Source organism: Longispora fulva, assembly GCF_015751905.1.
Taxonomy (GTDB): domain Bacteria; phylum Actinomycetota; class Actinomycetes; order Mycobacteriales; family Micromonosporaceae; genus Longispora; species Longispora fulva.
The window spans coordinates 6889345-6944909 of record NZ_JADOUF010000001.1; the positions used below are offsets into that span (position 1 = coordinate 6889345).

General features: G+C 66.2%; 65 protein-coding genes, 1 tRNA gene and 2 pseudogenes (1 of these 68 running past the window's edge). 39 read left to right on the forward strand and 29 right to left on the reverse strand.

Annotated features, from left to right (window positions below; all coding sequences use genetic code 11):
• The 3 genes in view from IW245_RS31650 to IW245_RS31660 are tightly spaced (at most 17 nt apart) and all read right to left on the reverse strand, a layout consistent with a single transcriptional unit that may run on beyond the window.
• Positions 1–95, reverse strand: partial view of a DeoR/GlpR family DNA-binding transcription regulator gene (locus IW245_RS31650; protein ID WP_197006781.1) — the start only. It extends 679 nt beyond the left edge of the window; 95 of the gene's 774 nt are visible here — the first part of the coding sequence; its start codon is at positions 93–95; its stop codon lies beyond the left edge, outside the window.
• Positions 96–112: 17 nt separating this feature from the next.
• Complete coding sequence (locus IW245_RS31655) at positions 113–1084, reverse strand: hypothetical protein (RefSeq protein ID WP_197006782.1); 972 nt, start codon at positions 1082–1084, stop codon at positions 113–115.
• 10 nt (positions 1085–1094) lie between these two features.
• Positions 1095–1802: an SDR family NAD(P)-dependent oxidoreductase gene (locus tag IW245_RS31660; protein WP_197006783.1), complete on the reverse strand. Its 708-nt coding sequence runs from the start codon at positions 1800–1802 to the stop codon at positions 1095–1097.
• An 18-nt stretch (positions 1803–1820) separates the two neighbouring features.
• Here IW245_RS31660 and IW245_RS31665 point away from each other — a divergent pair, with 18 nt between their 5' ends.
• Genes IW245_RS31665 through IW245_RS31675 form a run of 4 tightly spaced genes read left to right on the forward strand, consistent with a single transcriptional unit; the run spans position 1821 to position 4220 of the window.
• Positions 1821–1985: a hypothetical protein gene (locus IW245_RS31665; RefSeq protein WP_197008956.1), complete on the forward strand. Its 165-nt coding sequence runs from the start codon at positions 1821–1823 to the stop codon at positions 1983–1985.
• 26 nt (positions 1986–2011) lie between these two features.
• Complete coding sequence (mscL, locus tag IW245_RS31670) at positions 2012–2401, forward strand: large conductance mechanosensitive channel protein MscL (RefSeq protein WP_197006784.1); 390 nt, start codon at positions 2012–2014, stop codon at positions 2399–2401.
• Between the two features lie 28 nt (positions 2402–2429).
• Positions 2430–2558: a hypothetical protein gene (locus IW245_RS41850; protein ID WP_267919960.1), complete on the forward strand. Its 129-nt coding sequence runs from the start codon at positions 2430–2432 to the stop codon at positions 2556–2558.
• A 54-nt stretch (positions 2559–2612) separates the two neighbouring features.
• On the forward strand, positions 2613–4220 hold the full coding sequence (locus IW245_RS31675) for a recombinase family protein (RefSeq protein ID WP_197006785.1): 1608 nt from the start codon (positions 2613–2615) through the stop codon (positions 4218–4220).
• Between the two features lie 57 nt (positions 4221–4277).
• On the opposite strand, the gene IW245_RS31680 is transcribed toward IW245_RS31675, so the two are convergent.
• From IW245_RS31680 to IW245_RS41855, 17 genes are all read right to left on the reverse strand, one after another.
• The gene (locus tag IW245_RS31680) at positions 4278–4727 is read right to left on the reverse strand and encodes a hypothetical protein (RefSeq protein ID WP_197006786.1); all 450 of its coding nucleotides are present in this window, start codon (positions 4725–4727) and stop codon (positions 4278–4280) included.
• Complete coding sequence (locus tag IW245_RS31685; RefSeq protein ID WP_197006787.1) at positions 4724–5692, reverse strand: glycoside hydrolase family 25 protein; 969 nt, start codon at positions 5690–5692, stop codon at positions 4724–4726. The genes IW245_RS31680 and IW245_RS31685 overlap by 4 nt, the downstream gene beginning before the upstream one ends.
• A 68-nt stretch (positions 5693–5760) precedes the next feature.
• Positions 5761–6282 carry a hypothetical protein gene (locus IW245_RS31690; protein ID WP_197006788.1) on the reverse strand — a complete coding sequence of 174 codons (522 nt, stop codon included), beginning with the start codon at positions 6280–6282 and terminating at the stop codon, positions 5761–5763.
• Positions 6283–6309: 27 nt separating this feature from the next.
• Complete coding sequence (locus IW245_RS31695; protein WP_197006789.1) at positions 6310–8319, reverse strand: hypothetical protein; 2010 nt, start codon at positions 8317–8319, stop codon at positions 6310–6312.
• Positions 8320–8358: 39 nt separating this feature from the next.
• Positions 8359–10965, reverse strand: coding sequence for a phage tail tape measure protein (locus tag IW245_RS31700; RefSeq protein WP_197006790.1), 2607 nt, complete (start codon positions 10963–10965; stop codon positions 8359–8361).
• Between the two features lie 704 nt (positions 10966–11669).
• Positions 11670–12098 (reverse strand): hypothetical protein, encoded by a 429-nt coding sequence (locus IW245_RS31705; protein WP_197006791.1) that lies wholly within the window; start codon positions 12096–12098, stop codon positions 11670–11672.
• Positions 12099–12109: 11 nt separating this feature from the next.
• Entirely contained in the window at positions 12110–13303 is a 1194-nt protein-coding gene (locus IW245_RS31710) for a phage tail tube protein (protein WP_197006792.1), read from the reverse strand.
• Between the two features lie 2 nt (positions 13304–13305).
• Positions 13306–13503: a hypothetical protein gene (locus IW245_RS31715; protein WP_197006793.1), complete on the reverse strand. Its 198-nt coding sequence runs from the start codon at positions 13501–13503 to the stop codon at positions 13306–13308.
• Between the two features lie 58 nt (positions 13504–13561).
• Positions 13562–14017, reverse strand: coding sequence for a hypothetical protein (locus tag IW245_RS31720; RefSeq protein ID WP_197006794.1), 456 nt, complete (start codon positions 14015–14017; stop codon positions 13562–13564).
• A complete protein-coding gene (locus tag IW245_RS31725; protein ID WP_197006795.1) occupies positions 14017–14904 on the reverse strand; it encodes a hypothetical protein in 888 nt (295 codons plus the stop codon). Before IW245_RS31725 ends, IW245_RS31720 begins: the two co-directional genes overlap by 1 nt.
• A gap of 14 nt (positions 14905–14918) precedes the next feature.
• Positions 14919–15200 carry a hypothetical protein gene (locus tag IW245_RS31730; RefSeq protein ID WP_197006796.1) on the reverse strand — a complete coding sequence of 94 codons (282 nt, stop codon included), beginning with the start codon at positions 15198–15200 and terminating at the stop codon, positions 14919–14921.
• Positions 15201–15275: 75 nt separating this feature from the next.
• Complete coding sequence (locus tag IW245_RS31735; RefSeq protein WP_197006797.1) at positions 15276–16622, reverse strand: phage major capsid protein; 1347 nt, start codon at positions 16620–16622, stop codon at positions 15276–15278.
• Positions 16623–16751: 129 nt separating this feature from the next.
• Positions 16752–17486, reverse strand: coding sequence for an HK97 family phage prohead protease (locus IW245_RS31740; protein ID WP_197006798.1), 735 nt, complete (start codon positions 17484–17486; stop codon positions 16752–16754).
• Entirely contained in the window at positions 17483–18760 is a 1278-nt protein-coding gene (locus tag IW245_RS31745) for a phage portal protein (RefSeq protein WP_197006799.1), read from the reverse strand. Before IW245_RS31745 ends, IW245_RS31740 begins: the two co-directional genes overlap by 4 nt.
• Before the next feature lie 238 nt (positions 18761–18998).
• A complete protein-coding gene (locus IW245_RS31750) occupies positions 18999–20522 on the reverse strand; it encodes a terminase large subunit domain-containing protein (protein WP_197006800.1) in 1524 nt (507 codons plus the stop codon).
• A gap of 20 nt (positions 20523–20542) precedes the next feature.
• Positions 20543–20944, reverse strand: a complete 402-nt coding sequence (locus tag IW245_RS31755) for a phage terminase small subunit P27 family (protein ID WP_197006801.1) — start codon at positions 20942–20944, stop codon at positions 20543–20545.
• A 303-nt stretch (positions 20945–21247) separates the two neighbouring features.
• On the reverse strand, positions 21248–21583 hold the full coding sequence (locus tag IW245_RS41855) for an HNH endonuclease (protein ID WP_307788928.1): 336 nt from the start codon (positions 21581–21583) through the stop codon (positions 21248–21250).
• A 1234-nt stretch (positions 21584–22817) separates the two neighbouring features.
• Between IW245_RS41855 and IW245_RS31765 the strand changes: the two genes are divergently transcribed.
• From IW245_RS31765 to IW245_RS31855, 19 genes and pseudogenes are all read left to right on the forward strand, one after another.
• Entirely contained in the window at positions 22818–23060 is a 243-nt protein-coding gene (locus IW245_RS31765) for a hypothetical protein (RefSeq protein ID WP_197006803.1), read from the forward strand.
• A complete protein-coding gene (locus IW245_RS31770) occupies positions 23057–23395 on the forward strand; it encodes an FDXHR family putative zinc-binding protein (RefSeq protein ID WP_197008957.1) in 339 nt (112 codons plus the stop codon). The genes IW245_RS31765 and IW245_RS31770 overlap by 4 nt, the downstream gene beginning before the upstream one ends.
• Complete coding sequence (locus IW245_RS42755; RefSeq protein ID WP_197006804.1) at positions 23349–23576, forward strand: PD-(D/E)XK nuclease family protein; 228 nt, start codon at positions 23349–23351, stop codon at positions 23574–23576. Before IW245_RS31770 ends, IW245_RS42755 begins: the two co-directional genes overlap by 47 nt.
• Positions 23569–24114 (forward strand): PD-(D/E)XK nuclease family protein, encoded by a 546-nt coding sequence (locus tag IW245_RS31780; protein ID WP_197006805.1) that lies wholly within the window; start codon positions 23569–23571, stop codon positions 24112–24114. The genes IW245_RS42755 and IW245_RS31780 overlap by 8 nt, the downstream gene beginning before the upstream one ends.
• Positions 24114–24905, forward strand: coding sequence for a DnaB-like helicase C-terminal domain-containing protein (locus tag IW245_RS31785; protein ID WP_197006806.1), 792 nt, complete (start codon positions 24114–24116; stop codon positions 24903–24905). The genes IW245_RS31780 and IW245_RS31785 overlap by 1 nt, the downstream gene beginning before the upstream one ends.
• Positions 24906–25280, forward strand: coding sequence for a hypothetical protein (locus IW245_RS31790; RefSeq protein WP_197006807.1), 375 nt, complete (start codon positions 24906–24908; stop codon positions 25278–25280). It abuts the gene before it with no gap.
• Positions 25258–25461: pseudogene (locus IW245_RS42760) on the forward strand (CHC2 zinc finger domain-containing protein); the annotation flags it as partial. The gene IW245_RS31790 and the pseudogene IW245_RS42760, both read left to right, overlap by 23 nt.
• A gap of 58 nt (positions 25462–25519) precedes the next feature.
• Positions 25520–26119: a toprim domain-containing protein gene (locus tag IW245_RS31800; RefSeq protein WP_231399001.1), complete on the forward strand. Its 600-nt coding sequence runs from the start codon at positions 25520–25522 to the stop codon at positions 26117–26119.
• Between the two features lie 23 nt (positions 26120–26142).
• Positions 26143–26664 carry a nucleotide modification associated domain-containing protein gene (locus IW245_RS31805; RefSeq protein ID WP_197006810.1) on the forward strand — a complete coding sequence of 174 codons (522 nt, stop codon included), beginning with the start codon at positions 26143–26145 and terminating at the stop codon, positions 26662–26664.
• Positions 26661–27428, forward strand: coding sequence for a metallophosphoesterase (locus IW245_RS31810; protein ID WP_197006811.1), 768 nt, complete (start codon positions 26661–26663; stop codon positions 27426–27428). The genes IW245_RS31805 and IW245_RS31810 overlap by 4 nt, the downstream gene beginning before the upstream one ends.
• Positions 27425–28066: a hypothetical protein gene (locus IW245_RS31815; RefSeq protein WP_197006812.1), complete on the forward strand. Its 642-nt coding sequence runs from the start codon at positions 27425–27427 to the stop codon at positions 28064–28066. Before IW245_RS31810 ends, IW245_RS31815 begins: the two co-directional genes overlap by 4 nt.
• Positions 28067–28078: 12 nt before the next feature.
• Positions 28079–28597 carry a D29-gp49 family protein gene (locus tag IW245_RS31820; RefSeq protein ID WP_443673920.1) on the forward strand — a complete coding sequence of 173 codons (519 nt, stop codon included), beginning with the start codon at positions 28079–28081 and terminating at the stop codon, positions 28595–28597.
• A 127-nt stretch (positions 28598–28724) separates the two neighbouring features.
• Positions 28725–30476, forward strand: coding sequence for a DNA polymerase (locus tag IW245_RS31825; protein ID WP_197006814.1), 1752 nt, complete (start codon positions 28725–28727; stop codon positions 30474–30476).
• A gap of 220 nt (positions 30477–30696) precedes the next feature.
• Positions 30697–31182, forward strand: coding sequence for a hypothetical protein (locus tag IW245_RS31830; RefSeq protein ID WP_197006815.1), 486 nt, complete (start codon positions 30697–30699; stop codon positions 31180–31182).
• Between the two features lie 168 nt (positions 31183–31350).
• Positions 31351–32043, forward strand: a complete 693-nt coding sequence (locus tag IW245_RS31835) for a hypothetical protein (RefSeq protein ID WP_197006816.1) — start codon at positions 31351–31353, stop codon at positions 32041–32043.
• A gap of 180 nt (positions 32044–32223) precedes the next feature.
• Complete coding sequence (locus IW245_RS31840) at positions 32224–32640, forward strand: hypothetical protein (RefSeq protein ID WP_197006817.1); 417 nt, start codon at positions 32224–32226, stop codon at positions 32638–32640.
• A 76-nt stretch (positions 32641–32716) separates the two neighbouring features.
• Positions 32717–33079 (forward strand): hypothetical protein, encoded by a 363-nt coding sequence (locus IW245_RS31845; RefSeq protein WP_197006818.1) that lies wholly within the window; start codon positions 32717–32719, stop codon positions 33077–33079.
• A 232-nt stretch (positions 33080–33311) separates the two neighbouring features.
• Positions 33312–33758 (forward strand): Lsr2 dimerization domain-containing protein, encoded by a 447-nt coding sequence (locus IW245_RS31850; protein ID WP_197006819.1) that lies wholly within the window; start codon positions 33312–33314, stop codon positions 33756–33758.
• A 110-nt stretch (positions 33759–33868) separates the two neighbouring features.
• On the forward strand, positions 33869–34210 hold the full coding sequence (locus IW245_RS31855) for a hypothetical protein (protein ID WP_197006820.1): 342 nt from the start codon (positions 33869–33871) through the stop codon (positions 34208–34210).
• 275 nt (positions 34211–34485) lie between these two features.
• On the opposite strand, the gene IW245_RS31860 is transcribed toward IW245_RS31855, so the two are convergent.
• The 3 genes from IW245_RS31860 to IW245_RS31870 all read right to left on the reverse strand — a co-directional run bounded on the left by IW245_RS31860 (position 34486) and on the right by IW245_RS31870 (position 37293).
• Positions 34486–35817, reverse strand: a complete 1332-nt coding sequence (locus IW245_RS31860; protein WP_197006821.1) for a tetratricopeptide repeat protein — start codon at positions 35815–35817, stop codon at positions 34486–34488.
• Between the two features lie 331 nt (positions 35818–36148).
• Positions 36149–36637 (reverse strand): hypothetical protein, encoded by a 489-nt coding sequence (locus tag IW245_RS31865; protein ID WP_197006822.1) that lies wholly within the window; start codon positions 36635–36637, stop codon positions 36149–36151.
• Positions 36638–36936: 299 nt separating this feature from the next.
• On the reverse strand, positions 36937–37293 hold the full coding sequence (locus IW245_RS31870; RefSeq protein ID WP_197006823.1) for a hypothetical protein: 357 nt from the start codon (positions 37291–37293) through the stop codon (positions 36937–36939).
• A 186-nt stretch (positions 37294–37479) separates the two neighbouring features.
• On the opposite strand from IW245_RS31870, the gene IW245_RS31875 reads away from it, so the two are divergent.
• Together IW245_RS31875 and IW245_RS31880 are read left to right on the forward strand one after the other, a co-directional pair.
• Positions 37480–38625, forward strand: a complete 1146-nt coding sequence (locus tag IW245_RS31875; protein WP_197006824.1) for a helix-turn-helix domain-containing protein — start codon at positions 37480–37482, stop codon at positions 38623–38625.
• 26 nt (positions 38626–38651) lie between these two features.
• Positions 38652–39011 carry a hypothetical protein gene (locus IW245_RS31880; protein WP_197006825.1) on the forward strand — a complete coding sequence of 120 codons (360 nt, stop codon included), beginning with the start codon at positions 38652–38654 and terminating at the stop codon, positions 39009–39011.
• Positions 39012–39071: 60 nt separating this feature from the next.
• Here IW245_RS31880 and IW245_RS31885 read toward each other — a convergent pair whose 3' ends face one another.
• From IW245_RS31885 to IW245_RS31895, 3 genes are all read right to left on the reverse strand, one after another.
• Entirely contained in the window at positions 39072–39425 is a 354-nt protein-coding gene (locus tag IW245_RS31885) for a histone-like nucleoid-structuring protein Lsr2 (protein ID WP_197006826.1), read from the reverse strand.
• 277 nt (positions 39426–39702) lie between these two features.
• Positions 39703–39972 carry an FmdB family zinc ribbon protein gene (locus tag IW245_RS31890; protein WP_197006827.1) on the reverse strand — a complete coding sequence of 90 codons (270 nt, stop codon included), beginning with the start codon at positions 39970–39972 and terminating at the stop codon, positions 39703–39705.
• Positions 39973–40037: 65 nt separating this feature from the next.
• Positions 40038–40616, reverse strand: coding sequence for a 5-formyltetrahydrofolate cyclo-ligase (locus IW245_RS31895; protein ID WP_197006828.1), 579 nt, complete (start codon positions 40614–40616; stop codon positions 40038–40040).
• A 790-nt stretch (positions 40617–41406) separates the two neighbouring features.
• Between IW245_RS31895 and IW245_RS42830 the strand changes: the two are divergent.
• The 6 genes and pseudogenes from IW245_RS42830 to IW245_RS31925 all read left to right on the forward strand — a co-directional run.
• Positions 41407–42322: pseudogene (locus IW245_RS42830) on the forward strand (GGDEF domain-containing protein); the annotation flags it as partial.
• Positions 42265–43110 (forward strand): UTP--glucose-1-phosphate uridylyltransferase, encoded by an 846-nt coding sequence (locus tag IW245_RS31905; protein ID WP_443673928.1) that lies wholly within the window; start codon positions 42265–42267, stop codon positions 43108–43110. The pseudogene IW245_RS42830 and the gene IW245_RS31905, both read left to right, overlap by 58 nt.
• Complete coding sequence (locus IW245_RS31910) at positions 43107–44342, forward strand: molybdopterin molybdotransferase MoeA (RefSeq protein ID WP_197006831.1); 1236 nt, start codon at positions 43107–43109, stop codon at positions 44340–44342. Before IW245_RS31905 ends, IW245_RS31910 begins: the two co-directional genes overlap by 4 nt.
• Before the next feature lie 7 nt (positions 44343–44349).
• Positions 44350–44961 carry a GNAT family N-acetyltransferase gene (locus tag IW245_RS31915; protein WP_197006832.1) on the forward strand — a complete coding sequence of 204 codons (612 nt, stop codon included), beginning with the start codon at positions 44350–44352 and terminating at the stop codon, positions 44959–44961.
• A gap of 86 nt (positions 44962–45047) precedes the next feature.
• A complete protein-coding gene (gene sepX / locus IW245_RS31920; RefSeq protein ID WP_197006833.1) occupies positions 45048–45719 on the forward strand; it encodes a divisome protein SepX/GlpR in 672 nt (223 codons plus the stop codon).
• Between the two features lie 29 nt (positions 45720–45748).
• Positions 45749–45824, forward strand: a tRNA-Ala gene (locus IW245_RS31925).
• Between the two features lie 197 nt (positions 45825–46021).
• Here IW245_RS31925 and IW245_RS31930 read toward each other — a convergent pair.
• Complete coding sequence (locus IW245_RS31930; protein WP_197006834.1) at positions 46022–46213, reverse strand: hypothetical protein; 192 nt, start codon at positions 46211–46213, stop codon at positions 46022–46024.
• 176 nt (positions 46214–46389) lie between these two features.
• On the opposite strand from IW245_RS31930, the gene IW245_RS31935 reads away from it, so the two are divergent.
• The 4 genes from IW245_RS31935 (at position 46390) to mycP (ending at position 50550) form a co-directional block, all read left to right on the forward strand.
• Positions 46390–46674, forward strand: a complete 285-nt coding sequence (locus tag IW245_RS31935; protein WP_372445275.1) for a putative quinol monooxygenase — start codon at positions 46390–46392, stop codon at positions 46672–46674.
• 154 nt (positions 46675–46828) lie between these two features.
• Positions 46829–47554 (forward strand): DUF3152 domain-containing protein, encoded by a 726-nt coding sequence (locus IW245_RS31940; RefSeq protein WP_233472757.1) that lies wholly within the window; start codon positions 46829–46831, stop codon positions 47552–47554.
• A gap of 112 nt (positions 47555–47666) precedes the next feature.
• Entirely contained in the window at positions 47667–49109 is a 1443-nt protein-coding gene (gene eccB, locus IW245_RS31945) for a type VII secretion protein EccB (protein WP_197006836.1), read from the forward strand.
• 178 nt (positions 49110–49287) lie between these two features.
• Complete coding sequence (gene mycP, locus IW245_RS31950; protein ID WP_197006837.1) at positions 49288–50550, forward strand: type VII secretion-associated serine protease mycosin; 1263 nt, start codon at positions 49288–49290, stop codon at positions 50548–50550.
• 75 nt (positions 50551–50625) lie between these two features.
• Here the strand turns inward: mycP and IW245_RS31955 are convergent, their stop codons facing one another.
• Positions 50626–51915, reverse strand: coding sequence for a beta propeller repeat protein (locus IW245_RS31955; RefSeq protein ID WP_197006838.1), 1290 nt, complete (start codon positions 51913–51915; stop codon positions 50626–50628).
• The gene (locus IW245_RS31960) at positions 51908–52402 is read right to left on the reverse strand and encodes an RNA polymerase sigma factor (RefSeq protein WP_233472755.1); all 495 of its coding nucleotides are present in this window, start codon (positions 52400–52402) and stop codon (positions 51908–51910) included. The genes IW245_RS31955 and IW245_RS31960 overlap by 8 nt, the downstream gene beginning before the upstream one ends.
• Before the next feature lie 173 nt (positions 52403–52575).
• Here IW245_RS31960 and trpS point away from each other — a divergent pair, with 173 nt between their 5' ends.
• Genes trpS through IW245_RS31980 form a run of 4 tightly spaced genes read left to right on the forward strand, consistent with a single transcriptional unit; the run spans position 52576 to position 55491 of the window.
• Entirely contained in the window at positions 52576–53580 is a 1005-nt protein-coding gene (trpS, locus tag IW245_RS31965; protein WP_197006840.1) for a tryptophan--tRNA ligase, read from the forward strand.
• Between the two features lie 32 nt (positions 53581–53612).
• A complete protein-coding gene (locus tag IW245_RS31970) occupies positions 53613–54131 on the forward strand; it encodes a 2'-5' RNA ligase family protein (protein ID WP_197006841.1) in 519 nt (172 codons plus the stop codon).
• Entirely contained in the window at positions 54128–55039 is a 912-nt protein-coding gene (locus tag IW245_RS31975; protein WP_197006842.1) for a YihY/virulence factor BrkB family protein, read from the forward strand. The genes IW245_RS31970 and IW245_RS31975 overlap by 4 nt, the downstream gene beginning before the upstream one ends.
• Positions 55040–55047: 8 nt before the next feature.
• A complete protein-coding gene (locus IW245_RS31980; RefSeq protein WP_197006843.1) occupies positions 55048–55491 on the forward strand; it encodes a hypothetical protein in 444 nt (147 codons plus the stop codon).
• The last annotated feature ends 74 nt before the right edge of the window (positions 55492–55565 follow it).

Here is a 55565-nt window from a genome sequence, read left to right on the forward strand (position 1 = left end):
GAGACGCCGAACTCGCGGACGAGCTCGCTGACCCGGACGCCGCCGTGCCGGCGGACGAGGTCGAGGATGGCGGCCTGGCGCTGGGGGGCGAGCATCTAGTTCCCTACCGTTCTCATGCCCCCCATTTTCCATCACTATCCAACAAAGTCAAACAGCGTTCCAACTCGGCGGCCACATCCGTCAGCAATGTGTCCGGAACGATGGGTACGCCCGCCAGTGCCGTGATCAGACTCGGCAGTCCCGGAAGGGGGAATCCGTCCTCCGTGAGGATCGCGCGACCGGCCCCGTTGCCGTTGGCGCTGAGCGACAGCGACTCGCGGGTCCGGGCCCAGGCCTCGGCGACCTCCTCCGGCGACGGTACCCCGAAACCGTGTCCGACCGGCGCGGCGTGCCGCAACCGGACAATCGCCGAATCGCCGAACTTCAGGGCCGCCGCGGCGTTGTGCGCGAGCATCTCGTGCTGGCCGGGCTTCAACCGGTCGGTCACCGGGCACTCGGTGCGGCACTCGGCGGCGCACACGCCCAGGGCGTGCGCGACATTGCTGTGCTGCCGGTCCAGGTACGCCCGCCAGCCGGCCGGCGGCTCCGAGGCCACCCGCAGCGCCCGCGCGCACGCCGACTTCTCGGTCCTGGTGTGCGGGCAGGCCCGGTCCTCCATCTGACCGAACCGGCTGTCCTGGAAGTGTTGGAGCCGGGCCGGGTCGGCCGCGTGGCCGAGGACCGGCTCCCAGACCAGCATCGGCAGGTACTCGCTCGCGATGTGCACCGCCGCCACCAGCGCCGCCATCTCGCTGCGCATCCAGCGTGCCTCGATCACCTCGAGCAGCAGCGAGTACGCCGGGCGCAGCGAGCCGAGCGCGCCCCTCGGCTGCTCGCGGGGCGCCTGGGGCATCCGGGACGCGATCGCGCGCTGCTTGAGCGTGTCGATGACGTCGTACGCGCCGAAGTCCTCCGCGTCGAGCTCGAGTAACCCCTGGCCGAAGGTGCAGATCCGCTCGACCCGTGGGTCGTTGACGAGCGCGGCGACATCGCCGAACGCGAACCGGCGGGCGAGCGCGACCAGTACCTCGTACCCCGTTTTCATACGCTGAGTTCTACCAGGAAACGTATGCCCCGCCGTTGGCATGTAGCACCGTTCCCGTCGTGTATCCCGCGGCGGGGCTCGCCAGGTACTCGATCGCGGCGGCGATCTCGTCCGGCGTACCCGAACGTTTGACCATCGTTTCGTTGATTTTCCGCTCCAGCGCGTTGACCGGACCGGCGAAGAACTCGGTGTCGGCCACATATCCGGGGGAGACCACGTTGGACGTGATGCCGTGCGGGCCGTGCTCGCGGGCGACGTGCGCGCTCCACGACGTCAGGGCCGCCTTGGCCGCGCCGTAGGCCCCGTTGCCCCGGTGCGCGGCGATCGAGCTGACGTGCACGATCCGGCCGCCCGGCGCGGTCATCTTCGGCAGCAGCGCCTCGGTGAGCAGGATCGCGGTCATCGCGTTCAGCGCGAACGTCCGCTCCCAGGTCTGCGCCACGCCGACGATGCCGGGGGCCACCTCGCGCCGGTCGAGACCGCCGGCGTTGTTGACCAGGACGTCCACCCGGTCCAGCTGGTCGGCGAGGCCCTGCACGGCGTCCGGGTCGGTCAGGTCGATCTGGTACCACGCGCCCGAGCCGATGTCCTCCACGGCCCGGTGCAGCACCTCCGCCCGCCGGCCGAGCAGGATCACGTGCTCCCCGGCGCGGGCGAACCGGTGGGCCGTCGCCAGACCGATCCCGGTGCCGCCGCCGCTAATCACTACTGTGCGCATGGCGCTAGCCTTGCACGCATGGGGATGCCTGACGAAGACCGTGAGGTCGACTTCACCGACGATGACGCTCCGCTGCTGCCGGAGCAGACCAGTGACGACACCGCCGCAGGTTGGGGCGAGCGATCGACCACGGACAGTAACGACCACCGGCTGATCGAGGATCGCCCGCCGCACTGGGACTGATTTACCCTTTTCTGTACCCTGGGCGGATGCTCAAGGGTTTCAAGGACTTCATCACCCGCGGAAACGTCGTCGACCTGGCTGTCGGCGTCGTCATCGGCGCGGCGTTCGGCGCGCTCGTCAAGGCGTTCACCGACGCGTTCATCGACCCGCTGATCAAGCTGGTCACCGGCGGCAAGGCGACGAGTGGCGAGTGGCGGGTGAACGCCGACGTGGTCTTCAACTACGGCTCGTTCATCAACGCCGTGATCACGTTCCTGCTGACGGCAGCCGTCATCTACTTCGTGATCGTCATGCCGATGAACAAGTACAACGAGTACCGCAAGCGCAACGACGAGGAGGTCGTCGAGAAGCTGTCCGCCGAGGTGCAGCTCCTCCAGGACATCCGGGACGAGCTGCGTCGGGGCAACCGGGCCTAGTCGGCGCTGGTCGCGGGCGGTCTAGCTCGTGCTGGTCGCGGCCGGGGCGGCGGCGGGAGCGGGGCTGGAAGGCTTCGACTCCCCGCCCTGCTTCGGCGCGGCGGCCGGCGTGGAAGGGGACGACGCGGAGGAACTGCCCCGCGAGTCGGTGCGGTAGAAGCCGGAGCCATCAGGATTGCGGGTTACCCAACAGACATCTACGCTCCCGACCATGACCACGCAGCGAGCGCAACCAGCCAAGAGCGCCAGACTTCGCGTCCTGGGCGTCTGCCGCATCAGCCGAGATTCGGAAGAGTCTACGAGTATTGAGCGGCAGGACGAAGCCATTAATGCATGGTGCACGATGCAGGGGCACGTGTTAGTTGGGATGGTGCACGATGTTGGCGTCTCTGGCAACGTTCGACCGAGTAAGCGCCCAGAGTTGGGACCGTGGCTGAATGAGCGAGTATCGGACTACGACATCATCGTGGTTTGGAAGCTCGACCGGCTAACCCGCAATCTCTCGCACTTCTTGGACTTCCGTAAGTGGATGGCCAAGAACGGCAAAGAACTTGCAAGCTGCCAAGAGCAGTTTGACACTTCCACTCCGCTTGGGAGCTTCTTTCTCAATATCTTGATCATGTTCGCTGAGCACGAGCGTGAAACCATCAAGGCCCGAATTGCATCATCCAAGACGAAGGCAGTCAAAGATCGTCGGTATCACGGTGGCACGATTCAGTACGGCACGCGTCCGGCAAAGCTTGATGGCGGGGGTTACGTACTGCAACACGACCCACACTCGTCTAAGGTGATGAAGCGAATTGTTGATGATCTGATAAACGGAGATTCGCGGCAGGTAGTTGCCGCGAACCTCACGGATGAAGGTGAGCTATCTCCTTCGGATTATCAGCGGCATCTCATGGGCAAGGAAACGAAGGGGCTCGTCTGGCATCCTGCGACGATCACGAACCTAGCAACGTCACGCGGCTTGCTTGGGGAGCGGGAAGAGAACGGCCGGACGATCCGCAACGATGACGGCACGGCCGCGCTCTTCTTCCCTCCGCTCATCAGTGAAGACACATGGGAGGAGCTTCAGAGGAAGCTCAAGGAGACCACGAAGAGCCGAACCCTTCGAGGGGAGAAGCAACTCTACGCAGACATGGTGTTTTGCGGGCTGTGCGGGTCGAAGATGTACCGCGATTCGATCAACCTTCCTGAGCGTGGATTGCAACGCGACTACTACACGTGTGGTACCAACTCCCGCCCGGAGAAGGGCAAGCGCCTCAAGTGTCCCGCGAAGTCTGTTCAGCAAGTGGAGTTCGACAAGACCGCGAATGAGCTTTTTCTATCATCGGTTGGGCACCTCGAAAAGCGGTCGCGCCGAGTGTCAAGCGCGCTTGATCTTTCCAAGGACATCGAGCGTATGAGACGTATCCTCAACGACGTTCGAGGCGAGCGCGACCGGGGCGACTATGACTATCCGGGTGGAGATGAGGACTACGAGATGCGAGTAACCGCGTTGACTGGTGAACTCCGGGCCCTTGTGGCTTCACACCAGCCACAGACCACGGTGACCTACGCGGGCACGGGAAAGACCTACACGGAGCTGTGGAACGAAGCTAAAACCTTGCTCGCCCAGCGGCAGATCCTCTTGGATGCTGGAATACAGGTGAAGGTGATCGTGCACAAGGTTGCTACTCGGTGGGAGCCCGCAGGATTCCAGACCGAGATGGTATTTCCCGAAGACCTGAAGGCACGCCTTCAGGCGGTCGGAGAGTGGCCAGAGGTACCCACCTTTGAGTTCGTTGACGGCCAGATGGTGCCGATCCAGCGGGACTGACCCACCAACACGAAAAGCCCCCGACATCCTCAGGTGAGGTGTCGGGGGCTTCGTGTGTTACCGGGCGGGCTCTCCGGTGGCCCGGTCGTACATCACAACGCCCGTGAGAGCGCCAGGGCGGCTCTCGTTGTAGGCGTTAGGGGTTGGCGTGGGGTGGGGCTGGTTGTCGGACTCTGCGGGCTTCTCGGCCGGTGCCGGTGCCGGTGGCACGGGCTCGTTGAGTGCCTGGTTGACGATCGCGGCGTGGTCCTCCGCCGAGACTGCGCCGGGCGGCAACTCCGCGCGGGCGTCGGCAACCTTGGCGTCGGAGATTTTTACGGCAATGGTGCGGGGGCGGATCACTCCGAGGATCAGGAGGAGATCCAGAATCGCGGTGAGGGCTAGGGCGATGTTCGCGGCGCGAACGTCCGTGAGCCACGGGAGCCCGAGAGCGACAACGCTCATGAGAACGATCTTGATGGTTGCGCCGACTGTGGCAGCCCAACCGGTGGGGTCACGGTCGATCACTGGACACCCTCCCGGAGAGCGGCCTTGACCGCTGCCTTGATCTCGTCCTGAGTCAGGGCAACCGTGGTGTTGCCCGGGGCGGTTGACAGGAGCGTGTCAAGCTTGGTGCTGATGGCGTCTAGCTTCTGCTCGATGCGGATCAGTCGCGCCGTCCGTGCGGACATCTGCGAGGGGACGTAGGGGGACGCCTCCGTCATCTCAGCGCCCCACAGATCCGCCAGGAGCACGCCCGCGTCACGCCCTCCGAGAGCGTCAGGCTTGCCGAACGGCGCGTAGGACAGGTCAGTCACAGAACCTCCGGTTGGAGTAGGGGTTGGGGTGGTGCTGTCAGAGCGGACAAGCGCGCGGAGGTCATCGACGGAACCGAGAAAGGCGTTCACGTCGATGTCCTGACCGGCAACGCGGCCGTGGGAGGAGAACTGAAGGACGGTCGCGGTGTTCCAGCCGCCGTAGCCTGGGGTCCACCAGTCGTCAGGGACGTTCTCGTAAAGGACTGAGCCGAAGCCGGCCCCATCGACGTAGCGGGAGTGCCACACGTACGGAGTAAGGTCCGCTCCGCGATACCCGCCTGTGTGCGAGTCCCACCACCACGCGCCGCTGTAGATCAGGAACGGGTGGTTCCCGGAAAGCCGGTTCCACTCGTCGGCCCACGCGCGCATCTCGTCGGCTCCGCCGTCTGACTCGCAGTCGAGCTGAATGAGCCATCCGTTGGGGCCGCCGTGGGCGGCAATGCGGTTGTAGAACTCGCGGGCCTGTCCGGCTCCGTCTCCGGCACGTAGGTAGTGGTACGCCCCGGGGATCATGCCGGATGCGATGACCCGTGGAATGTAGGTGTCAAACCATGGGTCCTTGTAGTCGCGACCTTCGGTCGCCTTGCACACACACGCCGAATAGCCTTCGCTGGCAATCTGTTCAATCGAGATATCTCCCTGCCAGTTGGAGATATCGACAAGCCAAGTAACCATGGAGTCTCCCCGCTATGCGGACACGAAATAACCCGCACCATTGGGCGCGGGCGGGCCGGTGATCGGCTTCAGTTGGACAGGCGGACGAGTTGGAGAGTCGATCGGCCTTCGCTGTCAATTAAGGTGTTGAGGTTCGCGCCCACGGTGTGGTAGCCGAGGAGTTCGATATAATCGCCCACGGCAAGGTATGTGATTGCGGACGTGGTTAGCGCGAGATTGAACCCACCTGCGCCGACTGTGGGGACGACCTGTTTAGCGAAGATGTTGCCGCCGTTGATGCGTAGCCCGACCTGTCGGCCACCGGCGGCATTCGAGGGCCAATAGCCCGTTCCGATGACCAAGTGCCAGCCGGCGGTTTTCGCGGTGTAGCGGCTGTTGTTGGTGGTGATCGAGTGGCCGTTTTCCCGGTCGAAGTCGAGGCCATCGAACGTGAACGCTGTCCAAGAAGCGCTGGCGAATGGCTGGGCGGTGTTCTGTTTGAGGCTAGCTAGTGGTGGGGCGAGTAGGAAGTTTCCCGTGTCTCTCACGTTGGCGTTGAGTTGGGCGGCTGTGACGACTTCGCCGGCCGTCCAGGTTCGGAGGGTGGGCACCGTAGCCAGGAAAACCGCCTCCTTTCTTTAGTAGGCGAGTGCTGTGGTCTGCCCGAGAACCGATTGGGTGGAGTCGTCAAGAATCCAAATGCCGCTTGGGTCGGCTGGGTCAACAAGGACTGTCACCGTTACTTCACCGGTAGCGGGGTCGTGTTCCCAGTCGATGGAACTGACGAAAGCCTCGGTCTTGATGGGTGGGGCGTTGAATGGCCTTCGCATCACCCGGACGCGGGTGCTGATGTCAAGCGCGAGCACCATCGGCCATAGCGCGGGGTTATTGGAGGGCTTGAAGGTCACGCGGTCTAGCCGTTGCCGGGGTTGTTTGCGTTGCGCGAGGAGGTAGCCGGCGGCATCCACCGTTTCCAGATCACTGGTGACGGAGATAGTCCGATTGAGTGTGGAAGCGCCATAGGCGTACTGGGATGCCTGATCGGTCCGTCTGGCCGCAATGCCGTTGGTGCGGGTGACGGTGATGTCATTCGCGATACGCGTTGGGTCGAGTTCTAACGTCACATCAGACTCGTAGGGAAATTCCCCGGCAGCGACGTTTTCGCCAAAAATGAATTGCGGCGTTGAGGCAAGGTACCGTGCGGTCCGAGACTCGAATCGGATCGTGCCATCAGCCTTGACGAAATGCTGGCCGTTTTCGGACAGGACGACATTGTTCAGCGCGGCTAGCGCTGTCTGCCCGGTGATGTCTGATGCCGGCCCCATGCTGGTTGACTGGCCAGTGTCAAGCGCGGTCGGCCCTGTCCACCCCGCGTAACGCAGGATGCGCCCGTATCGAGCCCCGCTGGATTCGCCCGTAAACGCGGTCTTAAATGCTGTGGTGAGGGTTGCCCATTGGCCCAAGGTGAGCGGCGCGGGGAACTGGGCAGCCAGAGCCATTTGCCCGTTGAAGAGGGCCTGAAACCCGTCTCCGGGGGCGGACTCAGGGAATGCCACCCCACCGAAGAAGTCGTTATCCCACGGGGCATCCCACGCCGCACTAGTCAACGTTGGGGCTATCGCCGTAACGTCATCCAATCCAAGTGTGAGCGTGCCGGCGGCATCCACGCTGACCATTGCAAGATGCCAGTTGCCGTCAAACACTGGCCCCGCGATGGTTTGCCGCGCCCACGTGCCCGATTGAAAATCTGCTGTGTTGCGAACACTGATCCGCAGCACCGGAGTGGGAGCGATGTTGGGATCGAGCGTGAGGCTGATTGCCTGGTTACCGACGCCCCCGCCTCCGGCGCGCCACAAAACGATGATGCTTGTCGACGGAGGGCCGATCCAGCGGAACGCAATGATTCGCGTGAAACTGCGTGGCGTCAGCGGAGTGCTCGTGACAGTCTGCTCGGAGTTCGCCCCGGATACGAGAAGGGCTGTGCCCGGGGTGGAGGGTGAGACGCCTCCCGTGTCGGCCGTGTTGATTGGGTTGGTGAGTTGAACGACGGGGCCCGCGAGACCTACAGGGGGCGCACCGGCTGCACCGATTGTCGTTGCGGAGGTGAGCGTTCCGGGGCCTGCGCCGGAATCGACGCGTTGAATCAGTGGACCCGCGCCGATGGTGTCTGCGAAGGCTTCTCCTGCGTCGCTGAGCCGGTAGAGATAAGAGGGTTTGAGCGCCAAGACCTCTGAGACCAGAGGACCGGGCATGACTGCTTTTGCCATTTGGGCGAAAGCATCAACAGATACTGTGTCGCACAGCCCGAACCCGCCGTGCCAATGCTGGCTATAGCGCTCCACAAAGCCGTTGAAGATGGAATACGTTGTTCCGCCGGTAGGTGGCCAAGTTGCCCGGACCCGTACGCGTCGATAGGGAACAACCCCAGGCGCGTACGGGCTCAGCGTGTTGGAAGGGTCAAGGGCTCCGTCATCGTTGCGGAGCGGAAGCCGAAGCTCCCCAACCTTGGCTTGATTCTGCTCATATTGGATTCCCCGATTCGTACCCCAGCGTTCTGCAACGCGGTTGGTTACCGGAGTCCATATCGGCACGGACGCCGGATTGTTGGGGTCGGAGTTCCACGCAATCTCATACGACAGGGCCGGCATGTTTGGATTGGGGGCCGACAATTCCTTGACACCTTCCTGTCAACGAGCGGGAGCAATGGTCATGTCACGCCCGTTGCGAATGAACCAGCGGCTCAGTTCGCGGGCTACTAGGTCTCGAAGGTCGCGCTCCGACAGGACAGAGCCCTGAACGGTCACGTTCACCACAGGAGCCGCGCTCTGTGCACTGGCACCCGCGCTGTAGGAACTGCCGCCACCCGGTACCGCGTAGGCGGTACCAGAGCCGAGCGAGGAAGCGCCGAGAGTGGCGGCAGCCATCGACGCGGCAGCGGTAGCGGCAAGGTGGGCGTGATCGTCAATGCCGGCAGCCACGCCCTGGGCGATAGGTGCGCCCACGAGTTGGGCGAACACCCGCGAAGGCGAAGAGATGCCGAGGAACTTTTTCGCGTGATCAAGCGCCCCGTTGGCAAGTTCCCGGATTTTGTCCCACAGCCAAGACGCCCCGTTGGACAGGCCCGAAATGATGCCGCGAACGATGTTCTCGCCAATGGTGGCGAACTTTGATCCGATATTGGAAACCAGATTCCAGGCTTCCTGAAGTTTGCCCGAGACGGTGCTCTTGACCTTCTCGAAAAGGTCAACCAGCGAATGCCAGGCATTCATAATCGGGTCAACCACGGCAGGCTTGATCTTCTTGTCCCAGAAGTCAGACGTCGTGGTGTGGACTTTCTGCCAGGCTCCGACGAGCATGTTATGGATTTTCAGAGCGATTTCTTCTAGCTTGTGGTGCACCCAAAGAATCGGATCAACGATGTAGTGCTGGATCAATTGCCAAGCTGCGGACGCTCCGGATTGGATTTCAGACCACACCCACGTGAAGAATCCGACTACCGCGCCAAACACTTTCCGTGCGGTTTCCTCAATTTGCGTGTGGAAGTGATTCCAGATGCTGAGGAGAATCGCTACTGGAGTCATGAAGATGAGAAGCAGTAGCGGCCACCACTTTTTGAAGAAGCCAACGATGCCGTCAAAGACTTTGCGCGTTCCCTCTGTCAGGACATGCCAGCCCTTGAGGATCGGGTCAACCACGAAGTGGTACGCGGCGGAGAAGAATGCGGTCACGGAATGCCAGGCGTCCACAATGGGCTTGACTATGTGGTCTCGCCACAGTTTCGTTGTCCAGTCCGCGATGGAGTGCCAGGCTTTGACGACCCAATCCGCGATCGCGGACGACACGTTTTTGATCCAGCCCCAGACGTCTTTCCAGTGCATGATCAAAAGGACGATGGCGGCAATGAGCGCCATCACGCCAACAACGATCCAGACCAGCGGATTAGCGAGAAGCGCGACGGCGAAATTCCACGCCGCCACTGTCGCCGCCGCGAGCCCGATTACGAGCACGCCACCAATGACGGCGGCAACCGCGATCATCGCGGACTTGTGCTGTGTCAGCCACTGCGTTGCCTTGGACAGCCAGTCCATGAGTTTGTTCGCCGCTGGCATCAGGGCAGTACCGATTTTGATTCCCAGCGCCTCAATGTGCCCCTTGGCCTCAGCAACGCGCTGATTCCAATTCTTCTGGACGACATCCCAGTCTGCGATTTTGTTTCCGCCGTCTTTGACTCGCTCGTTGATGGAGGCGGTGTTGTCGCGGAACGTCTTCATGTGGTCGCCGGTCAACTCCAGCGCCGCTTGCATCGACTTCGTTCCACCAACCATCGTCGCCAGAGCGCCAATGTAGGTTTGCTGGGCCGGAGGAAGGCCCGCTAGGACTTTCTCGAAGTCGGTGCTGCTACTCGCGGCCTTGCGGAGGTGGTCAACGAGCACGGTTCCCGCTGGGCCCATCTTCGACTGAATGGCGTCGGTCAGCATCGTCAACGTGGACGCGAGACCGTTTTTCCCCAAGTTCATGGAAACGTCAATGGCGTTGAGCCCGAGGGATTTCATTTCCTGGGCCGCTTTACCACTGGGGTTGCTCAACTGGGCGATGGTCTGACGAAGGTACGTCGCCGCGTCAGCGGCCGGCGTGCCCTGAGCGGTCATGGTCGCCATCGCGCCCAAGACCTCATTGAGGCCCACCTTCGCGGTAGCCGCTGTGGGTAGGACAGTGGCCAAGGAGCCCGCTAGGGCCTCCATGGTCGTCTTGCCCGCGCTCTCTGTGGCAATGAGCGCGTTGGTCACCTGGGCGGACTCTGCCGCCCCCTTGCCGTAGGCGTTGAGGGCAGTGGTTACCGCGTCCGTGACGGTCCCCAGTTCAGCGGCACCCACCTTCGCGCCCATCGCGCTAGCGCGAAGAACGGTCAGCGCGTCGGCACCGTGGAAGGACGCGGACTCGACGGTGTACAGGCCCTTGGTGAGTTGTTCCGTGGACGTTCCGACATCGCCGGCCATCTTCAGCACGCCATCGGAGACCAACTTCATGTTGGCTTCTGACTCGCCCGCTCCGGTATGGACTCGGGTCATGGCGCTTTGGAAGTCCGCGCCCATCTCCAAGGTTTTGACGGCAGCACCCGCAGCGGCTACGGCGATGCCGGCAAGGGCGTATTTGGCGACCGTTCCGAGTTTGGCGAGGTTCGCGGACCCTTCCGTTTCCAGGCCCTTGATTTCAGTTTTTGCCTCGCCCATCTTCATTGAGAAGTGTGCGATGTTGCCTCGGAGTTCCACGAATACGGGAGGCAGCGCGCTCAAGGGTTACCTCCCTACTGTGGAGTTATTTGCGGGACATGGACCTGTCCCATGCCTTGACCCATGTCTCGCGCAGGACGACGAGTGAGGCGTCAAGAGCGGGTTTGAAGTACGGGAATTTCGCTTCGAGCTTCCGCTTGTAGAAGTTGCGGATTCCGCCCCTGACCCACACAGCGCCGACCCAATCGACGCCTTGACGTTTCGGAGTGCTCCGGGAGGAGATGCCGGAGAACAGGGCTCCGGTGAAACGGCCTGGGCCGCCGGACCGCTCGACGTGCGGGGGGCTCAAATGCAGGTCCACGGGTTCGGGAGTAGGCCGTGACCTGCCCCGATGGTCCCAACGAGGGCGTCCGCGGAGTCGCTGTTTGACGCCCCGCTTGACGCGGGCCTGATTGGCTTTCGTCGCCGCGAGTGTGGCCCGGTCGACGCGGGCTGTCTGCTTGTCTAGTGCGCGTTCTAGGTTCTCGATACCCTTGAAAAGGGCGCTGAATTCGTCCGGCATCCTCACCCCGATTCGCGTTGCTGCCGGTTGGCCTTCGCCTGATTCACGGTGTCGTCAATCGCGAGGAGCCAATCGAGTTCGCACGCGGCAACGTCGTCTAACTCATGCGGTAAGCGGTGGGTGAGTTTGACGAGTCGCCACGTGCGGAACTTCTCTACCGGCAAGGTGTGCGCATCGTGGGTGAAGGTTCCCTCCAACTGTTGCCTCAGGCGTTGGAGGGTGCGATAGGGGACGCGGCATCATCAGCGCCATCCGGGCTGAAGTCCGGAGTCATGTCCTTGAGGTGCGGGGCGCAAGCCTTCCGCAGACTGGCGTACGCGGCGGACGGCATGTCCAGGAGCGCGTCAACGCTGATCGCGGACTGATACGACCATCCGCCAACGAGAGCGACGACCACAAGATCGTTGAGTTCGTCAATCAGGTCCAGGGCATCCCCGAGCGACGCGGCGACCCGCTCGGACTCGGCGGGGTCATCGAGCGCGTCCGCGCTTGTGGACTGAATGGCGGACATGACGGCCTGCTTGCCGGCTAGCTTGGTCTGCATGCGCACGATCGGACGGCGGAGCCGTTCCGGCACGGCCTGGGGGTCGCGGAGATCCGCCCACGCGCCATCAGGCAGAGAAATACGGTTCACGGTGATCTCCTCTATTTGAACGTGCCGAACGGAAGAGCATTGGTGACGGTGGCTTTGATCGGGCTGTATCCGCCGGACGCGCCGACGTCGGTCACGTTGGCGTCAGCTTCGAAGGTGATCGTGATTTCCGCGTACTTCTTGCCCCGGTTGATTTCCGCCAAGGTGTAAGCGCACTTGGACATGCGCAGCCGGATACCGGAGAGGTTCGCGCCCGTGCCCTGAGTGAAATTGATGTCAAGGGCGGGCTTGGTGTTCTGGAGGTACCGGAGAAGTTCGGTCTCATCCTCCATAACCACGGTCAGCTTCCCGCTGACCTCGACCTCTTCCGACCACAGCGCATAGGGGGCCTGGGAGCCGTCAGCGGCAGGAATCGGCGTGACGGGACGCTTGATTGACACTTCCGCGTCAACCACGTACGTCACGGACGTCCCTGCGATAGCGACCGTGCCTGACCAGCCCGGCATGGGGGTAACAGGCGTGTAGGAGGGGACGGGCACGGTGCCGAGCACCGAGGCGAGGCTGAGCGCCTTCGCGGAGTACTCCAAAAGACCGTCACCGTTGAACTTCAGCGCGCATTCGGAGAACTTGAGCCCCGCGAACTGGCGAGTGGTCAGCCCGTTGAAGTCCGTCACGGTCCACGTGGGCGGCTGAGTGGTGCCGCTGTTGAGCGTGGAGAAAGCGTGAGTGAACGGGGCCGTCACGGGGACGAGAGCGGCACTCGTCGCGTGGGGGTAGGCCAGCGGAGCACCCGTGAGGGGAATCGTGTACGGGCCGGAACCGGTGGGCGTACCGGTTGTGCGGATCTCAGCGATAGGACCCGCGTCGACTTGAACGAGGGTGCCCGCCGGGATCGAGGCGAGAGACAGCACCGAGGAAGCGCCGACGATGGACGCGGCCGTGAGCGTCGTCGCGCCGCTGCCGGTAGGGGTGCCGGTCACGGTCACGTCTCCGAGGAGTGACAGCGGAATACCGATACTGTCGGCGAACACATCACCCGACCAGTCGTATTCGGCGTGCAGGGGGCCGGGAATGTGGTCGTAGGTCTTGACCGCTGACCCGCGCATTCCGTTGTCCGGAAGAAGCTTGAGATGGTCTTTCGGCTTGAGTTCGCCACGGAACGGAACGAACAGCGTGGGTGCTGCGATGGTGCCGGGCGTGGTCTCTTTGCCGAGCCCAAGAATGGAGCGATAAGAGGCAATGGGCATGCTCACACCTCCTTCGGGGTGTCAGGCTTCGGTTTCGTCGCCGCGCGGGTGCGCGTGGCCTCTTCCTCTGGTGGCGTGGGAATCCAACGCCCGTCTCCGGGATCGTCGGGCAGCTCCACGGCGGTGTCTCCGGGGCGGGCAGTCACAGATAGGCCGGGATAGTGCCGCTCGTCTGGGCCGATGTAGTCGAATGCGGGCATGTTCACTCCGTTGATGGCGGCATGTGCCCGCTCGTGGCGGGTCATCGTTCGGCGGGGGTCAGGTGAGCGCATAGACCTCTATCCGTAGGTCCGCGCGGGTGGTACGTCCTTTGTGGTCTTCCTCCGCGTCGGAGGTGTAATCCACTCCGACAGGGCGGGCAACGAGTGCCAGGCCACCTATGGACGGGTCGGCGCGAACGGCGGACTCGGCAACAGCGGCCAGCGCTGCCGCGCGTTCAAAAACTAGGCGGGCGTTGTCTCCGCCTCGATAGCACTCAACGATCACGTGAACGGTGTAGGTCTCATCGAGCCAACCCGCCCCGCCGGAACCGACAGCGGCGTGAACGGCAATTTGGCGGTGCACATCGCCTACGCACACGATGTCTTCGGGCTGATAGGTGCCCGGGGAGTCGTACGCCACCAGCACGCCAGGACCGGCCATCCGCGCGGACAACAGGTCGAACAGCGCGCCCTTGATCGTGGCGACCGTAGACGGAGGAATGGGCGTGGTCATTAGGCGATTCCCGGGGGTCGGCGGTGGGGCGCGAGAAGTTCCGTGACGCGGTTGGGGACAGCGAATCCGATCGGGATACGGTCGGAATCCCCGTCATAGGCCGCTCCGCTACTGCCGAACTTGGGGCGTCCGCCCTGTTGGGTGAGTTGCCACAGATGGCGGATCAATTCCAGGGCACCCAAGCGCACGTTGTAAGGCACATCAGCGCGTGCGGCCGTGTAGGTGACGCGAATATTTTTGGCACCCTGGGCGAAGCGCGCAGCCTCACCGGAGAACGTCCGGCGGGTGAGTTGACCTGTCAGCAAATCAACGGTGAAGCCGAACGCGTTGGATTGCGACCCAAGGGGCTGTTCGGTCAGCGGGAAGGCCGCAAGGCCGTAGTACTCGGTTGCCGACAGGATCGCGGTTACCGGCTGCCAGGCCAACACCAGGGTGGGGCTGCCGCCGTCGAACCATTCGGTATGCGTCTCGGGAAGGATCGGCCCAACGATGTTACGAATGATCGGAGTCGCCGCGAGAATGAAGCCGGTCAGTTCGTCGTTTTGACTCGAATCTGTCAACGGAATGTTGAGGTGGGCTTTGACACTGGGAAGGTCAACGACTTGCTCAACCCCTGCGGGGCGGACCTGAAACTGTGTCTCGGACACCCACGAGAAGCCGGAGCCGGTAGCCGACCAACGCACGAGGTACGTTCCCGCTGCCGCCAAGGGCGGCACGATCGCGGAATACAGGCCCGTCCCGGTGTTGGTGACCGGAGGCGTCTGCGTGCTGGCGTCGGGGTTCGTCACGGTCACGATGACCGTCGTCGCGTTGGCGGGCTGCCCGGTGTCGTTGGTGACGGTCACGGACAGCGGCACATCTTGGCCTGTGAGATACACCAGAGACACGGGGCAGCTCCCTTCTACGGTCTGGCGTTGGCGCGGGCCTTTCGGGGCGTGGTCGCCGCGTCGAGCCGATCGAGGACAGCGGCGATGTCTGCGCGCTCGGGAGCGTCGACTTCGGCCCCGTCTGAGGCCCGCCGGGTCGGGGTGAGCGCGTCGAGGTAGCGGGCGGCCTCAGCGCGGGCGGGGGCTGCGATGGCCGCGAGTTCGGCGCGCACGGCTGCGGCCGTGTCGGTGGCCTTGGCGTTGGTGGCGTCGCTGAGTTCGTCCAGGAGCCCACGGGCGTAGTTGAAGAAGTTCACGGGCGTTTCTCCGCATCAAGGCGCACCCCTCGAAGCCCCACGGGTGGCGGGAGCGTCGAGGGGCGCGGGGGTGGGCTAGAACGTCGGAGCAACCAAGCCCGTGCCGTTGATCGTGGCAATGGACTGCGGGTAGCGGCCTGCCTGAAACGACAGGTAGTTGTACAGGCGAAGCAGGACGCTCATGTTCTGGGCGTAGGTCTGCTGGAAAGCCTCAGCCCTGACCTGTCCCTCCCACAGCCACAGATCCTCGCTGCGCATCAGGTAGATGGTGTCCTGATTGGAGCCCGCGCCGACCGTGGTCGGAATGAGCGCGTCCACGTACACCGGGAGTCCGAGGATCGAACCGACGTAGCCCTGTGACACCTGAGTGTCAAGATTGCCGGCTGCGTTGTTCGGCCCGCCAGCGGCCGGCACGATGAGCGGCCGGTTCTGGGAGTCAAGCTGGGCCTCACACCACGCCCACCGACGCGGATGCATCACGATCGCGTCCGGCGGAAGGTAGCGGGACGTGTGGATGGCCTGAATGGCTCCGGCGATCTTGGAGTACAGGGCCGCGAGCGTCGGGGTAGCCGACGTGTACGTGATGGCCTGGGTACCGGCGAGGATCAGGAGCCCGGTGACCTGGCCGGCGGCACCGGACCCGTAGAGGGTCTGGACGTTGACCTGGCGGCCGTAGTCGGCTGCCAGGTCCGCCAGGACCACCTCATCAACGTTGAGCGGGCTCTGCTCCAGGAGCTGGAGAGAAATCGTCTGCCCGCCCGCGATCGTCACGACCGGGCTGGACACGCTCGTGGTCGTCAGGTCCGTCTGCGGGATACCCGTGTTCTGGGTGGCCTGCACACCCACGACCGTGCCGGTGGACACCTTCGGGATGTTGATCGAGTCGGTACCGGGCGGCACGACACCCTGACGAACGAGGTTCGCGGACACCCGCCCGGGGCGGGCGTAGCGAACGAACTGCTCTTCGAGCCACAGCGGCGGAACGAACTCCCCGCCCGCGCTGTTGACGGTCGACAGGGCGCGGGACTCGGCCGCGTTGCCGTTGTCGGTGCGTGCCCGGTTGTTGCGGATCAGCCGGTCGTGGGCGTCACGGTCGCCCTTCTCGCGGGCGTTGTACAGGTCCTTGAAGTAGGACAGGTTCCCGTCACGCCGGTACACCTCAGGCTCAGCGGTGACCCGCGCCGGAGCGGGGGTGTCGTAGCGCTTGGACACTTCGGCTGCCGCGTCTGAGCGGGTGACCATCTCGTCCAGCTCCGCCAGGCGCTCATCAAGGGCGGTCAGTTCGGTGCGGATCTCCTGAAAGCGCGTCTCCTCAACGGTGTTGAGGTTGCGGGCTTCGGCCTTCGGGGCCTGGGTCAGCGTGTCCAGCTCGACACCGAGCGCGGCACGCCTTGCCAGGAGCTTGGTAATGAGTTCCCTCACGTAAAACTCTCCTTGGGGTGGGGAAGGGGTGGGCGTGCCCGAACGCGGGCAAGCGAAAGCCCCGGACCGCGAAGGCGGCCGGGGCGGAAAAACGTCAACAGAAGACGTAAGAACGTCTCGGAGATAACGTCAGCGACGCTGAGAGGTCAGACGCGGCGGAGTGTGGAACTGGCGGTACGCGTCGACCACGGCGGCGGGAAGCCCGCCGGGGCAGTCGGGCACCTTCGGGAAGTTCTCCGCGCCGAACTCGAGGTTCAGCCGGTCGAAGAGTTCGCGCCGCTCGGCCGCGCTGAGCCGGTCGACGGCCTGGGTACCGCGAAGGCTCGCGCCAGCGGTTGCCGGGTTCGCGCCGTAGTTGACGGCGCTCACGTCTCCCTTGTGGAGGTCTACGGCTGTGATGTCGCGCTGGCTGTAGTCGGGTGACCAGGACTGCCCAGTGACCCTGAACGCGAAGCTCATTTCATCGACGTCTCCCCGCTCCATCGCGGAGCGCAGGCCCGCAACGATCGGGGACGCGGGGTCTAGCGGGGCCTCGACGGCAAGGCCGGTGGAGTCCTCCGCGAGGGTGAGTGTGCCGCTCTTGGTCCGCGCGAGCGTGAGCCCGCCGTGGTTGACCAAGAACGCCACATCGGCGTTGTCCGCCAGGGTCTGACGGAACGCCCCGGACAACACCTGTTCGTTGTAGGAGCCGAGCCAGTCCGCCATTTCGTAGAGCGTGTTCGTGACGCAGGCGTAGCCCGAGAAAGTCAGGGCCTCTCCGCCGGTGCCGTTGGGGGTTGAGCGGAGTTCTACGCCCGTGTAGCTGATCGTTCGGTACTCGACGGCCCCGAGTGGGTAGCCGGTCGCGCGGGTCTGGACGGTCACGGGGTTGGTCCCTCCTCGGGTGGTCCGTTGTTGCCGTTCTGGTCACTGGACGCGGACGGCCCATCAGGGCCAGGGGCCACCGCGGATTCGTCTTTGCCCGTAGTGGCGCTGTTCAACGGCATGGTGATGTCGTCTCCGCCGGCAATCGGTGGGTAGTTCTCCAGTGCGCGAATCTCGTTGGTCGTCAACACTCCGGCGGTACGCGCGGCCGTGTAGACCCCGAAGCGGCTGGGGGTGTCCGTCCGCAGAAGGCCCGCGAGGTTGAAGCGGGCTACCTGGGGCTTGGGGAGCAACGCTGACCACGCGTCTTCGATCCGGCCTGTCCAGCTTTCGAGGGTGAAGCGGGAGAATCCAAGGGCCTGTTGCTCGATGCCGGCACCCCATGAGGTGGTGCGGTCGACGCGCCCGAGCATGTGCGGCGGGATGCCGTAGAGCATCGCGATATCAAGGTTTTGGGCTTCGCGGGTTGCCAGGAACTGGGCGTCTTCAGGGCTGACGCTGATCGGGGTCCAGGACGCGCCCCCGGTCAGCACGCCGACCGTGTGGGCGTTGCGGAGTCCCGTGTGAGACGCGGTGAACCGCTCTTTGAGTTGCCGCGCGCGTTCGTTGTCGAGGTCTCCGGGTACCTGCACGATGCCGGACAGGTGAGCGCCGGAGCCGAAGAAGCGGGAGCCGTACTCTTCGGCAGCCAAGCCGAGTCCGATTGCCTGTCGGGCGTAGGAGATGACGGACAGGCCAACGTCCGCGCCTGGGGTTGACATGCCGACCATGTGCAACATGTCGAACGGGTCGACTGGCACGCGGTCAACGGTGAATTCCTTCTGTCCGCCGGTCACGGTGACCCGTACGCGGTCGGGGTGCAGGACTCGCAGCATGGACGGTCGGCCTACCGCGTCGCGTTCGATGACCGCAGCAAACGCGTTGCCCCGTAGGAGCAGCGACACCATGAGCTGAGCCAGGCCGGTACGCCGCGAGGGGTAGCGAAGATCGTTCGCGCCCCCGAAAGGGTCGGAGATGATGCGCGGGGCGGGGTCGAGCTGTTCGCGGATCTTCCCGCGCATCCGTACCGCGTCGAGGGGCAGACCGGCGACGGCTTCGGAGATGATCCGCACGCACGCCATGACGACCAGGAGGGACAGGGCGGTTTCCTCGGTCACGGTCACGCCCGCGTTGGACAGCGTGTTGAGGCTGCCGTTGCTGGGAATCGCCCACGGGTCACCGGAGCCGGAAGGGGACAACGCGCGCTTGCTCAGCGCGCGGCGGAGGATGCTCACCGGGCCTCACCCGCTCGACGGCGGGTGAGATATCCACAGGCTGTGGACATGCCCCGGCGGGCGGTTGACAGCAACGTGTCAACTGGCGCCCCATCGAGTGCGCGCCCCACGAGGAGGAGACACAGCCCAGCGGCAGCCCAACCGGCGACCGGGGACAGGATCGCGGCAGCGACCACGAGGCAGGCAAGGCCCGCCAGTTCAGCCAGGGTTGACAGCACCGTGTCACCTCCTTGTCCGGTCACAGGTCGTCCCACGCGAGAAAGTCCACGTCGGGGTTTTCAACAGGGGTTTGAACGGCCCGTTCCAGGGCCATCACGGCAGCAACCGCAAGGTCAATGCGGCGGGTGGAGTGCTTGTGTTCCTTGTAGATCCGCGTACCGCGCGAGTCGGCTTTCAGAACCGCATTGCCGATGTGGCGAGCCAGGCGCGCGTCCCCGGATTGGGTGAGCTGCCGGTTGACGGCAGCCTCATAGAACCGGGTCGTAGCCGGGGTCATCCGGGCTGCCGACTGGGGGAACTCCACCACCGGAAGCCCTTCGTCTTCCAAGACTTGGTAGGTGCGTGCCCACCGGTAGGGGTCACAGACGATCTCGCGGACTTGCCAGCGGCGACAGGCTTCCCGGATGGCCTCTTCCACATCGAGGATCGGCACTCGCCATCCGTCACCATCGGCCGGACGCTCCCACAGCTCCACCACATCGACATGCGGAATCTCGGCACAACTGACCACAACAAGGGCTGTGCTGTCGCCGTTGAAACTTCCGTCAAAACCTAGGCACACCTCGGAGCCATCGGGGATCGTCGCGGAGGGGTCCGCGCACGCGTCCCACGCGCCAGCCGGCAGCCACGTTGACGTGCCGGACACCCACGTGTTGGTGCGCTTGATCCGAAACTCAGCCTCAGGGGTCCGCAGCACAGCGGACGCGAAGTCCTCCGCGTCCACGAGGTCCCCGAAGCCGGGGTTGGCCTCCCGCCAGGTGGCGGGGTCGCGGTGGTCCGCGTCGAGGTTGACGGGCTCCCACCACGCCATGAAGAACGACGGGTCAACCACTTCGCCTAGGGCTACGCGTTTGCCGTACTCATACAGCGAGTAGCACAGGCTGTCTCGCCCCGAGGAGTCGTAACGGCTCCCGGCGGTCGTGATGCCGATCATGAGCGGGGAGGATCGTGCGCCCATGGCTAGGGCCATCACGTCCCAGAGTTCCCGGTTGGCCTGAACGTGCACTTCATCGAAGAGCGTCAGGGTCGGGTTCAGGCCCTCTTTCGTGTAGCTCTCAGACGACAGGACGCGATAGATGGAGCCTGATTCGGGGTGCTCGATGGCGTCGCGGTAGAGCTTCAGGCAACTTGACAGATGCTCGTCAAGTTCGACCATCCGCCGGGCGGCAGCGAAGACGATCCTTGCCTGTTCGCGGTCACCCGCGCACGAGTAGACCTCTCCGCCCTGGGGGCCGAAGCGCAGACCGTCAAGGGCGATGCCCGCGCCTAGGGCGCTTTTGCCGTTCTTGCGGGCAACGCCGATCAGGGCCTGACGGTGCCGGTAGCGCCGATCGGCGCGGCGCGCCAGGAGGAACCGCAGAAGCTTGTGTTGCCAGCCGCGAAGCTCAAGAAGCGTCCCGGCTGAGCCGGCTACGGAGTCTTTGGTGATGCGGCAAAACGTCTCGATGAAATCGGCGGTGTCCGGTCCGCCGCTCGCGGACAGTTCCGCGTCGGTGACCGGGGTCAGCCAGCGGGGAGGCCAGCCAGGCGTCAGGAGGTCCACGCGGTGACCTCCTCGGCGGGCTAGGGAACCGCGCCCCGCTGGGCGCGACGGTTGGCCATCTCATCGAGGAGAGAGACCTTCTTGACTTCGGCGTAGCCGAGACGGGAACGGTCAGCGGGCGTGAAGCCGCACAGCGATTCCCAGCGGGTCATCTGGGCTTCAAGGGCGCGAAGGTGCGTCAGCAACGGGTGTGGCCGGGGCTGCCCCTGGGAACCGGCGACCATGTAGCCGTCAGCGGCTATCTGTTCCCGCATGGCTTGGCGCTCGTCGTGCGCCTCAGCGAGGCGCGTCAACACGTCAAGGTCAGTCGTCAACGACAGCCAGCCTTGACCGGCTGTCCACAGCCGCTCCCACACAGCCGCGCCGATCTCCCCCAGCGTGGCCGGAGGATCGGGCACGGCCGCGACGGCGGCAAGGTGCACGACCGGGGCGGGTAGCTCCCGCCCACCGGAGTCACGACCGGGAGAGCGCCCCATGAGGCGCTTGCGTTCAACCGGGGTCGTCGGGCGGCCACCGGGCATGGCGACCACCCCTCACGATTTGCGGAGAGGTGAAAAAACCTCTGAGTTTTGAGATTCTGTGCGCGCAGTTGAAGGCCGGGTCCATTCGGGCATTCCGCCGAAGTTTGACCCTCCCCCCTCTTGTTCGTTTTCGCCCCGCTTCGCGGGCCTGAGCGTGAGGAGCCGCGCGCGGAGCGCGCCCTTGGCTGTCGGTCGGCTTCCTGCCTACCGGTCACGCTTGGCGCTGTTGCACGAGTGACACAGCACGGCGAGGTTGGACCGGTCGTCGGTGCCGCCCTTGGACTTCGGGATCACGTGGTCTGCGGTCAGCGCCTGGGCGCTGTGACCGTCACGTCTCCACCCTGGGCACCACTGGCCGTAGAGGGCCACGTGTTCAGAGACAACGGCAGCGCGTAGGCGCTGCCAGGCGATGCCGTATCCACGGGCGGTAGCCGATCCACGAAGGCGGGGATGCTCAACCCGCCAGCGGGCCTGGCATCGGTCACAGCGCGAGGGGTTGGTGTGCAGGGCAGGGCAGTCGAGGCACGGACGGCGAGGCACGAAACCCTAAACCTCGCTCCCGGAGAATCTTCTGAAATCTTTTGGTTTCCCTAGAGGTGCCCGTTAAGGGCACCCACCTAGCGGGAGCGCAACCCGAGGGGGTCTCAACCGCTAGGTGGGGCGTTAAGCCCCCCGGTGTGCAGGCGTAGAAGGGTGTTCCTGATCCGGGGGTGGTCTGGGCTAGGGACACCCCTAAGGTGTGCCCTTTGCTCAAGCAAAGACCGACACAAGCCATCGACTAGACTTGATCCTTCGCGCTTACGCGCGGTCTTGGACTGCCTGAGGGTAGTCCTAACGTACTAAGAGGGCCTGTCTGATCTTGTCCATTTCTTCCCCTTCGCCATCGGGCGAAGGAATGAGAACAAGTAGCTAACAGGACTACCTATCTGGGGCTAGCACTTCGTGCTTGCCACTTGCTTGCCATGCATTTAAGGCATGGTTTTTGTGAGTCGCTTCGCTCCTCACTTACTAGTAGGTTCCTTCGTTGCCGAACCAGGAAACCCTGTGACTCAGCTCACGTCTTGGCCCCTTGAAAATCGGACACAAGGTAACCCTTAGTGCGACACGAGTGTCACGGTGGCGGATTGTGACGCCGATCACATCACATCAAAAGACCTTGCCGAACACTGATCGTCAGGAGCACGCTTTCACCTTCCACCGGGCCTACTCGGACCGGTCGATAGCACAAGAGGTGAGTCCTGAGTGAGCATTATGCGCGAGTTCGGAATTTATGGACCGGAACCCGACGCCAACTCTCCTAAAAGGAGGAACATCCGCCTGGCGGTCGGGCTGGATGTGGAAGCCCAAGAGCCGCACCTTGGCAGCGCGGGGGTTGCCAAGTCGACAGGTTTCCTAAGGGTTAGGGCCGCTCGACGGCTCCGCCGCAGGAAGTGACGCAGGTCACAGTTAGAACGGTTGTTCGAATCACTAAGTTGACCTAAGGTTGGGTCTCAGCTTCACGGTAAGGCGGCAGGGGAGACACCCTTCGGCATCCTGCCCGCCTTGCGTAACACCAACAATCGAACATTGTGAGTAGGTCTCTGGCCTACGTCGTCGGATGTGCCGTAGAGCTTCCCCGACACAGAGTCACCAAGTCCGCGCAGCGCCCTTCGGGGTCTGACGGCAGCACGCTAGCCCTTCTGGGCGGAGTGTGCCGGTACCACCGCAACCACATACGCACCATGGCAAGGGCGGTCCTTCGGGGTCGCCCTTGTCGCGTTCTACGGGGGTAGACGTGACGCCAGGATTCGTGATCCACGGGCGGGCTCTCGATCGAGCCGCCAGCCTCAACCACCACAGCGCCCACGGCCTGACCTGGGCGGAGTACTGCCAGACCTACTACGGCATTGGCCCCGACGAAGCCGAAGAGTTGATCAGCGCGGCTGCCGCCTGGGACTACCTAGTTCAGACGCCCCGCACGCTCGCTAGCCTCGCGCGGGAGCTGTGGCGCTCGATCAGCAACGGAGAGCAGCCGTGAGACTCGCGCTGGACAACAAGACCGCCCCGGACGGCAGGCCGCTCGGTTCGGCGTGCGGGCCTTCCTGCCTGCCGCTTCGAGGCCAAGTGATGGCGCATTGCTCGGTCTGTCACAACACCTTCGGGGGCGTGACGCACTTCGACGCTCACCGTTCCGGGGGCTACTGCCATGACCCCGCGAGCAAGGGCCTTGTCCGCGAAGCCGGCCTATGGGCCACGGAGGAAGGGCACGACAAGCGGCGCGACTCCGCCGCGTTGATGGAAAAGGCCCGCGCATCGAGAGGAAAGAATGCACAGATCAGTAAGCCAGTTGGGGACGTACTCGCGCTGTTCTGAGGCGTACCGCCTTGAGCGCATCGAGCAAGTTCCGCAACGGCCCGCAGCATGGACCATGCAGGGAACCGCGTTTCACGTCGCGGTAGAGCAGTGGGAGCGAAGCGGCAGGAGCATTGACCCGCTGCCCATCTTCTACGCCGAATATGACCGGCTGATCGAAGAGGCGAAGGCCCGTGCCTGACCTTGACGTGTGGATGAGAGCCCCCCGCATCACGACGGAGAATGACATAGAACGGCGAAGGGAAACCGGAGCCAGCCAGGTTCTCACCTACTGCGCTGAGGCCCGCTCCGCACCGTGGAAGGTGTGGGAGCTGCCAGACGGCACGCCCGCGCTCGAAGTCGCCTTTCGGCTGTTGCTGGGCGAAATCGAGGTGTGGGGAGCCATTGACCAAGTGCTGATCTGGCCAGACGGTCAACTCTCCGTTCGGGACCTGAAGACCGGCAACAAGCCCGTGAGCCACATTCAGCTAGGCGTCTACGCACTGGCTATCAACGAGATGTTCGGAGAGGACATCCGTTACGGCGACTACTGGCTAGCCAAGACCAGCGAGGCAAGCGGAATGATCGACCTTTCCAGTTACACGGCCGACTACCTGACTGCCGCGTTCGCGGCCTTGAACCGGGGCATTGAGGCCCGCGTGTTCCTTCCCAACCTGACGGATTCCTGCCGCATCACGTGCGGCGTAAGGGACTACTGCCGGGAGTTCGGGGGTGCCTGATGCAGACGCTATCCCGCGCTCTCCAGAGCCGAGACGGGGAAGGCAAAGCCCTCCCGGTTGTCTTTCCCACGCTCGAAGCCATGGGGGCGCGATTTCGCACCGGTCAGCTTGTGCTGATCGCCTCCGGCCCCGGTGGGGGAAAGAGCGCCTTCGCAACGACGTTGGCGCTTAGGTCGAAAGTCCCCACGCTGTACCTGTCTCCGGACTCGGACCGAACCACACTCGGAACCCGCATCGCGGGCAGCCTGACGGGTGACAAGGTCCGCGACGTTGAAGAGGCGTTGTACACCGGCAAGGGCGCGAAGTTCTTTGACGCCATCGTGTCAAACACGGCGCATATCCGCTTCAGCTTCGACGCTGGGCCAACGCTCGATGACATAGACGAAGAGGTGATGTGTTACGAGCGGGTGCACGGACGCTATCCGCAATTAATGGTGGTCGACAACCTGAAAGACTGCTACGTCGAAGAGAACGGCGACGGCGGGGAGCACGTCCGCTACGGACGCGTCATCGACTACCTACATGAACTGACGCGACTAACCGGCATGTGCGTGGTCATTCTTCACCACTTGACCGGGCGCTACGAAGACGGAGAAGAGCCCGCCCCGTTGTCTGCGCTACTCGGCAAAGTGGGCAAGACCCCGCGCTTGATCCTCACCATTCACAGGCCGGACGAATTCCATATGGGAGTGTCGATCGTCAAGAACTCCAACGGGCGCATGGACCCTTCCGGCTACTTCAACACCCTCATTCCCTATGACCGCGAAACGCAGATTCTAGGAGGGCTCTAATTGGCCAGCCCGCGCTACAGCAAGACGAAGGGCAGGGATGCCGAAAACGCCGTTGTCGACTACCTCAGGGCTCAGGGCTTCGCCAACGTGGAGCGCCGACGCCTCGCCGGAGCTAATGACCGGGGCGACCTGACCGGGCTACCCGGGGTCGTGGTCGAAGTGAAGGCGGAGAAGAGCTACAAGGTCAAGGAATGGCTCCGTGAGGCAGAGACCGAGCGGGCCAACGACGCGGCGGACCTGGGCGTTGTCTGGGCCAAGATTCCGGGCGGCACCGACCCCGGACAGTGGGTCGTGATGATGACCGGGGAGACGTTCGTCAGAGAGTGCCTTCGAGGGTGGTTCGGGGTGGTGGATGCCCCGACAGGCCCGCAGTAAAGGCCCCGACATTCGCCCGGTGCTCCGGCACTACGCCGTTGAGCACAAGCCCGAGAAAGACGGATGGCAGCCCGTACTGTGCTGCGTCCACAGTGAAGACAGACCTAGCGCGAGAGTCCATCTCGATCTAGGTCTTTTCTATTGCCATGGCTGCGGATTCTCCGGAACAGCTATCGGCCTGATCCAACACGGGGAGGACATTGATTACCGGAGTGCCGTCGAGTTCTACACGAAAGAGCTTGGAGGAACGGACAGCGGCCTACGCCGCGAGCCTGCAAGGCAGCGACGCAGAGCGCTATCTGATCGAGGACCGGGGCCTGAACCCGAGAGCACTGGAGTATTTCCGCCTGGGCTTCGTCGCAAACCCCTTTCCGGGGGATAGCGGCTACGCGGGGCGGATCTGCATTCCCTACCTGACCGAATCGGGCGTGACATCGCTGCGGTTTCGCGCAGTCGGGGACGGCCAAGGGCCTAAGTACTTGAGCCTTCCCGGAGAAGTCCCCCGAATCTACGGGCCTGAAGCCCTCAGTTACGACTATCCCTACATCGCAGTCTGCGAAGGGGAAATCGACACGATTACCGCCCGCATGGCGGGCGTGAGCGCCGTGGGTCTTCCCGGCGCGAATACCTGGCAGCCGTTCATGGCGCGGGCTTTCAAGGGCTACGCCACGGTGTACGTCCTTGCCGACGACGACAAAGCCGGGTGGGACCTGGGCGAACGGCTAGCCCGCCAAGTCGCCAACGTTTCCATTATCGCCATGGACGGCGGCGACGTGAACTCATTCGTCCGCGAACACGGAGCCGAAGCGCTCCGCCAGAAGATAGGACTTGAGACTTGACCAGGAAAGACACACCCCTTGCATTGGTCGACATCGAATCCGCGGTGGCACTCTCATGGCTCCTTGACATCCTCATGTCAACCCAGCCGGAGCGCCCGGAGTGGGAAGCCTGCCGGGAGCGGACCCCGCAGGAAGGCCAGGCGCTCAACGAGCGCGAGCCCATCCCGTACACCCTGACGAAGTGGCCCGAGCCTGAGCGGGACTACGACGACGAAGACGACTACCCGCGTCAAGACGAGTGGCCCGATGAGTTCACTTTCGCAGACGCGGTAGGGCTGACGTTCAATGACGCCAAGGAACTTCTCCTTGAGCGGCACGCCAAGTACGGACCCCGCAACATCGCAGACGCGCCAGGCGGACCACTCAACGGCCTTCGCGTCCGCATGACTGACAAACTCGCCCGGATCAACAATTACGTTGACGGCGGCGGAGTTGCCGACTTCGCAGACGACAGCCTTCAAGACGCGTTCATCGACATCGCCAACTACGGGCTCATTGGGTTGATGGTTCTTCGCGGGTATTGGCCCGCTGGGGGCAGCCGATGACCAAACGCATTGTCATCGTCAGTGACACGCAGATTCCGTACCACCACAAGCCGGCACTCCGAAACGTCATCCGCTACATCGGGGAGTCTCAGCCCGACCGTGTAATTCAGATCGGGGACCTAGCCGACTACCCGAACCCCTCACGCTGGAACGCCGGAACCCGTGGGGAGTACGCGGGCAGCGTCAAGGCGGACAGCGAGGTTGTGAAACGCGACTTCCTAGGCCCGCTGCGGGAGGTCTACTCCGGCCCGGTGGGAGTGCACGAGGGCAACCACGATCTTCGGCCACGTGAGTACCTCGCCAGCCGTGCCCCCGCGCTGGACTTCTCCGACGCGTTCAACGTGGAAGTCCTCTGCGACTTCGACGGCTTCGGCATCGACCGTCTCCCCGACTTCGAGGAGGTGGCCCCCGGGTGGCTCACCACTCACGGACACCTCGGATTCCCTCTATCGCGGGTAGCCGGAGTAACGGCACTCGGAGGGGCGCGCAAGACCGGAAAGAGCATCGTGTGTGGACACACGCACCGCCTGGGCGTGACCGCCGAAAGCCGGGGCTACTCGGGGCGAACCGAGATGCTGACCGGCTTCGAAGTCGGTCACCTCATGGACATCAAGAGCCCCGGAGCTGCCTACCTCAAGACCGGTGCCGGTAACTGGCAAATGGGCTTCGGACTCTTGGAAGTCACCGGAACCTATGTCAACCCGCGCCCTATCTACATGTCCGCGAACGGACGTTTCACCATCGACAGCAAGGACTATCGTTGACGATCACAGAAACCACCTGGGCGGCACTGCGACCGGTCATTGCGAGCGTGGCCCGCAAGTACGCCAGCGAATACCCCGGAGTCGAGCGGGAAGACATCTCCCAAGAGCTACACCTTTTCGCGTTGGAGAACGCGAAATCGTTTGTGGACAAGGAGAACGCGAACTTCCGCTTCATCTTCGAACGTGCCGCACGCCGCTACTGCGGCAAGTCTCGGGCTCAGGGACTCACGATCAGCGCGCAGTATGGGTACCGGCCCGAGGATGTGCGGAGGATTCTCGAAACGTACGTTGCGCCTGAGCAGTGGCCCAACACCCACGTTCCCGACGACGCGCGCAGCCTCAAGCCGCACGCTGACCCGCTGGACATGTGCGCCGATGTGGCGCTGAGCCTGGCGGGGCTCGATGAAGACGACCGTCAGATTCTGCATTCCCGCTACGTCCTGGGCGAGGTGCCCGACAACTCCTCAGCCGCCCGCAAGCGCCTCAACAAGGCCGTTGATCGGCTCACAGCGGCCATGAATTCCTTCAAGGGTGAATGGCACGCCGAACGCGCTACGCGCGGATTCCCCGGCAGCCGTAGCGCCGTTTCCAACGCCACAGCACAGCGTCAGTCCACCCACGACTACGACCCCAACTAGGAGGACTCCACATTGAGTAACGACCCTTTCGCTTCTGACCCATGGGCCGATAAGGACCCGTGGGCAGAGCAGGCCGAAGACCCCTACCACAACAGCGCCCCCGCGCAGACGTTCACTGAGCAGAAGGAGAACCCCCGCTTGACGGACAGCGCGAGCAACGGCAACGGAAAGATTGTCATCACCCTCAAGGCAGGGGCGGACTTCGCGGCCCCGTGGATCGTGATTCACGCGGACAACGCCAGCGACGCGGACGCCACCCTGACGGGGATCTTCAACGGCGGGCTTCACGAGAAGGTCACCAGGGCCGGGGCCATGCTCGCGGCGACCCGCCCGGCTGCGGCCGGCAACTCCGCCCCGCCCGCCCGCCAGGCGGCAGCTCCGGCACCGGCAAGCCTGCCGCCCGGTGTGGCTGCCGAGTACTGCGAGCACGGAGAGCGGATCTTCAAGTCCGGTGTGAGCAAGAGCAGCGGCAAGCCCTACAAGATGCTTGCCTGCCCGCAGAACACGTGTGCTCCTGCCTGGCTCAAGTAGTCACCCTCCGTACGCCCGATGAGCCATGCCGGGGGCGAGCTGCCCCCGGCCGGCTTCGTCCAGCCCCGCGAGGAAGGGGGAAGGGTTGCGGACGGTAGTCGACCGGGTAGCCGGTGAAGTCGTACGAGTGCACGTCGTGGAGCGGGAAGAAGACCTAGCCGCGTTCGCGGACTTCGTCCGCTCCCACCCTGTTCTAGCGTTCGACACGGAGACGACCGGGCTTGACATCTTCGCGTCAAACTTCCGGTGCCGTCTGGCGCAGTTCGGCACGACGCGGGAAGCCTGGGTTGTGCCGGTGGAAGCCGGCCCCCGCTTCGGGTGGTACGCCGCTCAGGCATTGCGCACCGCATCGCGGATCATCGCGCACAACCTCACGTTTGACGCTCTCGTAGCCGAGAGGTGTCTAGGCGTGCCGTTGGAAGAGCTGTGCGCGAAGTCAACGGACACAAGGATTCTGTCCCACCTGGGCGACCCGAGAGCAGCACACGAAGGCGGCACCGGGCACAGGCTCGAAGAGCTGACAGCGGCGTTCATTGACAAGGAGGTAGCCGAACGCGTCAAGGGCTCCGTGCGGGCCATGGCGAAGGAACTCAAGATGACGAAGGCGGAGTTCTTCCGCTTGGTCCCCCTCGATCACGAGGGCTATGTGAGATACGCGGGAATGGACGTGATCCTGACCGCGAGGCTTGACCCGCTGCTGTCAACGCGGGTGCCGCTGTCCGCGCGGAAACTGATCCGCTACGAGCACGACATAGCCCGCGTGTGCGCGGTCATGGAACGGCGCGGCTTCCTGCTCGATGTCGAGTACACCCGGGGCCTGTCGCTGCGCCTGGGCGACGATGAGGCCCGCTACACCGCTGAGGCTGCCGTCCTGGGCGTGGGCAACATCAACGCCCCGCAGCAAGTAGCCGACGCGCTCATTCGGCGCGGGGTCACCATCCCGGACACCACGAAGACCGGGAAGCCGAAGGTGGACAAGTTCCTACTTGACGCGCTCGTGTCAAACGGTGACCCGCTCGCGGCAGCGGTACAGCGGGCCAAGCGGGCGGGCAAGTGGCGCGAGACGTACGCGGATAAGTTCCTAGAACTCATCGATGCGGACGGGCGGATTCACTGCGGCATCAACTCCCTTGCCGCGCGCACCGCGCGCATGTCGATCGTTCGTCCATCGCTACAAACGTTGCCCAGTAAGGAATCCCTGATCCGCTCGTGCTTCCTCGCAGAGCCCGGGGAAGTGATCATCTCCACCGACTATGACGGCATGGAACTTCGGGTGTTGGCTGCGCTGTCCGGGGACGTCGCGATGAAGCGGGCGTTCGCGGAGGGGGCGGACCTTCACCTGATGACCGCTCAAGCCGCGTTCGGCCCGCAGGCGACCCCGAAGCAACGCGGCTACGGCAAGACAGCCAACTTCGCCTATGTGTTTGGGGGCGGAGCTGCCGTCATCGCCAAACAGTGCGGTATCCCCCTCGACACAGCCAAGCGGGTTGTCGACGCGTTCGCGCGGGCCTATCCAGGCGTGACCCGACTCGCCAAGGCCCTACAGGCACAAGCCCGGATGCGCGGGCACGTCACCACGGTCACGGGCCGCGTGCTCCCGGTGGACCGGGGGCGGATCTACAGCGCCTTGAACTACTACGTCCAGTCCAGCGCCCGAGACGTACTCGGCCGGGGGTTGCTGGCCATGGACGCGGCGGGTCTGACGCCGTATCTCAGGCTCCCCGTTCACGACGAAGTGATCGGCTCCGCGCCGCTGGCGGACGCCGCAGACATCGGAAAGGAGTTCGCACGCTTGATGGCAATGAACATGCGGGGAGTCGACATCTCGGCATCCCCGGACGTCGGGGGCACGTCCTGGGGGTCGCTGTATGAGCAGTGACCCCACCGCCCCGCACACCGGGCTACCGCTCGCCCCGATCCTCGCCGGAGCCGTCGCCGTGAGCCTGGCACTGACGACCGGGCCAATCGGCACCGTGCCGCCGGAGGGGCCACAGCAACCGCAGAAGGCCCCCAACGCGGTAGCCACAGCAGGAGGAGGCCCCGACCCGCTGAGCCTGTCTCCGACTGCACAGCCCACCCCGGAACCGCCTGATCCGTTCGTGTCCATCGACCTGGCCTATGAGCCTGTCGGGTGGGTGGACGCGCGGCGGATGCACAACGCCGCCGTCATCGTGCGGGTAGGTCAACAGATGGGCCTGTCCCGAAGGGCTCAGATCATCGCGGTAGCAACCGCCATGCAGGAAAGCGCCCTACTCAACCAAGCCAACGGCAACGTCCCGCACTCGTTGGAGCTGCCACACGAGCAAGTGGGTTGGGATCACGACTCCGTAGGGCTGTTCCAACAGCGCTGTAGCCCGCCCCACGGCGCGGGGAGCTGGGGGACACCGGAAGACCTGATGAACCCGGCAGAGTCCGCACGCCGCTTCTACAGCGCGCTTGTCCGCCTGGGCCTGACGGACTCCCCGAACCTGTCGGCTGCCGCTCAGGCAGTGCAGGGCAGCGCGTTTCCCAGCGCCTACGCCAAGCACGAGGGCACGGCCACACGCGTTGTCGACAGCATTCTTGCTGCTCAGAACGGTTCTTGACAGCGCGATGTCAATCCGCGGGCGATACCCCGCATACGCACCGTAAGCCATCTCTAAGGAGGACTAAGGAGGAACGTTACTTAAGCGTGACCTCCTTAGCTTTACTTAGACTAAGGAGGGAGCCTAAGCTTGCCTAAGAACAAACAAGGCGGAGCTAAGGAGATAGACGTGAACAGCACCGGTAGCACGATCATCAAGGCCCTCGAATGCGCCTGGGAAGCCATTCAGGAGGCCCACCCGGAGGTTCCTTCGGTCGTGTTCATCACCGGTACCGGTGCCAGCGGGCGCGGGCTCAAGTGGGGTCATCACTGGGCGGACCGGTGGACGAACAAGGATTCGGTCTCCGGCGAGCGCGCTACGGAGCTGTTCATCTCGGGTGAGCGTCTGGCGTGCGGGGGGACGCTCACCTTTCAGACCATGCTTCACGAGGCAGCGCACGCACTGGCGCGGGTCCGGGGGCAGCAAGACACCTCCCGTCAGGGCCGCTACCACAACAAGACCTTCCTCAAGCTCGCCGAAGAGCTGGGCCTGAGCTACAACCACGAGGCCCCCGACGCGACGATCGGCCTGTCTGCGGTGGAGATCCGCGAGGAGACTACGCGCGACTTCGCTGGAGTGATCGCGATGCTTGATGACGAGATCATTGCCCACCTGGGCACGGTCACCTTCATTGACGGGGGAGCCCCGATCGTGGTTCCGACCCCGCGCGGCGGAACGACCACCACGACCACCACGAGGAAGGCCCCCGCGCCCAAGGCGGAATGCGGCTGCGAGACGCCCCGCAAGGTGTCCGCGAAGCTCCTCGAAGACGGCGCGATCATGTGCCGCGTCTGCGGGGAGGACTTCGAAGTGAGGGACTGAACCACTGCCAACCGGCCCCCTGGCTCTCCGGAGCTGGGGGGCCTTTCGCGTTCCCTAAGGAGGCCCCGTGACTTAGTCTTCATCTCCTTAGCTTGACTTAGCCATGTCCGACTAAGTAGACTCAAGGAGTAAGGCAAGCGCGGAGCAAGGCCCAAAAAACTACAGAGTGGAGAGCCAAGAATGACTCACTTTGAGTTCGTCATCGAGGAAGCCCCGACGTCCGGTGAGCTGCCGAGTACCCATCGGGTGAGCTACTGGCGAGACGGGTACCCGGTCCGGGTTGTCCTGGGGACCTATCGGACGCGGCAGCAAGCCGAAGACGCGGCCCTTGAGGAGGCCACGGTGTTGCAGCGAGACCACCGCAACACGGTGAGGCTCCCGAAGTTGGAGCTTGTGAAAGCGGCACTGGCCACCGTGGGGGATCTCGTCTTCTGCCTGGGGGCGCACGCCCGCGTCACGGCAGTCGACTACTTCGCCCCGGGGCAGCATCCCGAGGGATGCCCGGTGTTCGAACACCTCACGGCGCGTCGAGTGACCACACGAGCCGGTTACCGCTGGTCTTCGGTCTACGGAGACGCGGACAACGGCGACAACTAGGAAGGCCCCCCGCTGGCTTAGAGCGGGGGGTCTTCCCCTCCACGGTAACGCACCCTCAACGACAAGGAGAACGGCCATGAGCAAGCGAAGCCCGGAGCGGGAACAGTTCTACCGCGAGGTTCTGACCACAGCCGTTGAAGGCGGCATCAACTACTGGATAACCGATTTCCGCAGTGTCGAGCGGGACGCGGACGGATGGGTCACCGGCCTGACGGTCTGCGATGACGAAGGAGTCCCGCGCTCGTGCGACATCGACGGCGTAGCGCGCGGATGGGGGCTGTTTCAGGGCCTGCTGAAGGCGGGCCAGCACAACGGGTGGGGTACCTCGCCAGACCAACTCATCGAGCGGTCGGGGAACTTCGAAGATCTTGACATTGACGCGTCAAACGCTGACGACATCGTTCAGCTAGCCATCTTCGGAGAGATCATCTACGCCTGACCTTGGGGGAGCCTTCGGGCTCCCCCTTCTTTCTCGTCAGGCAACCCAGCGTGTCCGACTCCGTGCAAATTTGTCACCTGGCTGTGGCGGGCTGTTGGCGCGGAGACCCCTTCTAAGGGGGGCGTGTGCACCCGCCGAGAGTCGACACGCCGGGGACCTATCCAAGCCTTGAAACACGTTGCTACCTTGGCCGTAAGGACAGCCAAGGGTGACTCTTAGGGAGACCAAGCCGATGGGCGAGAAGCTCATTAAGTTGAAGTTTGACGATCTTGACGGGTCCGAAGACGGCGTTGAGGAAGTCACCTTCTATCACCACGGGGGAAAGTACGCCGTCGACCTGGGCGAGAAGCACCGGGAAGAACTCGCAGCTATCCAAGCCGAATTTGACGAGCGAATGTCAAAGTTCCTCAAAGTCGCGCGCAAGGCCGGAGGCAACTCCGCCCCGGTCGCAGCCAGCGTCCGGCCAACCACCACTAGCACCGTTGATCCGTCCGGCTGGACAGCCTCACGGAGGAAAACCTTCCGCGCCGAGTACCTGACGCGCGTCAGGACCTGGGGGAGAGGGCAGGGTAAGGACATCGCGGACAAGGCCCGCGTCCCCCAAGACGTGATTGACGCCTACGTGATCGCTCACCCCGAAGACACTGGCAACCAGACGAACGTGTGGCAGACACCGTGAGCCAGACGGACGCAGCAACCGGGCCGCTCGCTGACGCCTACCGCGTGGCCCATCCCGAAGACCCCGACCACACCTTGCCGAAGGGCTGAGCGGTGTCGGATCAGTCATTCATGATCGGTCCGTTCCGGTACTCCGTCCGGGGCGCGCTCGACATCATCGAGCGGGCTCCCCGCGATCTACGACAGGTCGACGTGTTCAAGGTGGCGGTCAACATGGGTCTCCTCGACCTGGGCGGGGGCACCCCCCGGGTTCCCGCTCACGTCGATCCCGCGTACGCCATGACCGCAGACCTTGAGAAGCCGCTGATCATGCTTCAGCCCGGACCGGGCACGGTCGTGGTCGGGGATGGGTGGCACCGTGTCTACCGGGCCGTTGTGGAGGGCCGAAGGCAGCTCCCCGCCTACCTCCTGACCGTGGAGGAGACGGAGGAGGTCAAGACCTTAGGGCCGTGAAGCGTGGTCGACGACATAGCCCCAGGTTCGAAAATCTGTTCGACCCCCCGCTAGGCCAGCGCTAAAGTTGATCATCAGAAGCCCCCGCGCTCTCCCCCCGTGGAGCGTGGGGGCCTTCTCTGTGTCCCCTGGCCGCTGCCGCGAAGACGTAGCCGGTCACGTTCGAACGTCTCCGAGATGACGTAAGACGACGAAGCCCCCGCAGCGATGCGGGGGCCTCTTCGGGTTCAGTGGCTTACAAACATGCAGGTCAGGCAGTTCTTGACAGCTGAGTGTCAAGGCCGCAGTGGGTCTTCGACCGGTTCCGGAGCGGAGGCTTCGAGGTTCTGGCGGATTAGGTCTGAATCCGGGTACCGCTTTCCGAGTAACACGAGAGCTTGACCGGCTGCGGTCGGGCTCACGTCGCCTGTGAGCGTTCCGGCCCACAGTTGAAGAAGCTCGACTTCGGCCTGTTGGGCGGGTGTCAGGTCTTCGAAGTCGACCCGCGACAGCCACCGTGAGGCAGTCCGACCCTTGCCCGCGTCGCACGCCTCGCGGGCCGCTGCGATCAGGTACCCGTCGTCATCGGGGTCGATGCGGTGGGCACGTTCGTAGGCCGCTGCCGCTTGGGAGGGCTTGCCCAGCGAGGAGTGCAGGTACCCCACCAACGCGGGCACGGCGGGTATCGATGCCGTGAGCTTTTCGGCACGCCGGGCCGCTGCGAGAGCTTCCGAGTGCCGACCCGCGCGGGCCAGGAAGTGCGCTAGGTCTAGGTGATGTTCCGGCAAGAGCGGGTCAAGGCGCGTCGCGCACCCAAGGTGAAACTCCGCCTTTTGTGGCTCCCCGCTAACGCTGTACAACCGGCCAAGGTTGTTGTGCAGGATCGCGCTTGCCAACGGGTCACCTTCCACAAGCGGGAGCGCGTCGACCAACAGCGCGATAGCCTCCGGCTTGCGCTGACTCCGCATGAGTACATAGGCCATGGCGTTACGGTTCAACGCCCGGTCTAGGTCCGCAGCGGGCAACTCAGCCAGGTTTGACCAGCCGATTTCCAGAAGCCCGGCCGCGTAGCTCATGCTCCGCAGCGCGGGCGGATGCTGGCGCGCAAACAGCATTGCTAGACCTGTGTAGGCCCGCGCTCCCCGAAGCCCGCCCGCCATGGTGGCAATCTTCCGATAGGTCTCTGACGTTTCCGTCCTGCCCGCCATCTGATAGGCGAGCCCGATCATGTCCGCCGCGTCTTCGGTCACGGACGTGAAGCGAGAAAGGGCCGCTTCGATCAGCCAAACCGCAGACCATGAATCACCACACGCGAGGTACCGCCCAATGACCGGCTGTACTTCCTCCCAATCAACGGCGGTTTCTAGCCACCGTCGATCAGCATCGACAGACTCAGTAGCCGCGTCGCGATATTCCCCCCGCAGCGTCACAGCCCGCTTCGGGCTCCACTCGACTACAAGCGGGGCGTGCTTGCCGATGACCGCGAAGGCGGCAGAGTCCGCGTCGTTGAGTTCTCCCCGAACGGCGACGCTCAGACCATCGGGATACAGATCAGTGATGCGCCACGCGAAGGGGCGTAGCTCCCCCAGAACGTGCCAGGCATTGCGGAATCGAAGCTGTGACTTCAACTCTCGTTGATCGTTCAGAGCCGCGTCCGTCGATGGCGGTTCGTGCGACACGAAACGGGGCAGGGGCAGCCCCCCAGACGCTGAGAGCTGCCCCGCCAGTGCCCGTAGCGCGGTAAACGGAACCGCCCCGCCAGGAACTGAGATGGTCGTCTTCACTGCTACGCAGTGGCCTTGGCGGGCTTGTCCGGCGCGCAGTGGTCGTACCCGACCATCGGCCGGGCGGTCTCCACAGCCGGGAGTTCCGGCTTGGCCTTGATGAACGTCATGACCTGTCCCTTCGGGTTGTGTTGCAACCCCCTCCCGGATGAAGGGGGCACATATGTGGGGGCCGCTACCGGCCGTCGCCAACCTCCGGCGCGGCCAAGAGCCCAAGCCCCTGGGCTTCCTCGACGGGGATGACTTCCGTCATGCGGACCCAAATTCGGAGCCCGTCGCCGTCTGGCACGCGCAGCGATGGCGTGCAGCGCCACCCAGCGAGCCAGGCGAAGTCGCTTTCTTCGTACGGCTCGAAGCCGGTCACCATGAACAGGTACGGGGCGACGGCGAACCGTGCGGGGTCATCGAACGGACGCGACCGGCGGTAGGACACTCCGCTACCGCTGGCCCGCGCGTCCTCATAGAACTCGTAGACATCCCGCCCTGCCCATTCGCTGATGTACACCACTTCGTCTTTGCGGGGTTGGTAGTACGCCGCGTTGAGTGGTCCGGGCTGCACGGCCTTGCGCCAGTCGTACCCCTGTGGCGGCTCAGTCGGAGAGCGCGGGGGAATCGCCCACTCGTTCGGCGGAACTCCCTTGCGCTGGAAATTTGCGCGCACCATGCAGGATCTCCCTCAGTGGATCAATTGACAGTCGGAAGTCACGTCAGCGCTTGGGGCGGGTGACAAGGTCGAGGGTGAGAAAGCTAGAAGGTCGTCTCTTTCCAGGCGTGGCCGATCCAGCCGCTAGTCACGACGAAGGCCAAAGCGGCGACGGCAAGCCCAAGGATTGCGCCAGGGTCGCCATCGAGCGCCATTCCACAGACGGAAGCGGCAACCGATATCATCGAAGTACTCCCATCGGGATAGTGATTGTGGGGCGGGGCTCGCATCGATCCCCAGAAGTCCCCGCCCCGCGCGAACTACTCGGCGGACTCGTCCGCCGCGTCAGTGTTTTCGGTCTTGTCCTTGTTCTTCTCGTCCTCGAAGTACACGCTCATGTCGTCACCTCCGCTCGTGTCCTTGTAGGCGTGAACCGCGAGAGGGAGAAGGCTCTTCGCGGTCTTCATCGAAACCCCGACGCCCATGGTGCTCGGATCGACAGACGGGGCTTCGTCTCGACAGAGAACGCGACACATGAAGTACCGACGCCCCTTGTTGTCCAACATCACGACAAACAAAGAGGACCCGAACGCGAACCCGTTTACTTCAAACCGGGTACCCGCCACCGTGAACATTCCGAGGTGAAGGGGAGCGCTGTAAGTCGTCGGTTGCTTCATGGCCGTGTCCTCCTCTCTGAGGGGGCGAGCCCTGCCGGGCCGCTGCGCTTGCGACCATTTGCGGCTGCGGTTGGCTCGGGGAGTGAAACCTTCCGTCCGGCCCGGGATCGCCCTAGACACAGCGTCACCGAACGGCCACCATCGTTGAAGTAGGCGAAGGTTTACTACCGTTTACTAGCTGGGGCCATGACTGACGCTGAGATGCCAACAGGAGCCATGCTCAAGGCATGGCGAAACGATGCCGGGGTGTCCCTGGCCGGGATGATCAAGCGCGAGGCGTTCCTGACCAAGGGCTACATGAGCCAGATCGAGAACGGCAAGAAGCCGGTCTCACCGGAGATCGTCGCCGCGTACGACAGAGCGTTGGGAGGTGACGAGGTGAAGCGAAGGGCTCTGTTGTCCCTGGCCACCGCTGGGGCGATATCACCAGCAACCATGATCGAAGTGATCCGACATGGGCTCGTCACCGGTCATGGCAACGACTGGGACGCGATCGTTGCGGACTACGCGCGCCGTTTCCTTGTCGACCCTTCCGCCGTGTACGGGGAAGGTCTCGTGTCGGAGTTGGCGGTTGTCCGCGCGTTGATCAACGATGGTCAGCAGTCATCGGACCTGTACCGCGCTGCCGCCAGCCTGGCCCACTACTACGGGTTGTGGCTGGGCAACCAAGCTGACCTTGGCAACGCCCATCGGTGGTACCGGTCGTCGATCAGCCTCGCGGACGCGAGCGGCGACGCGGAGGTTCGGACGTACACGCGTGGGCGCAGCCTGGCTAGAGGGATCTATGAGGGCTACTCCGTGCGCCAGACGCTAGACGGAGCTGCGGAAGTGCTCGCCATGACGCGCCGCCCCACGGTCGGCAAATTGGAAGCCCACTCAGCACGGGTCCATGTGTATGCGCTGACCAGGGAAGCGGCCAAGGGCCGCGAGGCTGTCAAGGGCATGGCAGATGTCGCAAGCGCTCTACCCGCAGACTCGGGGGCAACTGAACGGGTCGCCTTCGTCAATGCGTACGCAGAATGCCGCTACGGCAACCTGAGCGAAGCTGAGGCGGCAGTGTCCAAGGCTCTGCCAATGCTCCGTGATCGGCCCATGTGGCTTGCAGAGACAAACGTCTACCGAGGCAGGGCGATGGTTGCCGCCGGGCACATCGAAGATGGGCTTTCTCATGCCCTAGCCACTGTCACTGAACTTCGTCACGACGTTCGGGTGATCGGGGTCGCTGTGCGAGACGTGGTGACAGCCGTGCCGGGGGACTACCGCTCGGACGCGCTGGAAACCCTCCGGGGGTACGCTGACCCTAACCCCGGCCCCTGGGAGACGCTGAGATGACAAAGCCGCGATACACCCTGCCTGACGTGCTGGCGGAAGCCGGGAGAGCGTACCGAGAAGGCGCGGATGATCTTGAGCGCAGTGGTGTCCCGTACACCCACAGCGAAGACGGGCTCTTTCATGTCCGCGCCATGTACAACCGGGAGACGCTGACAGCCTGCAACTGTGGCGATCACCCGCGACCGGATGACTTCGCCTACGTTGGCGGTGAATCCGTACTGGTTCGGATGCCTGCGACCAACAGCGATGAGGAACTCTGGCTACCCGCCGTGACGGTCGGGCAAGCGGTCTACCTTCCGAATGTCGGTTGGCGAGTGCGCGTTTCTGGAACGATCGTCGGGAGCAATGTTCTTGTTGGCCCCGATGATGTCGAGAAGGATCTTTGATTCTCAGGATTCAGGCAAAAGGCCCCCGCTATCAGCGGGGGCCTTTTGCTCGTTCGGCGGTTACTTGCCCGCCTGGGCGTTGTATAGATCAACGATGTCTTGGGAGATCCGCCCCCGACTGGACACCTTGTGCCCGTTCCGCTGCGCCCACTCCCTGACCGCCTTGTTCTGTTCCTTGTCTGCGGTTGCCGGTACGCGCTGCACAGTCACGGTATGCCGACCGGAAGCGCGCGGCGTTGAGCGCTGCCGACGCCCGGCAGTGATGTACTTCGCCAGGGCGGCACGAAGCTTCTCGGCGTTCTTCGATGAAAGATCGATGACGTAGGTTGCCCCATCAAGACCGAACGTCACGGTTTCATCCGCCTGACCCTGATCTAGGTCATCGATAAGGCTAACGGTGACTTTCTGCGCCATGGTGATTCTCCCCGTGTTGGCTTGATCGAATTGGACGACCATAGCTCAGGACGTGGCGGACCATGAACCATGTTTCGGTCCTGCATAGACTGTTGTCTTCCCAGCAAGCCCCCCGGAGCAACCGGCTTCGGGGGGTCGGGCGCTTTATGGAACTCGCCCCACCGGCCTACCGTGTGTGAACTGCGTCACCTGCGGGCGCGAAGGCGCAACGGGTGACACACGTGTGTCACCCGTCGAAGCGGGGGAGTGGAGCCGAGTTGGCCGGTGACCGGAAGCGCTAGTTTGCGCTGGTCGTGGCGGGGGTTGCGACGGGTGCGGCTGCTGGGGCGGATTCACCCGTGGCCTGCTTCGGGGCCGCAAGCGCCGGCTTGGTGCTCTGTTCCTTATGAGCCCAACCTGAGCCCTTGAACACGACACCCACGGCGGAGAAGAGTTTGCGCAGCTTGCCGGTGCACTCCGGGCATGTGGTCAGGGCGTCGTCACTGAACGACTGCACGGCCTCGAGCTGGTGACCACACTCGGTGCACGCGTACTGGTATGTGGGCACGTCCGCCTCCGTCTGGCACTCCGACACTGCGAGTGCCAATATTGCGTCAGCCTACCCGCATTCGTCTAGTCGACGTGGCGAGGAAGACACTCAAATCCACCACTCGGGGTGATAACACCGGTCACCGGGCGGTCGTGCGGCTCCGCCGGCACCCGGGGGAGGAACTCCCCGTCGAAGACGACCGCCACGACGGGTACGCCGGGCCGGACCCTCGCCAGCGCCCGGTCATAGGAGCCCCCGCCCTTGCCCAGCCGGGCCCCGGAGTGGTCGACGGCCAGCGCCGGCACGATCACCAGGTCGGCCGTCGCGATCGCGTCCACCCCGAGCCGCGGGCCGGACGGCTCCAGCAGGCCGCGCGGGCCGGGCACCAGCGCGCCGCCGGCCCAGTCCAGATCCAGGTCGTCCAGCAGCACCGGCAGTAACACCCGGGGGCCCAGCGCGTTAGGCAACTCGGGTCCACCGGGTTCACTGCCGACCGGGACGTAACCGGCGACCGTTCCCGGACGTACCGTCATCAACAGCTCAGCCACCGCGGCCAGAATCCGTTCCGCGGCGAAAGACCTGGCAGTGGCCGGTGTGGCTCTCCGCGCGGAGAGCAGGGTGGTGCGCAGCGCCGTCTTTTCCGCCAACATGGTGCCAAGCATCCCAGGCCCGGAACGCGGGGCGACGGCACTGGGCCCCACGCACTGCTAGGCCCGGAACGGCACAGGGGGAGGGTCGGTGACGCTACGCGCGCGGTTGACCGCGGCGTTCCTGGCCGTCGTGCTCGGCCCCGTGCTGCTCGGTGCCGTGTTCGTCGGCGGGGCCGTCGCCGCCGTGGGCCGCAGCCGGTCCGCCGAGCGCCTCGAACTCGCCGACTCCACCGCGCGGACCACGATCGAGGCCCTGTGCGTGAAGCTCCGCGCCGCGGCCGAGACCGCGGCGGTGCAGTCCAACGGCGGACGGACGCCCGGTGTCGCCAGCCAGCTCGTGGTCACCAACCGGGCCGCCGGGGTGCGGATCCTCGACCCCAGGGGCGCGGTCCTCGACGACGCCGGCGCGCTGCCCGAGCCGTGGTCGGTGTGCGGCGCCCCGGAACCGCAGGCGCACGGCTCCCTCAACTCCCTGGTCGCGTGGGTGCCGATCCGCGATCCGGACGGTGTCCCCCTGGGGACCGCCGTCGCGGCCGAACCCCTCGACCAGGCCTTCGTCACCCGGCTCGCCGCCGCCACCGGGGTCGGGGTGACCCTCCTCGACGACCGGGCACTGAGCACCGCCAGGGAGCGCCAGCGACCCGAGATCCGGGCCGTGACCAGGACCGGCGGCACCGTGGAGACCGCCGGCGGTCTGTACGTCCACCAGCTGGCCGGCGCGCGGCAGCTCCCCCTCGCCCTGTTCGTGGAGCACTCCGACCCCCAGGGCCTGTACGCGGCCCTGTTCGGCATCGTCGCCGTCGCGGGCCTGTTGTCGGTGGCCGCGGCGTGGCTGCTGGCCAGGAGCACCACCCGGCCACTCGTGGAGCTGGCCCGGGCCGCCGACCGGGTCGCCGACGGGGACCTCGACGCCCGGGTGCCGGTCCGCGGCGACGACGAGCTGGGCCGGCTGGCCACCGCGTTCAACCGGATGACCCGGGAGACCCAGGGCTACGTCGCGGCCCTGACGGCCAGCCGCGACCAGCTCCGCGAGGCCATGCGGCTGTCGCGGACCGACCCGCTGACCGGGCTCGCCAACTACCGGCACCTGGAGGAGTCGCTGCGCTGGGAGGTGGAGAAGACCACCCGGTACGCCAAGCCGCTGTCCGTCATCGCCCTCGACCTGGACCTGTTCAAAGAGGTCAACGACACCTACGGCCACCCGGCAGGCGACGCCGTGCTCGTCGAGGTGTCCCGCCGGCTGGAGGGCGAGATCCGCGACCTGGACCGCGCGTTCCGCCAGGGCGGCGAGGAGTTCGTGCTGCTGCTGCCGGAGACGGACCTCGACGGGGCGGTCAGCGTGGCCGAACGGCTCGGCTCCGCGCTGCGCGACGCGCCCGTCCTCGTCGAGCCGGCCGGGCACGCGATCAAGGTGACGGTGTCGATCGGCGTCGCGGTGTACCCGGAGCACGGCGACACCGGGCCGAAGGTCCTCGCCGCCGCCGACGACGCGCTGTACGCGGCCAAGGCCGCCGGGCGGGACACGTACCGAATCGCGCGTGGCGGTGCGCTCAGCTGACCCTCCGGCCGATAGTCTCGGCACATGTCCGAGCAGCCGAACACCCCCAGCGCCCCCGCGGCGCACCGGCGCGCCGTCAAGGCGGTCATCCCCGCCGCAGGTATGGCCACCCGCTTCCTACCAGCGACGAAGGCCGTCCCCAAAGAACTCTTCCCCGTAGTCGACCGCCCGGTGCTGGAGTACATCGTGGGTGAGGCCGCCTCGGCCGGCATCCGCGACGTGCTGTTGGTGACGGGCAAGGGCAAGACCGCGATGGTCGATCACTTCGACCGCCGTGCCGACGCCGAGGAGCGACTCCTCGCGAAGGGCGACCTGGTCCGGCTCGCCGCCGTCCGCCGCCCCGAGGAACTCGCCGACATCTACACCTGCCGTCAACCCGAACCCCTCGGGCTGGGCCACGCCGTCGGCTGCGCCGAGTCGCACGTCGGCGACCAGCCGTTCGCCGTCCTGCTGGCCGACGAGTTCACCGACGAGGGCGATCCGCTGCTCTCCGACATGATCGAACTCCAGGCCCAGAAGGGCGGCATCGTGCTCGCCTTCATCGAGGTGCCCTGGGAGGAGGTCAGCCGGTACGGCGTGGCCTCCGTCGAGCCGACCGACGTCGAGGACGTCGTCCGGGTCACCGGCCTGGTGGAGAAGCCGGCCCGCGAGGACGCCCCCAGCAACCTGATCGTCGTCGGCCGGTATGTTCTGCCGTCGACCATCTTCGAGGCGATCCGCAAGACCGAACCCGGAGCGGGCGGCGAGATCCAGTTGACGGACGCCATGGTGCGGCTGCTCGACGAGGGCACGCCCGTGCACGGCATCGTGTTCCGCCGGATCCGGCACGACACCGGCCAGCCGGTCGGTTACCTGCAAGCTCTCGTCCGCCTAGCCTGCCAGCGGGAGGACATCGGCCCGGAACTACGGGGCTGGCTGAAGAATTTTGTGAACACGGAGCTCTCATGACCCGTACCACCGAGCTGGTGCCACTCGCCGACTACCTGTACGGCGTGATGGCCCGGCTCCGCCCGCTGCCGCCGCTGGAGGTCGACCTGACCCAGGCGTACGGCAACGTGCTCGCCGAGGAAGTCACGGCCCCCGGACCGCTGCCAGCGTTCGACCACGCGGCGATCGACGGCTACGCGGTCCGGGCCGAGGACCTGCTCGGTGCCACCGCGACCAGACCGGTCCGGCTCAACGTCGTCGGCGACCTGTCGGCGTCGAGCTGGCGGCCGGTCCGGTTGACTGCGCATGCCTGCTTTTCGGTCGCGGCCGGTGCTCCGTTACCGGCCGCGGCCGACGCGGTGGTCCCCCTGGACTGGACGGACCAGGGCATGGCCGTCGTCGAGGTCTACGACGCGGCCAAACGCGGCCACGGCCTGCGCCGGGCCGGCGAGGAGATCTCGGCCGGCTCGGTGATCGCGCGGGCCGGGACCCAGATCACCCCGCCGCTGGTGGCCCTGCTGGCCGCCTGCGGCATCGGGCACGTCGTCGTGCGGCCCTGCCCGCGCGTCGTCGTGCTCGCCACCGGCGACGAGCTGGTCGAGGCCGGCCGGTCCAGTCAGGCCGGTCAGATCGTGGACGCCAACTCCCACGCCCTCACGTCGGCGGCCGCCGAGGCGGGCGCGCACGCGTACCGGGTCGGGATCTGCGACGACGACCCCGAGGCGCTGCGGGCGCTGGTGGACGACCAGACCCTGCGCGCCGACCTGATCATCACCACCGGGGGCACCGGCACCGGCCCCGGCGACATGGTCCGCCGGATCCTCGGCCGAGACGGTGTCGAGTTCACCGACCTTTCCGTGTACCCGGCCGGCTCGCTCGGCTTCGGCACCATCGGCCCCGAAGAGGTGCCCATCGTGTGCCTGCCCGGCGACCCCGGTACCGCCCTGATGAGTTTCGAGATGCTCGCCCGGCCCGTCATCCGGCTGCTGGCGGGCGCGGAGCCGGTGTTCCGGCCCAGCATCAAGGCCCACCTGCTGGAGACCGTGGCGTCCCCCGTGGGGGTGCGGGAGTTCCGGCCGGCGCACGTGGCCGAGCGGCGCGGCGGGGGCTACACGGTCCAGCCGCTGGCCGGCGGCCCGTACACCCTGTCGGGTCTCGCCGAGGCCAACGGCGTGCTGGTCCTCGGCGAGCGGGTCACCACGGCCGCCGCCGGCTCGACCGTCGACGTGCTGCTCGTCGACCGGCGGCGGTGACCGCCGGATGCCACCTGGCTGGCCAGCGGTCCTCCGGGAGGGCGACGTCACGATGCGCCCCTACAAGCGCGGCGACGCCAGGGCCTGGAGCGAGGCCCGGATCCGCAACGAGGAGTGGCTGACCCCCTGGGAGCCCACCCCGCTCGGCCCGTGGCGCGAGGTGCACTCCCCGGGCGCGTTCCGTGGCCTGCACCGGGCGCTGAAGCGGGCCGCCGACGCGGGCAGCGCCATGCCGTTCGCGATCTGCTACCAGGACCGCTACGTCGGCCAGTTGACCATCGGCAACATCGTCCGGGGCGCGTTCTGCTCCGCGTACGCCGGCTACTGGGTCGACTCCCGGGTCGCCGGTAAAGGCATCACCCCCACGGCCCTGGCGCTGGCCGTGGACCACGCGATGGGCCCCGGTGGCCTGCACCGGATCGAGGTCAACATCCGCCCCGACAACCTGCCCTCCCGCAGGGTCGTGGAGAAACTGGGCTTCCGTGAGGAGGCTTTCTATCCCCGGTACCTGCACAGTGGCGGCGCCTGGCAGGACCACATCGGATACGCGCTGACAATAGAGGACATCTCCCTCGAGGGTGGCCTGATGGCGCGCTGGCGCCGGGCGCGCTCGTCCTGACGCCACGGTGTGGCTTCCCCGTTATTACCCGACGGCAACATAACCTTGGGTAACTAGTGCGACGACTGTGAACGGGAGGGGTGAGGGTGCCGACGTCGGTGCTCCTCGCTGTCCTCGCCGCGGCCGGGCTGCTCGCGCTCGCACCGGCTCTGGTCCGCCGGTACGACGCCACCGAGCGACTCGTCGCCGAGAGGGCACTGTCGACGGCGCGGGTGATCAGTCGCCAGCGCCGCCGTCGCACTGTCCCGACCCGGCGCGGCTACCCCGATCCGACCAGCCTCGTCCCCGCCCCCCGGGCTCCCTCGGCCCTGTCCCCGGCCGCCCTGGCGGCGGCCCGGGCCGAGCGGGCCCGACTGTGGCGGTTCCGCCGCCGTCGCCGGGTGCTGTCCGCCCTCCTCCTGCTCAACGCCGTGGAACTCGTCGGAGTCGCGGTCTTCGACCCGGGGCTGTGGATCGGGTTCGCGGTATCGTCGGTGCTCCTCGTGGCGTACACGATCAGGCTGCGCAACCAGGTCGTCGCCGAACGCCGCCGTCGCCGGATCGCCGTGCTGCGGGCCAGGGAGGCCGCCCGTCGCGAGGCGGAGCGGGTCGCGTTCGAGCGGGCCGAGTTGCTGGCGGCTGCCGAGCAGGCCGCGGCGGCTGCCCGGCGGGGGGCCGCGGCGTACCGGTCGTACCGGCGGCGGGTCGTGTCGCAGGAGCCCCGGCGGCTGTCGCCGGTGCGGGGGGAGGCTTATGAGGCCCGTGCGGTGAACTTCTGAGGTGCGTGCTAGGATTTTTTTCGACCCGAGGGGCTGTGGCGTAGTTGGTAGCGCGCCTCGTTCGCATCGAGGAGGTCAGGAGTTCGAATCTCCTCAGCTCCACCAAAGGTCAGGGGCGGTTTCCGGAATCCGGAGACCGCCCCTTCCATGTGCGTACAGCTGGCGAAGGCGCGCGAGCGCGGAGTTCCGGTCAGGCATACGGCAATGATCGCGCAGCCCTGCCGAATGAGGCGGACCTCGGCCCCGCCAAGGAGTCCGGCCGGCTGCCGCGCCCAGGCGGTGCCAGAAATCACCGCGAGGCGTCAGCGGCCCTCAGCGTCCGGTGGAACCGGACCGGACGGGTTGTGCCACGTCACCTTCGAGCGCTCAACCTTGACCCGCCTCGGACCCGTGGTCGCAGCCACCACGATCAGTATCACTAAGGCCACCACGAGCACGAACAGGCAGAAATACGGCATGACCATGGCCATGCCCCACACGAACTCCGGTTCCACGCGCTGATCATGGCAGTGCCTGAAAAATCACGGAGACCCAGGGAGTCGGCTCCAGGTGGCCGCTGCTTTCACCCGCTGGCAGTGACAAGGTCGCCGAACTTCGGCCCCCTGACGCGAACCCGGAGTAACGTCCGAATTTGGTGGGTATTGCGAAACACTTTCATGAGGGGGCCCCGATGTACGCACGCGTAGTCCAGGGCACGGCGAAACCTGGAAAGATGGACGAGTTCGTGCGCCTGTTCCGGGACGAGTTCGCTCCCGCGATCCAGAAGACCGCGGGGTTCGCGCAGTCCTTCCTCACCCGGGACGGTGACAGCTTCATCGCGATGACGGTCTTCGCCTCCAAGGAGGACATCGAGGCGGATGAAGCCAAGTTCAAGTCACGGATCGGCCAGGCGGTCGATCTGTTGACTGGTCCGCCGCAGTCGTCGATCCGCGAGGTCGTCGTCCACCTCGGGTGAGTCGTGACCGGCGGCAGGGGAGCGCCGGCCACGCCCACTGAGAAAAGCGGCGAAAAGCAATAAATTTCCCAAAAGTACCGATATCCTCATGTTGATCATAAAGGGTGGGTATCGGAGTTGGGTGAATTCAACTTTTCCTGGCAGCCTTAGGCCCGTGGTGGGGACGACCGGGCGGAGGAACCCCCGCAGGGCGCTCCTCGTGACCCTCGCGGCGGGTGCCGTCGCGATGGCCCTGTTCGGGGGCGGACCCGCCGGGCACAAGCCTGCCCCGCACCCGCCAGCGGCGTTCGCCCCGCCGGTCGCCGTCACCCAGCCGGACACGGCCCCGCCGCCGGCGGTGTACCCGCCCCGGGGCGCGGGGACGTTCCGGATCGCGACCGGGGACGGGGCCCGGCTCGGGCAGGCGGGCACTCTGCTCCGGTTCCAGGTCGCCGTCGAGAACGGGATCGGCAACGTCGAGCCGTCGGCCGTCGCGGCGGCGATCGAGGCCACGCTCGGGGACCGGCGGGGCTGGACGGCGGACGGGTCGTGGAGCTTCCAGCGGGTCGGGCCCGGTCAGCTTCCGGACTTCACGGTGTACCTCGCCACGCCCGACACCCGCGACGACCTCTGCGAGATGGGGCCGGACGGCTACACCTCCTGCCGCAACGGCGACAAGGTGGTGCTCAATGTGGCCCGCTGGGCCGAGGGCGTGCCCGACTATGGTGCGCCGCTGTGGCAGTACCGGGAATACATGGTCAATCATGAGGTCGGCCATCGGCTGGGCTTCGACCATGAGCAGTGCCCGGGGGCGGGGCGGCCGGCGCCGGTCATGCAGCAGCAGACACTGGGCCTTCAGGGCTGCGTCGCCAACGCCTGGCCCCACCAGCCCACGGGCTGATCCGCCTGAGGCCCGGCTGCACCAGCCCACCGGCTGATCCGGGGAACCCTGGTGACTTGCCCCGGTCACGTAAGGTAGGTCCGGAATCGATCACCCCTGATGAGAGATGCCGATGCGGACCCGACGCGACCAGGTGCAGGCGTACCGGTTCGTGACCCGCCGGCTCGTCTCGGCCATGCTGTCGGGCGAACCGGAGACCACCAACCTCCCCCTCCGCAGACTCCTCCTCGCGGCGATCGGCAGCGTCATGATCGCCGTGCTGGTGTTCGCCGGGGTCGGGGCCTACGGCCTGCTGCACCCGGGCGGCAACGAGTCCTGGAAGAAGGACATGACGCTCGTCATCGAGCGCGAGAGCGGCGCCCGGTACGTCTACTCGCAGGGCAAACTCTTCCCCGTCCTCAACTACGCCTCGGCCCGCCTGATCGTCGGCGACCCGAACCCGGTCCAGGAGTTGGCGTCACGCGACTCCCTGGCCGGTACACCGCGCGGCCGGCCGGTCGGCATCGAGGGCGCGCCGGACTCGCTGCCGGATCCCGGCGCCCTGCTCGGCCTGCCCTGGTCGGTGTGCAGCGCACCTAAGGTCGCCGACACCGCGGACCTGGCCACCCACCTGGTGATCGGTTCCGCGCCGACCGGCGGCTCGCCGCTCGGCGCCGAAGGGCTGCTGGTGTCCAGCGGCTCGTCGACGTACCTGCTGTGGGGCGACCACCGGCTCAAGGTGCCCGACCGTACGGCGCTCGCGGCGCTGGGCATGACGGCGACCCCGCTGCCGGTCGGCCAGGCCCTCGTCGACGGCATCACGGCCGGCCCGGACCTCGCCGCGCCCGCCATCCCCGGGTTCGGGGGCGAGGGCCGCAGGGTCGGAGCGCAGGCCACGAGGATCGGCGCGGTGTACCAGAGCGGCAGCCAGTACTACGTGATGCTCTCCGACGGCCTGGCCCCCGTGCACGAGGTGACCGCCAACCTGCTCAACGCGGCGTCGAGCACCTTCACCCAGGTCTCGCCGGCCGACGCCTCCGCGGTGCCCTCGGCGACGCGGGTGGAGCCGGAGGGCCTGCCCCTGACGGCGCCCAGGCTGCGCACCATGGACGGTGCCACCCTGCCGGCCGTGTGCGCCGGCTACCGGGGCGACCCCGACAAACCCATCACCATCGACGTGTACGCGAAGGCGCCCGACCAGTTCGCCAAGCCCCAGGAGCCGGCCGTCACCACGGGCCGCGACGCCGTGCGCACCGCCGACCGGGTCGTCCTGCCCGGCGGTCGCGGCGCGCTCGTCCAGGCGCGGTCCGCGCCCGGGGTGCCGGCCTCCGGCACGGTGTTCCTGGTGACCGACCAGGGCATCAAGTACGGCCTCGCCGGCAACGCCCAGGCGGCCCTCGGCTACGCCGGAGCCACGGTCATCGGCGTCCCCGCGGCCCTGCTGGCCCTGGTGCCGACCGGCCCGGGCCTCGATCCGGCCGCGGCGGTGGCCGCCGTCGGGAGCGGCCCCGGCCCCGAGTCGACGCCCCCGGTCGCGCCCGGCCGGACCGCCTCCCCGACCCCGAAGAAGACCTGACATGCGCCGGACCCCGGGCCGCGGGTCGGGCGACGCCACTGTCCGAAGGTCGGGATCTCCCGGATGCGCCGGGCACGGGTTGGGCGACTTCGTCGCGGGGCAGCTACGAGCCGCAGGGCGCGCCGGGGACGGGCCGGGCGGCTTCCGCACCAGAGGTGCGCGACAACTGGGAACCGCCGTGCGCGCAGGGACCGGGCTATCCCTGGTGGGTCGGGTCGCGTTCTGTCTCGCCACGGCAGTGCTCGCGGCCCTCGTCGCCGTGCCGGCCCAGGCGACGCCCCGATCGAACCGGGACTGCGGCGCGGCCAACCCGAACGCGCACCCCCTCACCCGGAAACCGTGGCCGCTGCGCCGGCTCGCGCCAGCCACCGTGTGGGGCCTCAGTCGGGGCCAGGGCGTCACGGTCGCCGTCATCGACTCCGGCGTGTCCCCGGACCATCCGAAGCTCACCAACGGCAAGGTGCTCGCCGGCTACGACTTCATCGACGGCGGCCCCGACGGCCAGTGCGACGACCACGGCCACGGCACGTTCGTGGCCGGCATCATCGCCGGCCGGGAGAGCCGCAACGACAGCGACGGCCCGTTCACCGGCATCGCCCCGGACGCGCTGATCCTGCCGATCAAGGCGATGAAGGGCGACGAGCACCTCAGCGTCGAGGACGGCCGCAAGCGGGCCGACCTGGTCGCCTCGGCCGTCAACCTGGCCGTGGACAGGAAGGTCCAGGTCATCAACCTGTCCCTGGTCCTGGAGAACACCCCGGTGCTCGCCGCGGCCATCGACCGGGCGGTCCGGTCCGACATCGTGGTCGTCGCGGCGGCCGGCAACACCGGGGACTCGCCGGACCAGGCGGGCAGGGAGCTGTTCCCCGCGGCGTACGACGGGGTGCTCGCCGTCGGTGGGGTCGACGAGTCCGACCGGCACGCGCCGTCGTCCACCTCGGGCCGGTACGTCGACATCGCAGCGCCCGGCGTCGATATCGACGGGCCCACCCCGCACGGCGGCGGCTACGTCACCGAGGCCAAGGGCACCAGCTACGCCGCCGCGTATGTGTCCGGCGTCGCCGCCCTGCTCCGCGGCTACCACAAGGACCTGTCGGCCGCCCAGATCGTGGACCGGATCACGAAGACGGCCGACCGGCCGGCACTCGGCCGCGACGACCAGGTCGGCTACGGCGTGATCAACCCCTACCGGGCGATGACGGCGATCCTGGACCCGGCCGCCGAGCGGGCCCGGCCGGTCGTGGGTGGCCTCACCCGGCCCCCGGCGCGGGACGACCCGTCATACGCTGCGAAGACCTACGGCCCGTGGCTGGCCGGCAGCTGCATCGGAGCGACGGCTCTGCTGGCCGTGCTGGCGCTGGCGTTTCCACGTGGGTCACGCCGCCGTTGGCGCCCGGGCCGCGCGATCCGTCCGCCCGACCAGTCCGCGGAGAAGAACTAGTCGTCTCGAACCGGGCGCCCGGCGGGCCGCATCCCGCGCGCAGCCGGTGGATCCCAGGCCCCAGCGGAGCCGGGGCTAGCGGACGCCCAGGCGGCGCCAGGACATCCCGTCCGGGCTGAACGCCGTCCAGTCCATCCCCCACACCCCGAAGGCCACATACCCGGCCCCGGTCCGGTGCACCCTGCTGACCTGCGGCAACGCCGTAATCTTGCTGCCGCCCTGCTGCCCGGACGCCGCGACCCACCACGTGCCCGGGTCGGTGTCGACGGCCATCAATAGCCGGCCGTCGGGCAGCGGCACCGTGTCCTCGGCCGCGGCGGGCGGGAAGCCCACGAACAGCGCGAAGCTCTGGCCGTTGTCGGTGGAGCGGAACAACCCGAGGATGGGGCTGGCGGCCTGGTGGGTGCCGTCGACGGTGGCCCGGCCGGTGACGACGGCGTAGATCTCGTCCTTGCCGGTGGCGATCCGGATGTTGCCGACCTCGCCGTTGAGGACGGACAGCGTGGTGGTCAGCCAGGTCCGGCCGGCGTCGCGACTGACGGCGATCTGCGGCTTGCCCTCGCTCGTGCCGGTGATCCACCACGCGCCGTCGCGCGCGGGACCCTGCGCGGCCCACCGGACGGTGAACCCGGCGGGGACGGTGGTCAGCTTCGCGGCCCGGCCGCCGGAGCCGGCGAGGCGGACCCGGAGCCCGTCGCCGGCCACGAACAGCCGGCTGTTGGCGGGGATGGCGGTCAGCGGCGCGTCGTCGACCGGGGTGGCGGCCCAGGTGCGGCCGCTGTCGGGACTGTGCCAGGCGCCGCCGAGGACCAGCTCGGTGCCGTTGAGGACGACCAGGTCCGGCAGGGTCTCGGAGGTGGCGGTCGGGATCGGCGAGGACAGGGTCTGCCACTCGTCGCCGCCGTCCTCGCTGCGGGCGAAGGTCAGCGTGCAGGTCGGGAGGGTGGTTCGGCAGTCGGCCGCCAGCGCGTACCCATGGCGGTCGTCGGCGAACTCCACGTCGTAGAGGGAGCCGGGCACGTTGAGGTTCGGGCGGTCGGGGGCGAGCACCTCGATGCCCTCGCCGGCCCAGGTGGAGGTGTGGCTGGTGAGCGAGGCGTTCATCGTGTACGGATTCGGCGCGGCCGGCCCCGGCCCGGGCTCGGCCGGCGCGGCGGCGAGGCGCACCCCGGTGATCGTGAGGACGGCCAACGCCGTGCCCCCGGCAGCGGTGATCAGGCGGCGACGGCGGCGGACGGCGTCCGCGCGCGCCGACACGGATCCGAGACCCGGCTGGGGGATGTTGCCCAGCAGGTGGGAGCGCGATTCGGCGAGGGCCCGTTCGATCCGGTCATCGGGCTCAAACGGGTCGAGTAACTCAGGCATGGCGGGAGAGCTCCGCCTCGGCCGGCCGGAGTCTGGTGGCCAGCGCGGTGCGGCCACGCGACAGGCGGGACTTCACGGTGCCGACGGGGAGGTCGAGGGTCGTGGCGACCTCGTCGACGGGCAGGTCGGCGAGGTGGTGCAGGACGATCACCTCCCGGTACGCCTGGGGGAGCTGGGCGAGCGCCGCGAGCAGGTCGGTGCGGTCGGGCTCGGGCCCGGGCTCGACGGTGCTGGTGACCGGGCGGGTGCGCATCATGATCGTGTCGAACAGCCGGCGGCGACGCCAGCGGCGGCGGACCAGGTTGACGGCGACGGTGCGCAGCCAGGCTTCCGGGTTCTCGATGTCGGAGATGTGCTTGGGGCGGGCCAGGGCCCGGGCGAACGCCTCCTGGACGGCGTCCTGCGCCTCGGCCAGGTCGCCCGTGAACGCGTAGAGCTGGGTCACGAGCCGCCGGTAGCAGTCGTCGTACAGGTTCGCGATCGCCACTTCGCCACTGTTGCCGCCCACCAGGACACCTCCGCGTCTAGCGCCTGTAGGCATGCCCACACGCCGCCTGTTCACCGCCCCCGGGGTGGTCAGGACCCCTGCTCGGTGACTCGAGAGTACAGAGTCGCCACCAGGTCGGCGGGTTCCGCACCGGAGCTGACAGAATCGGTGACATGCCTCGTGTCCTGTCCGGAATCCAGCCGACCGCAGACTCCTTCCACCTGGGTAACTACCTGGGTGCCCTCCGTAACTGGATTCCGCTCCAGGACACCCACGACGCCTTCTACTGCGTGGTGGACCTGCACGCGATCACCGCCGGCCACGACCCGGCCGTGCTCCGGCAGCGCACCCGGGTGTCGGCGGCCCAGCTGCTCGCGATCGGCATCGATCCGGAGCGCTCGACGCTGTTCGTGCAGTCGCAGGTGCCCGAGCACGCCCAGCTCGCCTGGGTGATGGGCTGCATCACCGGTTTCGGCGAGGCGTCGCGGATGACCCAGTTCAAGGACAAGTCGGCCAAGCAGGGGGCGGACCGGGCGAGCGTCGGCCTGTTCACGTACCCGATCCTGCAGGTCGCCGACATCCTGCTCTACCAGGCCGACGAGGTCCCGGTGGGCGAGGACCAGCGCCAGCACATCGAGCTGACCCGGGACCTGGCGCAGCGGTTCAACACGACGTTCGGCGACACGTTCACCGTGCCCAAGCCGCACATCCTCAAGGAGACGGCGAAGATCACGGATCTTCAGGACCCCACCGCGAAGATGAGCAAGTCGGCGTCCAGCCCGAACGGCATCGTCGAGCTGCTGGACGACCCGGCGAAGTCGGCGAAGAAGATCCGCAGCGCGGTCACCGACACGGGCCGCGAGGTCGTGTTCGACGCGGAGAACAAGCCCGGCGTGTCCAACCTGCTGACGATCTACTCCGCGCTCACCGGAGAGACCATCGCGGCACTCGAGACGCGCTACGCCGGCCGCGGGTACGGTGACCTGAAGAAGGAACTGGGCGAGGTGGTCGCCGACTTCACCAGGCCGATCCAGGAGCAGACTAAGAAGTATCTGGACAATCCGGGCGAGCTTGATGAGATCCTGGCTATCGGGGCCCGCAAGGCCCGCGCGGTCGCCTCGGAGACCCTCCGGACGGTCTACGACCGGATCGGTTTCCTGGCCTCGACCGCCAGCTAGACGGCACGACCGGGACATCGACGGGAGGCGCGGTGAGTCAGACCATCGGGGTCGCCTTCCCGATCCCGGAGCCGTGGGCGGCCGAGCTGGCCCGGGCCCGGGAGGCGGCCGGTGACCCGTTGGCCCGGTTCGTGCCGCCGCACCTGACCCTGATCGGCCCGACCGAGGTCCCCGGGGACCTGCGGTCGGGCGTCGAGGAGCACCTGCGCCGGGTCGCGACGTCCGGGGCGCCGTTCACGCTGCACCTGCGGGGCACGGGCACGTTCCGGCCGCTGACCGACGTGGTGTTCGTGATGGTCGCCCAGGGCATCAGCGAGTGCGAGCGGTTGGAGGAGTCGCTGCGGGAGGGGCCGCTGGCCAGGGAGCTGCGGTTTCCGTACCACCCTCATGTGACGGTGGCCCACGACGTGCCGGCGGCGGCGCTGGACCGCGCGTTCGACGACCTCGCGGGTTTCGACGCGCTCTTCGACGTCGAGGCCTTCACGTTGTACGAGCACGGCGACGACGGCATGTGGCGCCCCCAGCGGGACTTCCCGCTGGTCGGCCGGTGAGGAACCCGATCCCGGTCGTCATCGACGGGTGGAACCGCTCGGTGGAGGCACTGCGCCGTTGGTCGCCCAAGTTCGACCACTTCTGGCGCACCAAGCAGCGGTACGCGGACGTGCACGCCGGCCGGATGGCCGCGGCGATCTCCTACTACGGCTTCTTCGCCTGCTTCGCGCTGGCCCTGCTCGCGTTCGCCGTGCTCGGCTACGTCCTCGACAACAACAGGGACGTCGTCTTCGCCGTCGAGAACTGGCTGCGGGCGAACCTGCCGTTCCTGGAGGTCGCCAACGTCAGGAACGCCAAGAGCGCCGTCGGGATCACCGGCCTGGTCGGCTTCCTGCTCACCGGGATCGGCTGGGTGGAGGCGATGCGCGCATCCATCCGGGCGGTGTGGCTCCTCGACCAGGAGCCGGGCAACTACTTCATCCGCCGGGGCGTGGACATCCTCGTCCTGATCGGGCTGGGTCTGCTGCTGGCGCTGTCGATCGGCTTCTCGGTGGGCGCGCAGGCCGGGATCGCCTGGCTCAGGCAGCACGTCGACATCGGGGTGTTCGACGACCTGCTCAGCGGCGCGGGGGTCGTGGTCGCCGTGTTCATCAACTGGCTGCTGGCCGCGGCGATGCTCACCGGGCTGCCCCGGCTGAAGATGCCGCTCGGCCGCTGGCTGCCGGCCGGGCTGCTCGTCGCCGTCGGGTTGGAGCTGCTCAAGACCGTCGCGCAGTTCTACATCATGCGGGTGAACCAGAATCCGGCGTACACCGTGGTCGCAGGCGCCGTCGGGCTGCTCGTCTTCCTGAACTTCTTCAGCCAGCTGCTGCTGTGGGGCTCGTCCCTGGCGGCGACGTCCGACCGGGGTGAGGTCCGCGACCTCGCGGCGGGGCCGGAGCAGGCGCTCACCGACGACCGGGGATGATGGCCGGTATGGGAGCCATCGTGACGCTTGACCTGCCGGACGACTCGCCGGCATATGACCTGCCCTGGATCATCACCTTCGGTCCGGCGTCGGACGACGAGGACGAGGTGTGGGAGCCGGTCGTCTGCGGGCCGTACTCGCGCGAGCACGCCCTCGCCGTCGCCAACGCCGTGGTGACCGACGAGGAGCTGCTGGCCGTCGTCGAGCCGCTGCAGCCGCACACCGAGATCGACGGCATCAAGGCCGAGATCGCCAAGGCCCGCGAGCTCGCGGCGTCCTACGACGACGAGGACTTCGCCGAGGACGACCACGAGGGACACGACCACGAGGGTCATGACCACGACCATGACCACGACGACGATCACCACGTCCTGCCGGAGCCCTCGGCGCTGCCGACGGCTGCCGAGCTGAAGGCCGGCTTCACCGCGATCGCCGCCCGCCTGTCCGCGTAGTACCCCCGATGCCCGCGCTCGCCCGAGCGCGGGCATCTCGCTGCGCGCGGCGGCCCGACCCGACGGGGCGTCGG

Bases quoted from the DNA above. Each gene is read 5' to 3' on its own strand.
- IW245_RS31655 (WP_197006782.1), bottom strand. From the start codon at position 1,084: ATGAAAACGGGGTACGAGGTACTGGTCGCGCTCGCCCGCCGGTTCGCG.
- IW245_RS31660 (WP_197006783.1), bottom strand. From the start codon at position 1,802: ATGCGCACAGTAGTGATTAGCGGCGGCGGCACCGGGATCGGTCTGGCG.
- IW245_RS31665 (WP_197008956.1), top strand. From the start codon at position 1,821: ATGGGGATGCCTGACGAAGACCGTGAGGTCGACTTCACCGACGATGAC.
- mscL (WP_197006784.1), top strand. From the start codon at position 2,012: ATGCTCAAGGGTTTCAAGGACTTCATCACCCGCGGAAACGTCGTCGAC.
- IW245_RS31675 (WP_197006785.1), top strand. From the start codon at position 2,613: ATGACCACGCAGCGAGCGCAACCAGCCAAGAGCGCCAGACTTCGCGTC.
- IW245_RS31685 (WP_197006787.1), bottom strand. From the start codon at position 5,692: ATGGTTACTTGGCTTGTCGATATCTCCAACTGGCAGGGAGATATCTCG.
- IW245_RS31695 (WP_197006789.1), bottom strand. From the start codon at position 8,319: ATGCCGGCCCTGTCGTATGAGATTGCGTGGAACTCCGACCCCAACAAT.
- IW245_RS31710 (WP_197006792.1), bottom strand. From the start codon at position 13,303: ATGCCCATTGCCTCTTATCGCTCCATTCTTGGGCTCGGCAAAGAGACC.
- IW245_RS31715 (WP_197006793.1), bottom strand. From the start codon at position 13,503: ATGCCCGCATTCGACTACATCGGCCCAGACGAGCGGCACTATCCCGGC.
- IW245_RS31720 (WP_197006794.1), bottom strand. From the start codon at position 14,017: ATGACCACGCCCATTCCTCCGTCTACGGTCGCCACGATCAAGGGCGCG.
- IW245_RS42755 (WP_197006804.1), top strand. From the start codon at position 23,349: ATGCACAGATCAGTAAGCCAGTTGGGGACGTACTCGCGCTGTTCTGAG.
- IW245_RS31785 (WP_197006806.1), top strand. From the start codon at position 24,114: ATGCAGACGCTATCCCGCGCTCTCCAGAGCCGAGACGGGGAAGGCAAA.
- IW245_RS31810 (WP_197006811.1), top strand. From the start codon at position 26,661: ATGACCAAACGCATTGTCATCGTCAGTGACACGCAGATTCCGTACCAC.
- IW245_RS31840 (WP_197006817.1), top strand. From the start codon at position 32,224: ATGACTCACTTTGAGTTCGTCATCGAGGAAGCCCCGACGTCCGGTGAG.
- IW245_RS31845 (WP_197006818.1), top strand. From the start codon at position 32,717: ATGAGCAAGCGAAGCCCGGAGCGGGAACAGTTCTACCGCGAGGTTCTG.
- IW245_RS31850 (WP_197006819.1), top strand. From the start codon at position 33,312: ATGGGCGAGAAGCTCATTAAGTTGAAGTTTGACGATCTTGACGGGTCC.
- IW245_RS31855 (WP_197006820.1), top strand. From the start codon at position 33,869: ATGATCGGTCCGTTCCGGTACTCCGTCCGGGGCGCGCTCGACATCATC.
- IW245_RS31865 (WP_197006822.1), bottom strand. From the start codon at position 36,637: ATGGTGCGCGCAAATTTCCAGCGCAAGGGAGTTCCGCCGAACGAGTGG.
- IW245_RS31870 (WP_197006823.1), bottom strand. From the start codon at position 37,293: ATGAAGCAACCGACGACTTACAGCGCTCCCCTTCACCTCGGAATGTTC.
- IW245_RS31875 (WP_197006824.1), top strand. From the start codon at position 37,480: ATGACTGACGCTGAGATGCCAACAGGAGCCATGCTCAAGGCATGGCGA.
- IW245_RS31885 (WP_197006826.1), bottom strand. From the start codon at position 39,425: ATGGCGCAGAAAGTCACCGTTAGCCTTATCGATGACCTAGATCAGGGT.
- IW245_RS31895 (WP_197006828.1), bottom strand. From the start codon at position 40,616: ATGCTTGGCACCATGTTGGCGGAAAAGACGGCGCTGCGCACCACCCTG.
- IW245_RS31905 (WP_443673928.1), top strand. From the start codon at position 42,265: ATGGCCACCCGCTTCCTACCAGCGACGAAGGCCGTCCCCAAAGAACTC.
- IW245_RS31910 (WP_197006831.1), top strand. From the start codon at position 43,107: ATGACCCGTACCACCGAGCTGGTGCCACTCGCCGACTACCTGTACGGC.
- IW245_RS31915 (WP_197006832.1), top strand. From the start codon at position 44,350: ATGCCACCTGGCTGGCCAGCGGTCCTCCGGGAGGGCGACGTCACGATG.
- IW245_RS31935 (WP_372445275.1), top strand. From the start codon at position 46,390: ATGTACGCACGCGTAGTCCAGGGCACGGCGAAACCTGGAAAGATGGAC.
- eccB (WP_197006836.1), top strand. From the start codon at position 47,667: ATGCGGACCCGACGCGACCAGGTGCAGGCGTACCGGTTCGTGACCCGC.
- IW245_RS31955 (WP_197006838.1), bottom strand. From the start codon at position 51,915: ATGCCTGAGTTACTCGACCCGTTTGAGCCCGATGACCGGATCGAACGG.
- trpS (WP_197006840.1), top strand. From the start codon at position 52,576: ATGCCTCGTGTCCTGTCCGGAATCCAGCCGACCGCAGACTCCTTCCAC.
- IW245_RS31980 (WP_197006843.1), top strand. From the start codon at position 55,048: ATGGGAGCCATCGTGACGCTTGACCTGCCGGACGACTCGCCGGCATAT.